The organism is Pseudomonas taiwanensis DSM 21245, from assembly GCF_000425785.1.
Taxonomy (GTDB): Bacteria; Pseudomonadota; Gammaproteobacteria; order Pseudomonadales; family Pseudomonadaceae; genus Aquipseudomonas; species Aquipseudomonas taiwanensis.
On sequence record NZ_KE384450.1, the window covers coordinates 169,553 to 220,439 of the forward strand.

Annotated in this window: 45 protein-coding genes (1 of these 45 only partly in view); 15 read left to right on the forward strand and 30 right to left on the reverse strand. The window is 63.1% G+C overall.

The features are described from left to right. From gltB to H620_RS0119755, 6 genes are all read left to right on the forward strand, one after another. Positions 1-1,478, forward strand: the 3' end of a protein-coding gene (gene gltB / locus H620_RS0119730; protein WP_023378230.1) for a glutamate synthase large subunit. The gene continues 2,968 nt to the left of window position 1, outside the view; 1,478 of the gene's 4,446 nt are visible here — the last part of the coding sequence; its start codon lies beyond the left edge, outside the window; the stop codon is at positions 1,476-1,478. Positions 1,479-1,584: 106 nt separating this feature from the next. Beyond that, the gene (locus H620_RS0119735) at positions 1,585-3,003 is read left to right on the forward strand and encodes an FAD-dependent oxidoreductase (protein WP_023378231.1); all 1,419 of its coding nucleotides are present in this window, start codon (positions 1,585-1,587) and stop codon (positions 3,001-3,003) included. 207 nt (positions 3,004-3,210) lie between these two features. After that, the gene (gene hemE, locus H620_RS0119740) at positions 3,211-4,275 is read left to right on the forward strand and encodes a uroporphyrinogen decarboxylase (protein WP_023378232.1); all 1,065 of its coding nucleotides are present in this window, start codon (positions 3,211-3,213) and stop codon (positions 4,273-4,275) included. Positions 4,276-4,520: 245 nt separating this feature from the next. After that, positions 4,521-5,033 carry a cytochrome b/b6 domain-containing protein gene (locus tag H620_RS0119745; protein WP_023378233.1) on the forward strand — a complete coding sequence of 171 codons (513 nt, stop codon included), beginning with the start codon at positions 4,521-4,523 and terminating at the stop codon, positions 5,031-5,033. Between the two features lie 121 nt (positions 5,034-5,154). Beyond that, complete coding sequence (gene gspG, locus H620_RS0119750; protein WP_027907913.1) at positions 5,155-5,601, forward strand: type II secretion system major pseudopilin GspG; 447 nt, start codon at positions 5,155-5,157, stop codon at positions 5,599-5,601. 81 nt (positions 5,602-5,682) lie between these two features. Further along, positions 5,683-6,030 carry a YgiW/YdeI family stress tolerance OB fold protein gene (locus H620_RS0119755; protein ID WP_027907914.1) on the forward strand — a complete coding sequence of 116 codons (348 nt, stop codon included), beginning with the start codon at positions 5,683-5,685 and terminating at the stop codon, positions 6,028-6,030. Between the two features lie 36 nt (positions 6,031-6,066). Here H620_RS0119755 and H620_RS0119760 read toward each other — a convergent pair whose 3' ends face one another. Continuing rightward, a complete protein-coding gene (locus tag H620_RS0119760; RefSeq protein WP_023378236.1) occupies positions 6,067-7,311 on the reverse strand; it encodes an MFS transporter in 1,245 nt (414 codons plus the stop codon). Between the two features lie 108 nt (positions 7,312-7,419). Here H620_RS0119760 and H620_RS0119765 point away from each other — a divergent pair, with 108 nt between their 5' ends. Continuing rightward, positions 7,420-8,313, forward strand: a complete 894-nt coding sequence (locus tag H620_RS0119765; RefSeq protein WP_027907915.1) for a LysR family transcriptional regulator — start codon at positions 7,420-7,422, stop codon at positions 8,311-8,313. Positions 8,314-8,381: 68 nt separating this feature from the next. On the opposite strand, the gene H620_RS0119770 is transcribed toward H620_RS0119765, so the two are convergent. Genes H620_RS0119770 through H620_RS0119855 form a run of 17 tightly spaced genes read right to left on the reverse strand, consistent with a single transcriptional unit; the run spans position 8,382 to position 23,315 of the window. Further along, a complete protein-coding gene (locus H620_RS0119770) occupies positions 8,382-9,608 on the reverse strand; it encodes a beta-ketoacyl-ACP synthase (protein WP_023378238.1) in 1,227 nt (408 codons plus the stop codon). Then, on the reverse strand, positions 9,608-10,336 hold the full coding sequence (gene fabG, locus H620_RS0119775) for a 3-oxoacyl-ACP reductase FabG (protein WP_023378239.1): 729 nt from the start codon (positions 10,334-10,336) through the stop codon (positions 9,608-9,610). The genes H620_RS0119770 and fabG overlap by 1 nt, the downstream gene beginning before the upstream one ends. Then, positions 10,329-10,799 carry a hotdog family protein gene (locus tag H620_RS0119780; RefSeq protein WP_023378240.1) on the reverse strand — a complete coding sequence of 157 codons (471 nt, stop codon included), beginning with the start codon at positions 10,797-10,799 and terminating at the stop codon, positions 10,329-10,331. Before H620_RS0119780 ends, fabG begins: the two co-directional genes overlap by 8 nt. Next, positions 10,796-11,989 carry a beta-ketoacyl-[acyl-carrier-protein] synthase family protein gene (locus H620_RS26015; protein ID WP_049818833.1) on the reverse strand — a complete coding sequence of 398 codons (1,194 nt, stop codon included), beginning with the start codon at positions 11,987-11,989 and terminating at the stop codon, positions 10,796-10,798. Before H620_RS26015 ends, H620_RS0119780 begins: the two co-directional genes overlap by 4 nt. Further along, complete coding sequence (locus H620_RS0119795) at positions 11,986-12,471, reverse strand: hypothetical protein (RefSeq protein ID WP_023378242.1); 486 nt, start codon at positions 12,469-12,471, stop codon at positions 11,986-11,988. Before H620_RS0119795 ends, H620_RS26015 begins: the two co-directional genes overlap by 4 nt. After that, a complete protein-coding gene (locus H620_RS0119800; RefSeq protein ID WP_023378243.1) occupies positions 12,468-14,777 on the reverse strand; it encodes an MMPL family transporter in 2,310 nt (769 codons plus the stop codon). Before H620_RS0119800 ends, H620_RS0119795 begins: the two co-directional genes overlap by 4 nt. Continuing rightward, positions 14,767-15,477, reverse strand: coding sequence for an outer membrane lipoprotein carrier protein LolA (locus H620_RS0119805; RefSeq protein ID WP_023378244.1), 711 nt, complete (start codon positions 15,475-15,477; stop codon positions 14,767-14,769). The genes H620_RS0119800 and H620_RS0119805 overlap by 11 nt, the downstream gene beginning before the upstream one ends. Beyond that, positions 15,474-15,899 (reverse strand): acyl-CoA thioesterase, encoded by a 426-nt coding sequence (locus H620_RS0119810; RefSeq protein ID WP_023378245.1) that lies wholly within the window; start codon positions 15,897-15,899, stop codon positions 15,474-15,476. Before H620_RS0119810 ends, H620_RS0119805 begins: the two co-directional genes overlap by 4 nt. Next, positions 15,892-17,436, reverse strand: coding sequence for an HAL/PAL/TAL family ammonia-lyase (locus tag H620_RS0119815; protein WP_027907918.1), 1,545 nt, complete (start codon positions 17,434-17,436; stop codon positions 15,892-15,894). The genes H620_RS0119810 and H620_RS0119815 overlap by 8 nt, the downstream gene beginning before the upstream one ends. Further along, a complete protein-coding gene (locus H620_RS0119820; protein ID WP_023378247.1) occupies positions 17,417-18,358 on the reverse strand; it encodes a lysophospholipid acyltransferase family protein in 942 nt (313 codons plus the stop codon). Before H620_RS0119820 ends, H620_RS0119815 begins: the two co-directional genes overlap by 20 nt. Then, the gene (locus H620_RS0119825) at positions 18,355-19,089 is read right to left on the reverse strand and encodes a glycosyltransferase family 2 protein (RefSeq protein WP_023378248.1); all 735 of its coding nucleotides are present in this window, start codon (positions 19,087-19,089) and stop codon (positions 18,355-18,357) included. The genes H620_RS0119820 and H620_RS0119825 overlap by 4 nt, the downstream gene beginning before the upstream one ends. Then, positions 19,082-20,761, reverse strand: coding sequence for an ApeI family dehydratase (locus H620_RS0119830; protein WP_027907919.1), 1,680 nt, complete (start codon positions 20,759-20,761; stop codon positions 19,082-19,084). Before H620_RS0119830 ends, H620_RS0119825 begins: the two co-directional genes overlap by 8 nt. Further along, positions 20,758-21,303 carry a COG4648 family protein gene (locus tag H620_RS0119835; protein ID WP_027907920.1) on the reverse strand — a complete coding sequence of 182 codons (546 nt, stop codon included), beginning with the start codon at positions 21,301-21,303 and terminating at the stop codon, positions 20,758-20,760. The genes H620_RS0119830 and H620_RS0119835 overlap by 4 nt, the downstream gene beginning before the upstream one ends. After that, complete coding sequence (locus H620_RS0119840) at positions 21,300-21,554, reverse strand: acyl carrier protein (protein WP_023378251.1); 255 nt, start codon at positions 21,552-21,554, stop codon at positions 21,300-21,302. Before H620_RS0119840 ends, H620_RS0119835 begins: the two co-directional genes overlap by 4 nt. 9 nt (positions 21,555-21,563) lie before the next feature. After that, entirely contained in the window at positions 21,564-21,836 is a 273-nt protein-coding gene (locus H620_RS0119845; protein WP_023378252.1) for a phosphopantetheine-binding protein, read from the reverse strand. Next, entirely contained in the window at positions 21,805-22,623 is an 819-nt protein-coding gene (locus H620_RS0119850; RefSeq protein ID WP_023378253.1) for a lysophospholipid acyltransferase family protein, read from the reverse strand. Before H620_RS0119850 ends, H620_RS0119845 begins: the two co-directional genes overlap by 32 nt. Next, positions 22,599-23,315, reverse strand: coding sequence for a beta-ketoacyl synthase chain length factor (locus H620_RS0119855; protein ID WP_023378254.1), 717 nt, complete (start codon positions 23,313-23,315; stop codon positions 22,599-22,601). The genes H620_RS0119850 and H620_RS0119855 overlap by 25 nt, the downstream gene beginning before the upstream one ends. A gap of 320 nt (positions 23,316-23,635) precedes the next feature. Here H620_RS0119855 and H620_RS0119860 point away from each other — a divergent pair, with 320 nt between their 5' ends. Beyond that, positions 23,636-24,409, forward strand: coding sequence for a ParA family protein (locus tag H620_RS0119860; RefSeq protein ID WP_023378255.1), 774 nt, complete (start codon positions 23,636-23,638; stop codon positions 24,407-24,409). Between the two features lie 201 nt (positions 24,410-24,610). Here the strand turns inward: H620_RS0119860 and trxC are convergent, their stop codons facing one another. From trxC to betI, 7 genes are all read right to left on the reverse strand, one after another. After that, positions 24,611-25,045, reverse strand: a complete 435-nt coding sequence (trxC, locus tag H620_RS0119865) for a thioredoxin TrxC (protein ID WP_023378256.1) — start codon at positions 25,043-25,045, stop codon at positions 24,611-24,613. 47 nt (positions 25,046-25,092) lie between these two features. Further along, a complete protein-coding gene (gene selO / locus H620_RS0119870) occupies positions 25,093-26,553 on the reverse strand; it encodes a protein adenylyltransferase SelO (protein ID WP_027907921.1) in 1,461 nt (486 codons plus the stop codon). A gap of 152 nt (positions 26,554-26,705) precedes the next feature. Beyond that, a complete protein-coding gene (gene mscK, locus H620_RS0119875) occupies positions 26,706-30,014 on the reverse strand; it encodes a mechanosensitive channel MscK (RefSeq protein WP_027907922.1) in 3,309 nt (1,102 codons plus the stop codon). Positions 30,015-30,050: 36 nt separating this feature from the next. Beyond that, positions 30,051-31,793, reverse strand: a complete 1,743-nt coding sequence (locus H620_RS0119880; protein WP_027907923.1) for a potassium/proton antiporter — start codon at positions 31,791-31,793, stop codon at positions 30,051-30,053. A gap of 203 nt (positions 31,794-31,996) precedes the next feature. Next, positions 31,997-33,694, reverse strand: coding sequence for a choline dehydrogenase (gene betA, locus H620_RS0119885; RefSeq protein ID WP_023378260.1), 1,698 nt, complete (start codon positions 33,692-33,694; stop codon positions 31,997-31,999). 77 nt (positions 33,695-33,771) lie between these two features. Beyond that, the gene (gene betB, locus H620_RS0119890; RefSeq protein WP_023378261.1) at positions 33,772-35,244 is read right to left on the reverse strand and encodes a betaine-aldehyde dehydrogenase; all 1,473 of its coding nucleotides are present in this window, start codon (positions 35,242-35,244) and stop codon (positions 33,772-33,774) included. Between the two features lie 38 nt (positions 35,245-35,282). Beyond that, entirely contained in the window at positions 35,283-35,939 is a 657-nt protein-coding gene (gene betI, locus H620_RS0119895) for a transcriptional regulator BetI (RefSeq protein WP_023378262.1), read from the reverse strand. A gap of 477 nt (positions 35,940-36,416) precedes the next feature. Here betI and H620_RS0119900 point away from each other — a divergent pair, with 477 nt between their 5' ends. The 3 genes from H620_RS0119900 (at position 36,417) to H620_RS27515 (ending at position 43,213) form a co-directional block, all read left to right on the forward strand. Then, positions 36,417-38,420 carry a BCCT family transporter gene (locus H620_RS0119900; RefSeq protein WP_027907924.1) on the forward strand — a complete coding sequence of 668 codons (2,004 nt, stop codon included), beginning with the start codon at positions 36,417-36,419 and terminating at the stop codon, positions 38,418-38,420. Positions 38,421-38,539: 119 nt separating this feature from the next. After that, positions 38,540-41,527 (forward strand): dermonecrotic toxin domain-containing protein, encoded by a 2,988-nt coding sequence (locus tag H620_RS27510; protein ID WP_244880975.1) that lies wholly within the window; start codon positions 38,540-38,542, stop codon positions 41,525-41,527. A gap of 75 nt (positions 41,528-41,602) precedes the next feature. Next, a complete protein-coding gene (locus H620_RS27515; RefSeq protein WP_244880976.1) occupies positions 41,603-43,213 on the forward strand; it encodes a hypothetical protein in 1,611 nt (536 codons plus the stop codon). Between the two features lie 4 nt (positions 43,214-43,217). Here H620_RS27515 and H620_RS0119910 read toward each other — a convergent pair whose 3' ends face one another. The 4 genes from H620_RS0119910 to gpmI all read right to left on the reverse strand — a co-directional run bounded on the left by H620_RS0119910 (position 43,218) and on the right by gpmI (position 48,360). Continuing rightward, a complete protein-coding gene (locus H620_RS0119910) occupies positions 43,218-43,985 on the reverse strand; it encodes a divergent polysaccharide deacetylase family protein (protein ID WP_023378265.1) in 768 nt (255 codons plus the stop codon). An 8-nt stretch (positions 43,986-43,993) separates the two neighbouring features. Continuing rightward, a complete protein-coding gene (locus H620_RS0119915; RefSeq protein ID WP_023378266.1) occupies positions 43,994-45,310 on the reverse strand; it encodes a S41 family peptidase in 1,317 nt (438 codons plus the stop codon). A gap of 81 nt (positions 45,311-45,391) precedes the next feature. Next, entirely contained in the window at positions 45,392-46,684 is a 1,293-nt protein-coding gene (locus H620_RS0119920; RefSeq protein WP_027907925.1) for a murein hydrolase activator EnvC family protein, read from the reverse strand. Positions 46,685-46,824: 140 nt separating this feature from the next. Continuing rightward, complete coding sequence (gene gpmI, locus H620_RS0119925) at positions 46,825-48,360, reverse strand: 2,3-bisphosphoglycerate-independent phosphoglycerate mutase (protein WP_023378269.1); 1,536 nt, start codon at positions 48,358-48,360, stop codon at positions 46,825-46,827. Positions 48,361-48,565: 205 nt separating this feature from the next. Between gpmI and H620_RS0119930 the strand changes: the two genes are divergently transcribed. From H620_RS0119930 to secB, 3 genes are read left to right on the forward strand one after another with little or no spacing between them, the layout of a single operon-like run. After that, the gene (locus H620_RS0119930; protein ID WP_023378270.1) at positions 48,566-48,979 is read left to right on the forward strand and encodes a rhodanese-like domain-containing protein; all 414 of its coding nucleotides are present in this window, start codon (positions 48,566-48,568) and stop codon (positions 48,977-48,979) included. A gap of 1 nt (position 48,980) precedes the next feature. Beyond that, positions 48,981-49,235 (forward strand): glutaredoxin 3, encoded by a 255-nt coding sequence (grxC, locus tag H620_RS0119935; RefSeq protein WP_023378271.1) that lies wholly within the window; start codon positions 48,981-48,983, stop codon positions 49,233-49,235. A 39-nt stretch (positions 49,236-49,274) separates the two neighbouring features. After that, entirely contained in the window at positions 49,275-49,754 is a 480-nt protein-coding gene (gene secB, locus H620_RS0119940) for a protein-export chaperone SecB (RefSeq protein ID WP_027907926.1), read from the forward strand. 121 nt (positions 49,755-49,875) lie between these two features. Here the strand turns inward: secB and trmL are convergent, their stop codons facing one another. Continuing rightward, on the reverse strand, positions 49,876-50,337 hold the full coding sequence (gene trmL / locus H620_RS0119945) for a tRNA (uridine(34)/cytosine(34)/5-carboxymethylaminomethyluridine(34)-2'-O)-methyltransferase TrmL (RefSeq protein ID WP_013974580.1): 462 nt from the start codon (positions 50,335-50,337) through the stop codon (positions 49,876-49,878). On the opposite strand from trmL, the gene H620_RS0119950 reads away from it, so the two are divergent. Beyond that, positions 50,336-50,773, forward strand: a complete 438-nt coding sequence (locus tag H620_RS0119950; RefSeq protein ID WP_027907927.1) for a hypothetical protein — start codon at positions 50,336-50,338, stop codon at positions 50,771-50,773. The genes trmL and H620_RS0119950 overlap by 2 nt on opposite strands. Positions 50,774-50,887: the final 114 nt, after the last annotated feature.

Genomic DNA, 50,887 nt, shown 5'->3' on the forward strand with positions numbered 1-50,887 from the left:
ACCCGCAGGCGCTGGTTTCGGTCAAGCTGGTGGCTGAGGCGGGCGTGGGTACCATCGCCGCTGGCGTGGCCAAGGCCTATGCCGACCTGATCACCATCTCCGGTTACGACGGTGGTACCGGTGCATCGCCGCTGACCTCCATCAAGTACGCTGGTGCCCCGTGGGAACTCGGCCTGGCCGAAACTCACCAGACCCTGCGCGGAAACGACCTGCGCGGCAAGGTCCGGGTACAGACCGACGGCGGTCTGAAAACCGGTCTGGACGTGATCAAGGCCGCGATCCTCGGCGCCGAGAGCTTCGGCTTCGGCACCGCGCCAATGATTGCCCTGGGCTGTAAGTACCTGCGCATCTGCCACCTGAACAACTGCGCGACTGGCGTCGCCACTCAGAACGAGAAGCTGCGCAAGGACCACTACATCGGCACCGTCGACATGGTGATCAACTTCTTCACCTTCGTCGCCGAAGAGACCCGCGAGTGGCTGGCCAAGCTCGGCGTGCGCAGCCTCGGCGAGCTGATCGGCCGCACCGACCTGCTCGATGTGCTGCCAGGCGACACCGAGCGCCAGCAGTACCTCGACCTGACACCGCTGCTGGGCAGCTCGCACATTCCGGCCGACAAGCCGCAGTTCTGCGAAGTGGACAAGAACCCGCCGTTCGACAAGGGTGAGCTGGCTGAGAAAATGGTCGAGATGGCCCTTCCGGCGATCCGCGACCAGGCGGGTGGCGAGTTCGCGCTCGACATCTGCAACTGCGACCGCTCCATCGGTGCCCGCATCTCTGGCGAAATCGCCAAGCTGTACGGCAACCAGGGCATGGCCGACAAGCCAATCACCTTCCGTTTCAAGGGGACTGCGGGCCAGAGCTTTGGCGTATGGAACGCCGGTGGCCTGAATCTGCACCTGGAAGGTGATGCCAACGACTACGTCGGCAAGGGCATGACTGGCGGCAAGGTGACCATCGTGCCACCGGCCGGAAGCCCGTTCGAAACCCAACACAGTGCTATCGTCGGCAACACCTGCCTGTACGGCGCCACTGGCGGCAAGCTGTTCGCCGCTGGCACTGCCGGCGAGCGCTTCGCTGTGCGTAACTCCGGCGCCCACGCTGTTGTCGAGGGTACTGGCGATCACTGCTGTGAGTACATGACCGGTGGCTTTGTCTGCGTTCTGGGCAAGACCGGTTACAACTTCGGTTCTGGCATGACTGGCGGCTTCGCCTACGTGCTCGACATGGACAATACCTTCGTCGACAAACTCAACCACGAGCTGGTGGAAATCCAGCGGATCAGTGGCGAGGCGATGGAGGCCTATCGGAGCCACCTGGCGCGCGTCCTGGCTGAGTATGTGGAAGAGACCGGCAGCGAGTGGGGGCGTGAGCTCTCCGAGAACCTGGACGACTACGTGCGGCGTTTCTGGCTGGTCAAGCCGAAGGCGGCCAACCTGAAGCAACTGCTGTCCAGCACCCGTGCCAACCCGCAGTAAGAACAGCTGCAAGTGACGGCCCCGTGCGCGGGGCCCGTCGTGCTCAAGTGATCGTCTTGCAGCTTGCGGCCTGAGGCTTGCAACTGCGGTAAAGAGGTTTTGAAAAATGGCTGAACGTCTGAACAACGACTTCCAGTTCATCGAAGTGGGCCGCAAGGACCCGAAGAAAAAGCTGCTGCGCCAGCGCAAGAAGGAGTTCGTGGAAATCTACGAGCCCTTCAAGCCGCAGCAATCCGTGGAGCAGGCGCACCGTTGCCTGGGCTGCGGTAACCCTTACTGCGAATGGAAGTGCCCGGTTCACAACTTCATCCCCAACTGGTTGAAGCTGGTGTCCGAAGGCAACATCCTGGCCGCGGCGGAGTTGTCGCACCAGACCAACACCTTGCCGGAAGTGTGCGGTCGTGTCTGCCCGCAGGACCGTCTGTGCGAGGGTGCCTGTACCCTGAACGACGGTTTCGGTGCAGTGACCATCGGCTCGGTGGAGAAGTACATCACCGACACCGCTTTCGCCATGGGTTGGCGCCCGGACATGTCCAAGGTCAAGCCGACTGGCAAGCGTGTGGCGATCATCGGCGCAGGCCCGGCAGGCCTGGGTTGTGCCGATGTGCTGGTACGCGCCGGTGTGACGCCGGTGGTGTTCGACAAGAACCCGGAAATCGGTGGCCTGCTGACCTTTGGCATCCCTGAGTTCAAGCTGGAAAAGACCGTGTTGAGCAATCGCCGCGAAGTCTTCACCGGTATGGGCATCGAGTTCCGCCTGAACACCGAGGTAGGCAAGGACATCACCATGGAACAACTGCTCGCCGAGTACGACGCGGTGTTCATGGGCATGGGTACCTACACCTACATGAAGGGCGGCTTCCCAGGCGAGGACCTGCCGGGCGTGCATGACGCGCTGGACTTCTTGATCGCCAACGTCAACCGCAACCTGGGCTTCGAAAAGTCGCCGGAAGACTTCGTCGACATGCAAGGCAAGAAGGTGGTGGTGCTCGGTGGTGGTGACACCGCGATGGACTGCAACCGCACCTCGATCCGCCAGGGCGCCAAGTCGGTGACCTGCGCCTACCGTCGTGACGAGGCCAACATGCCGGGTTCGCGCCGTGAGGTGAAGAATGCCAAGGAAGAGGGCGTGAAGTTCCTCTACAACCGCCAGCCCATCGCCATCGTTGGTGAAGACAAGGTCGAAGGCGTGAAGGTGGTCGAGACCCGTCTCGGCGAGCCAGATGCCCGTGGCCGCCGCAGCCCCGAACCGATTCCGGGCTCCGAAGAGATCCTGCCGGCCGACGCCGTGGTGATCGCCTTCGGTTTCCGCCCGAGCCCGGCGCCGTGGTTCGAACAGTTCGATATCCAGACCGACAGCCAGGGCCGCGTAGTGGCGCCTGAAAAAGGCAAGTTCAAGCACCAGACCAGCAACCCGAAAGTGTTCGCCGGTGGTGACATGGTGCGCGGGTCCGACCTGGTGGTGACCGCCATTTTCGAAGGCCGTACCGCTGCCGAAGGCATCCTGGACTACCTGGAGGTGTGATCCTGGCCTGTCGCTGGTGCAAGGACTTTGCAGTCTTCGTAGGCGGCGACTTGCCGGCGACAGGGTCGTTAGCGACAGCCTATCAATAGTTTTGTATACAAAATCTATTGATCCAGGACATACCGATAGACAAAAGGCACGGCAAACAGCCGTGCCTTTTCTTTGTGCGTCTGAGAAAATGCCCGCACTTTTTTTCCGGATGCCGACATGACTGCCCTGAAGAACGATCGTTTCCTGCGTGCTCTGCTCAAGCAACCCGTAGACGTCACCCCGGTGTGGATGATGCGCCAGGCCGGCCGCTACTTGCCGGAGTACCGCGCCAGCCGCGCCAAGGCCGGTGATTTCATGAGCCTGTGCATGAACCCGCAGTTCGCCTGCGAAGTCACCCTGCAGCCGCTGGACCGCTACCCTCTGGACGCGGCGATCCTCTTCTCGGACATCCTCACCATCCCCGATGCCATGGGCCAGGGCCTGTACTTCGAGACAGGCGAAGGCCCTCGCTTCAAGAAAGTCATCAGCACCCTGGCCGACATCGAGGCGCTGCCGATCCCCGATCCGCAGAAGGACCTGGGCTATGTGATGGACGCCGTCAGCACCATTCGCCGCGAGCTCAATGGCCGCGTGCCGCTGATCGGCTTCTCGGGAAGCCCATGGACTCTCGCCACCTACATGGTCGAAGGCGGCTCATCCAAGGACTTCCGCAAAACCAAGGCCATGGCCTACGACAACCCCGAAGCCCTGCACCTGCTGCTGGACAAGCTGGCCCAGTCGGTGACCAGTTACCTCAATGGCCAGATCCTTGCCGGTGCTCAAGCGGTGCAGATCTTCGATACCTGGGGCGGTAACCTGTCGGCGGCGGCCTACCAGGAGTTCTCCCTGGCCTACATGCGCAAGATCGTCAGCGGTCTTGTTCGCGAGCACGAAGGCCGCAAGGTGCCGGTGATCCTGTTCACCAAGAATGGCGGCTTGTGGCTGGAAAGCATTGCCGAGGCGGGTGCCGATGCACTGGGCCTGGACTGGACCTGCGAGATCGGCGATGCCCGTCGCCGGGTGGGTGACAAGGTGGCCCTGCAGGGCAACATGGACCCGACCGTGCTGTATGCCAAGCCAGAGGCCATCCGCAAGGAAGTGGCGCGCATCCTGGCCAGCTACGGCAAGGGGAGCGGCCATGTATTCAACCTCGGTCACGGCATTACCCCGGAAGTCGACCCTGAGCATGCTGGCGTGTTCATCAACGCCGTCCACGAGTTGTCGGCGCAGTACCACAACTAAGCGTTCTTCCAGTGGCTGTCAGGTCGCAATGGCCTGACAGCGCCTGGTTAGGTTTTGCAGCCAGCCGCCAGACTTTTCCTATAGGGCGGTCTGGAGCGGTTCTCTAGTCTTGAGGCTTCGCCCGAACCCCTCACGTGCGCCTGGAGCCTTCATGCAAAACACATCCATCAGGCAAGTATCCACCTTCGGTCCTCCCTGTGTTCACGTCAGAGAGCTGCTGGCCTGGCCGCCTCAAAGACCGTGTCATGCATGAACGAAAGTATTGCTGGCAACGGATTCTGCTCCACTGGCTTTCCGCTGTATTGATTCTGTGGGTACTGCTCAGTGACCTTTGCGTCGCACTGATGGATGTAGAGCGCTCGACCTACGAACGCATCAGTGGTTTCAATGCGGCGATCTGCGTGCTCTATATTCCCCTGTTCCTGCTGCGTTGCCTGTTGTACCGGCTCTGCACCCAGCGCGAAGTCGGCCCCGCCGGTCAACCACTGAAATTGATGGTTTGCACGGTGCACGAGGCGCTCTACTTGAGTACCGCTGCCGTTTTGTTGTCCGGCGTATTGATGATCAGGCGCGAGGTCGATGTGCTCGGCTGGTTCATCGTTCCTGCGTTGCTGGACGATCCGCTGTGGCTGGATATCTGGTTTGAACTGCATCGTGTCTCCCGCGCACTCCTGACGGTCTTGTTGCTGGTGCATGTCGGCGCGGTCGTCGTGCAGGGCTATCAGGGACGTAACGTGCTGCGACGAATGCTGCCCTGAGTGGCTGATGCCCTCCTGAGTCCTGGTCTGGCCGGTGACGCTGCATCTTGCGATGTCGGTGGGGAGGGGCGTGTTCGCTGCCTAATGGTCCTCCCCAAACTCCATCAACAGGTTTGTTTACATGCTCATACGTTTTACTCGTCCGCTCCGGCGAGGTTTGACGCTGGTCGAAATCATGATGGTGATGGCGACGCTTGGCATGCTGGGAGTGCTGGTGATGCTCAGCCTCCTGGTTCTCCCCGCTCAGCCGAGTGTGTTCACGGTGCGGGAAGACCTGAAGTCGATCGCCTCGGCGCTGGAGGTGTATCGACTGGACAATGGCACCTATCCCACCACGGCGCAGGGGCTTGAGGCGCTGGTCAAATTGCCTACCCGGCCACCCCTGCCAAGATTCTGGGATGCCCAAGGCTATTTGGCGTCATTGCCAGCCGACCCCTGGGGCTCTGCCTACCAGTACGAAATTCCGGGCACGCGCTCGAACCTGGACTATGACCTGTTCTCTTGGGGCGCCGACGGTGAAGCGGGTGGGGAAGGGGAAAACGCCGACGTTGGCAACTGGGCCGAGTGAGCCCACCGCCGAGCGATTAAGTTTCGCTTCAGCAGTGCTCGCTACTCTGAGGCCATCGAAACTCAAACAAGGACTTACCCTATGAAATTCCGTTACCTGGCCTTCCTGCTTGTGCCTGTGTTCAGCACCGCTGCCCTGGCTGCAGGCTACACCGGCCCCGGTGCCCAACCTGTGATCACCGTGGCAGCGGCCAAAGAAGCCGCAGACGACACCCCGGTCGTACTGCAAGGGTTCGTGACCAAGAAGATCAACAACGACGACAAGTACGAATTCAAGGACAACACCGGCACCATCACCGTTGAAATCGACAATGAGGACCTGCCAGCAACGCCGTTCAACGAGAAGACCAAGGTAAAACTGACCGGCGAAGTGGAAAAGTACCTGATGAGCCGTGAGGTGGACGTGGACATCGTCGAGATCATCAACTGACTCGGTGCCTGCTGGGGCCGTTGCCCGGCCCTGGCTTCACGCTGTCTTGGTCGGCAATGTGCTCAGGTGCAGCGCCACCAGGAGTGCCACCGCCAAGAGGCTGCCGATGAACAGCCCGATTCCGTTCCAGCCCGCATGGTGCCAGAACACACCACCTGCCGTCCCGGCCACGCTCGACCCCGCGTAATAGCAGAACAGGTACAGCGATGATGCCTGCCCTTTCGCCTTCAGTGCCCGACGGCCGATCCAGCTGCTGGCCACCGAGTGCGCACCGAAGAAGCCGAACGTGAACACCAGCATGCCGAGGATGACCATCGCCAACGGGCTGAACAAGGTCATCAACAAACCGCTGGCCATCACCAGGATACTGGCCCAGAACACCTTGCGCCGGCCCAGCTTGTCGGCCAGCGCGCCTACCTGCGCTGAACTGTAGATACCCGACAGGTACACCACCGACAGCAGGCCGACCAGCGCCTGGTTCATGTGGTAGGGCTCGGCCAGCAGGCGGTAGCCAATGTAGTTGAACAGGGTGACGAAAGCGCCCATCAGCAGGAAGGCTTCGAGAAACAGCCAGGGCAGGCCTGCGTCTTTGAAGTGCATGACGAAGCCATCCAGCAGGTTGCGCGGGTTCATGGCCTGCGGGCGGAAGTTGCGCGATTCGGGCAGCACTTTCCAGAACACCACCGCTGCCACCAGGGCCAGGCCGCCAATGGTCAGCATCGCCGTGTGCCAGCTGACGAAGTCGATCAGGACGCCGGTGATCAGCCGCCCACTCATGCCGCCAATGGCATTGCCGCCGATGTACAGGCCCATGGCCAGGCCGATGTGCTGGGGATGGATCTCTTCGCTCAAGTAAGTCATTGCCACCGCTGCCAGGCCGCTCAGCGACAGACCGACCAGTGCACGGGTTGCCAGTACCCCTTCCCAGGTCGGCATGACTGCGCTGGCCAAGGTCGACAGTGCCGCGCACAGCAGCGCGAACACCATCACCGGCTTGCGCCCTATGCGATCGGAAATCGGCCCGGTGATCAACAGTCCGAAGGCCAGCATGGCAGTCGAAACCGACAACACCAGGCTGCTCTGCGCGGCGTTGATGGCAAACTCCTTGGAGAGCAGCGGCATCATTGGCTGCACGCAGTACAACAGGGCGAAGGTGGCGAAGCCACCGCTGAACAGGGCCAGCACGGTCTTCATGAAGGCGGGGGTGCCTTTTTCGATCCAGGTGTCGTTGAAGGTCGTCGGGTCAGGTTCGGTAGGCTGGGAAGCTACAGCTGTTTTCACGGACAGGTACCTCAAGCGCGATGAAAAAAGCATATAGCTCGCTAATGATTACATCCAATATATTGTTCGACCTATTTGAGATGTTCTGCGACTTGATTGGAGCCCTTCATGGAACTGCGCCATCTGCGGTACTTCATTGCCGTGGCCGAAGAACTGCACTTTGGCCGTGCCGCTCAACAACTGGGAATCTCTCAGCCCCCTCTGAGCCAGCAGATCCAGGCATTGGAACTCGAGTTGGGGGCGCGTCTGTTCGAGCGCACCAACCGCCGCGTCGAACTGAGCGAAGCAGGACGCCTGTTTCTCGAGGAAGCGCGTCAAGTGCTGGCCCAGGTCGAGAAGGCGGCCGATGTGGCGCGTCGGGCTCAGTTGGGTGAGCTGGGTGAAATGAAGATCGGCTTCACCTCGTCGGCACCGTTCACTTCGAAGATCCCCAAGGCCATCCATGCGTTTCGCCAGCGCTTTCCCGCGGTGCATCTGAACCTGAAGGAAATGAGCAGCCGCGATGTTGCCGAAGGGGTGTTCGATGAGTCGATCGAGGTCGGCCTGATGCGTCCGATGCCCTTACCGGACGGGCTGGTAGCCACCGAGCTGTTTCGAGAGCCGCTGGTGGCGGTGATCAACGCATCGCACCCCTTGGCCGTTGGCACCGAGCGGGGAGTGCACATCGCGGCGCTGGCCCATGAACCGTTCGTGTTCTTCCCGCGTAGCTATGGCAGTGGCCTGTATGCGCAACTGCTGAACCTGGCGCGCGATGCCGGGTTCAGTCCGCACTTCGCCCAGGAGGCAGGTGAAGCGATGACCATCATTGGGCTGGTTTCAGCGGGCCTGGGGGTGTCGGTGTTGCCTGCTTCGTTCCAGCGCATGCAGATCGAGGGCGTTGTGTATCGCACCTTGCTGGACGAGGGGGCGACGAGCGCGGTGTGGCTGGTGCAGCGTGAGGGTGGTGGATCGGTCATGGCCAAGGCATTTGCCGAGCTGCTGACGGGGTTGTTGATGGGATGAAGGGCTGGGTAAGGGCGCAGCCCCGGCAACCCGGCGCCCACTGCAGGGGCCGGATCGCCGGCGCTTGGTCAGCCCCAGCGACGGAAGATCAGCGAAGTGTTGACCCCACCAAAGGCAAAGTTGTTGTTCATCACGTACTCGTGGCTCATGGTGCGAAAACCGCCGGTCAGGTAGTCCAGCTCGCCACAGCGCGGGTCGATGCGATCGAGGTTGAGGGTATGCACGTAGCGGTCGCTGTTCATCATCTCGATGCTGAACCACGACTCCAGTGCACCGCAGGCGCCCAAGGTGTGGCCTAGGAAACTCTTCTGCGAGCTGATGGGCATGCGTGGGCCGAACAGGCTGCTGGTGGCCAGGGTTTCGGCGATGTCACCCTGTTCGGTGGCGGTGCCGTGGCCGTTGACGTAGCCGATGGCGTCGGGTGCCAGGGCGGCGTCTTCCAGCGCCAGTTCCATGGCTCGGCGCATGGTGGCCTGCTCCGGTCGGGTGATGTGCTGGCCATCGGCATTGCTGCCAAAGCCCACCACCTCGGCATAGATCTTCGCCCCCCGCGCCAAGGCGTGCTCCAGCTCTTCGAGCACCAGCATCCCTGCGCCTTCGCCAATCACCAGGCCGTCGCGGTCGAGGTCGTAGGGCCTTGGGGTCAGGTGCGGCGTATCGTTCTTGAGGCTGGTGGCGTACAGCGCATCGAACACCATGGCTTCGGTGGGGCACAGCTCCTCGGCACCCCCGGCGAGCATCATCGGCAGACGACCGTACTTGATCGCCTCGTAGGCATAGCCGATGCCCTGGCTGCCGCTGGTGCAGGCGCTGGAAGTGGGGATCAGGCGTCCGGTGAGGCCGAAGAAGATGCTGATATTGGCGGCAGTGGTGTGGGGCATCATGCGCACGTAGGAGTTGGCGTTCAGGCCGTCGGCCACTGCGTTCATCAGCATGTTGCCGAAGGTCTTGATCTCGTCGGTGCTGCCGGTGGATGAGCCGCAGGCTACCCCCATGCGTCCATCGCGGATGCTCGGGTCGTCGAGCAGCCCGGCGTCGGCCAGGGCGCGCTCGGCGCCAGCGACCGCCAGGCGCGAGACACGGCCCATGCTGCGCAGCTGCTTGCGGGTCCAGTGGCTGGGGACCTTGAAGTCATCGACCGGGCCGGCCAGGCGGGTATTGAGCTCTGCATAACGGTCCCACTCGTCCATGCGGCGGATCCCGCTGCGCTGGCTGGCGAAATGCCCGGCGATGGTGGCCCAGTCATTGCCCAAGGAGGTGATGCCGGCCATGCCGGTGACCACGACACGGCGCATCAGCACAACCCTCCATTGACCGCCAGGACCTGGCGGGTGATGTACGCGGCTTCAGGCGACATCAGGAAGTTCACCGCCCCGGCAACTTCTTCGGCCGTGCCCATGCGCCCGGCCGGGATCATCTTGAGCAACTCGTCCACGGGCACATGCTCGTCGAGCATGGCTGTGTCGATCAGGCCAGGGGCCACGCAGTTGACAGTGATGCGTCGTTTGCCCAGCTCGATGGCCAGCGCCTTGGCGGCGCCGATCAGGCCGGCTTTGGAGGCACTGTAGTTGACCTGGCCACGGTTGCCGATCAACCCCGACACCGAGGTGATGCAGACGATGCGGCCCGGCGCGCGGCGGCGGATCATGGGCATCGTCAGGGGATGCAAGACGTTGTAGAAGCCGTCCAGATTGGTGCGCATGACCTGGTCCCAATCCTCGTCGGTCAGTGCCGGGAACGCGCCGTCGCGGGTCAGCCCTGCGTTGCACACCACGCCATAGTAGGCACCGTGGGTTTCGACATCCTCTTCCAGGATGGTCTTGCACGCTGTGCGGTCAGCCACGTCGAATTGCAGCACCCGTGCCTGCTGGCCCAGAGCCCGGACCTCGGCGGCAACCGCGTCGGCTTCGGCACGGCCACTGCGGCAATGCAGCACCAGGTCGAAGCCTGCACGGGCCAGGCGCAGGGCGATGGCTCGGCCGATGCCGCGGCTGGAGCCTGTGACCAGGATGGTATCAGTCATGGGGGGACTCCTCTGGGTCTGCCTCGGCCAGATAATGGGCGGTTTGCGGCGGGCGATAGACATTCAGGCGCGCGGTGGCATGGATGCCGGGGCCACGCAGGTGGCACTCGAACACACCCATGCCGCTGTCATCTTCCAGTGAACGCAGGGCGTGAAGGTGCAGTTCGGTGCCCGCCGGGAAGTGTTCTACATCGCAGCTGTACTTGCGGGTGCCGAGCAGGAAACCCAACTCCACCGGTTGGCCTTGTCGACGCGCCCGGCAACCGGCGAAGGCGGCCACTGTCTGGGCCATCAGTTCGATCCCGAACCATGCCGGCAGGCTGCCGTCGGCGCGATTGAACAGGCCGCCGTGGCGCACGGTGGCGCGAGCATGAATCTGCTCGTCGTCGCAGCTGTCGACCTGGTCGATCAGAATCATGTCGCCAGCGTGTGGCAACAGCTCGGCCAGTGGCCAGGGGATCATGCGGTGTCTCCGAGAATCAGACTGACATTGTTGCCGCCGAAGGCGAACGAATTGCTCATCAGCCGGCGTGGGTGCTGCGCTGGCAGCCGTTGTTGGCCGTCGACGAGGTTCAGCGCTGCCAGTTCAGGGTCGCGCTGGCCATCCCACACGTGGGGCGGCAGCAGCCCCTCAGGGTTGTGCTCGCTCAGCGTCAGCCAGCAGAACGCGGCTTCGAGCGCGCCAGCAGCACCCAGGGTGTGACCGGTCATGGGCTTGCTCGACGAACACGGCAGGTCGGCGCCGAACAGTGCGCTGACGGCCAGGCTTTCCATGGCGTCATTATGCACCGTGGCGGTGCCATGCAGGTTGAGGTAGTCGATCTGCGTTGGGGCCAGGCCTGCATTGTCCAAGGCTTTGGCCATGCACTGCAAGGCGCCGGCGCCAGTCGGGTCTGGCGCTGATATGTGGTGAGCGTCGGAACTGGCGCCGGCCCCGAGCAAGGCGATGGAGGGGCCTTCGTTGTTGACTTCACGGGTCATCAGGAACAGCGCAGCGGCCTCACCGATATTGATGCCGTTGCGGTTGATCGAGAACGGGTTGCAGCGCTGCTCGCTGATCGCTTCCAGCGCGCTGAAGCCATTGAGCGTAAGACCGCACAGGCTGTCGACACCGCCGCACAGCACCGCATCGCAGATACCCTGTCGCAGCAGTCGGCGAGCGCTTGCCAGGGCGCGGCCGCTGGAGGTGCAAGCGGTGGAGATCACGTAGGCCGGGCCGCTCAGTTGCAACCAGTCCGCCAGGAAGTTGGCCGGTGCACTCAGGGCCTGCTGGGCGTAGCGGTAGTCGTCCGGAAAGTGCTGTTGCCGAAGGTAATGGGCAATGCCTTCGGTGGCTTCGGCGATTCCCGAGGTGCTGGTGCCCAGTATGACCGCCACCCGGTGTGCACCATGGCGTGCGATGGCCTGGCGGATGGCAGGCTCGATCTGCAGGGCGGCGCTGTACAGCAGTTGATTGTTGCGGCTGTGCTGGTCCGGCAAGGGCAGTACGGGCAGTTGGCCGGGCACGGCACCGACGGGAGGTCGGCGGTCGGGTATCCAGCCGTCCTCGGGCTGCACGCCCGAGCAGTCGCCTGCGAACAGGCGGGCGGCGACTTCGGCCTGGCCGTGGCCCAGCGCGCAGACCACGCCCAGGGCGTTGAGGTAGGCAGTCATGGCAGGTTCTCGCTGGGCAAAGGGGCAATTACATAACGCAGGCCCTCACCGAGGTTCAAGTCGAATCCATCGGCGTCTCGATAAGCGATGTGCCAGCGGTCTTCCAGCCAGCGTTGCCCGCGCTGTTGGCGAGCGCCGGGGTAGAGCGCCTGCAATTGCTCGCCCGGAGTCAGGGCGAACAGCACGGCGGCGAACAGCTCGCGCGCCGCTGGATTGGGCGGTAAAAGGCCATCCGCCTGCCAGCGCTGGCCTTCGAGCAACTGACGGGCCTGGGGAATGCCGAGCAGGTCGAGCAGCGACCAGCGCAGGTGGCCGTCTTCACGTTGAATCACCAGTAGCCAGTCTTGTTGCTGCCCGGCCTGTTCGCGCCGGACGTGCAACTGCTGCGGCAGGTCGAGCGTAGGCAGGTGTGCCGGCAATGGTGGGCGTGCGCTGCAAGCGCCCAGCAGCGCACAAAAGGCAATCAGCAGCAGCTGTTTCATGCGTGCTCCAGGGGTTTGGCCCATGGGGCCAGTATGAAACTGAACACCAGGCCCAGGCTTACCGCCAGGCCGAAATTGCTCACCGCCGGTGTGCTGGAAAGCGCCAGCAGACCGAACGACAGCCAGGTGGTGAGTGCGGCCAGCAGCGTGCCCAGCAGACTCACAGCGGCCCCGCCGATCTGCTCGTGCATGAGGATCGCGTAGTCGACGCTGATGGCGGTGACCAGCAACAGGCCGAACAGGCTGAACAAGGTCAGCGGTTGTCCCAGCCAACCCAGGCAGGCCAGGCTGCACAGGGCTGCCAGCAACGGCAGGGCGACGATGCGCAGGGCACCCCGCAGGCCGAATGGCAGCACCAGCAACAGCAGGATCAGCACGCACGACAACAGCTTGAGCTCGGCGGCGCTGAGCTGGGTGGCGGCGAATAGCTGGTTCAGTTCGCCGAGACGGTCCACCAGTTGCACCCCCTCCAGATCGTCGGTCTGCACACGCAGCAGCGCAGTATCGTTCAGGCCCTGCAAGCTGACGATGGCGGCCACCCCCGAGTCGGTCCGCCCCAGCCACAATGGCCGCCAGGCTTCGCCCAGCGGTCCCGCCAGTACCTGTTCGACGGTCAGTGTGGGTAGTTGCAGCAGGTGGTTCAGCTCGTTCTCCAGCGCCGCCTGCGGCACACCTAGCGCCTGCAGCGGTTGCCAATGCTCGCGCAGGACGGCCAGTGCCTGTCGGGTCTGCTGTTGTTCTGCCGGGCTTGCGACGATCTGGTCCAGGCTCATGTAGCCCTTGAGCTTACCCAGTTCGACCAGCTCGTCGAGCTTGGCGGACAGCGTCCCCAGGCGGTCGAGCAACTGCTGCGGGTCGTGGCCACGTACCAGGTAGAACTGGCTGGTGGGTTGGTAGCCGGTGATCCGCGCCACTGCCTGGGCTTGCGCCAGCAACTGGGGTGGGCTGCTGACCCACTGGCGGATGTCATTGCGGCTGTCGAGGCGCCACAGGCCGGCAGCGCAGAACAGCATCACCAGGACCAGCAGCACGGCACTGGGCATTTTGCGCAGCAGGCGTTCACGCCAGCGCATGAGCGTTTCGGCGACCTGTAGCGGCCAGTGCGCCGGGCGTAGTGCCACACCGTTCAGCAGGGCCGGCAGCAGGCATACCGCGCAGAGGTAGGCTCCGAGCAGGCCCGCGGCGGAAAACGCGGCAATCTGGGTCAGCGCCGGGAAGGGCGTGAACGCCAGGGCAAGGTAGCCGATGCAACTGGTCGCCAGGCTCAGGCTCAGGCCTGGAAGTGTCAGGCGCAAGGCGGGCCAGCTACGCCAGGGCTTGAGGCTCCAGCTCTTGGACAGATAGTGCAAAGGGTAGTCCACGGCTACACCAATCAGGCTCGAGCCCAGGACCAGCGTCATGACATGGATCTGGTCGAACAGCGCTACGCACACCACCGTCCCGAAGAGCACTCCCACCAGCACGGGAACGAAGGCCAACAGCCCGCGCCAGCGGCGAAACGCCAGCAGCAGCAACAGCAGAATGGCAAGGGTTGCGCCGCCACCGACCCAGGTGATTTCGCGGCTGGCTTGCTGTTGCCCGGCGGCGGCATACAGCAAGCCACTGGCGGCGACCAGTTGGGCGCCGGATTGCTCCGCTTGTTGGCGACTCTTGTCCACCAGGTCGGCCACTTGCAGCGGCAGGTTCAAGTCGAACGCATTGCCCTCGGTGCGTGCGCGCAGCAGCACCCAGTGCAGGCCCTCGGCGCTGGCCACCAGCGCGCCGCTGGCGGTATCCAGTTCTACGTTCGGCGGTTTCGGTTGGCTGGCCTGGATGCGCCCGGTCAGGCCTAGCCAGTCGTCCTGGCTGGGTACCAGGCTGAAACCGGTGAAGGGGTCGAACAGGCTTTGCACGCGCTGCTCGATGAAAACGTCTGGCTGGAGGCGCAGTTGCTGGCGGTCCTGGGGCGCAAGCATGGCCAGCCGCCCTTGCAGCAGCTGTTCGCGCACGGCGGCGAGGTCGGTTTGCAGGTTCCACTGCACCCTGCTGAATAAACCGCTGGCTTGCCACTGCGCGGCCAGATGCTCGGCGAGGGCGAGTGCCTGCTGGCGTTCGGTGTGGCCAACCAGCACCAGTATTTCGCGGTTGAGCGGCTCTTGTATGCGCAGTTCGGCGCGTTTGACCAGCGGGTCTTGGGTAGCGCCGGGCACCAGTGTCATCAGGTCGGCCGACATCGGCGCCCCACGGTGCCACTGCCAGCCAGCGACCGCGAGCACAATGAGCAACAACCCCAGGAAGGCGCGTGGGAGCAGGCGTTCAATCGGCAAAATCGCGGCGCTCCCTGTCGCTCAGGGCAGTCTCGGCGCTGCTTTCAGGCATGCGCAGGACGGTGCTGTCGCCTTGGGTTTCGCTGAGCTCGATGCGCTCGACGAACGAGCCACCGCTGATTTCGATGGCGCTGAATACCTGCTTGAGCAGCAGCGAGCGAGGCGTCAGGTGCAATGTCCAGTGCGCGGCATCGCCCGACAGGCTCAGGTCGAAGTCGCGTTGCAGGCCACTGCTGTCGCCCTGCAGTACGGCAAAGAACAGGCGGTTTTGTTCGGCTCCAGCGCTGCGGCTGGGCAATGTTTGCCAGCCGCTCGGATCGCGGCGGGCGATGCCGTCGGCGCGAATGCGGTAATCCTGGCGCAGCGGGGTTTGCAGCAGCCATAGCAGGCCGTGGTCGCGGGCCAGGATGAAGTGGCCCTTGCTCAGCAGTGGCTGGGGCAGGGCGCGCAGGTGCTTTTCCTGGATGAACGGGCCTTTGACGACTGCGGGCGTGCTGAGCTGTTTTTGCAGATCGTCCAGGCTGAATGCCAGGGTCAGCGGGCTGATGAACAGCAGGATGAGGACGGTGAGCGTGCACAACAGCGGGTGGACAGGGGTGGCGTGAGCAGGTGGCGCCGCGTCGCGCCTCTGTCGCGACGCAAGGCCACTCCCACGGAATCCGCGCAGTGGCTTCAGGCGTGTCGTGACGAGTCGATTCATGAGAGTACCTTGGCTACCGCGTCGAGCATCACCTGCGGCGAGGCCAGTTGCATCTCGCCGCTTTCCACATGTACGGCGACCTGCACGGTGCTGGCGCGGGTCATGCGCTCGCCCGTCTCGGCATCGCTGATCAGGTAATGGATCTTCAGGCGGTTTTCCCATTCCACCAAGCTGGCACGCACCTTCAGGCGCTGGCCGAAGGTGGCGCCGCGGATGTAGCGCAGCTGCAGGTCGATCACCGGCCAGATGTAGCCGCTGGCGTGCATTTGCAGGTAATTGTGCTCGAGTCGGTCGAGCAGCGCGCAGCGGGCCACTTCGAGGTATTTGACGTAGTGACCGTGCCAGACGATGTGCATGCTGTCGACGTCGAAGAAGGGTACGACGATTTCGCTGTCGACATGGAAGACGCCGGGGTTACGCATGCAACCTCCAGTGGCGCTGGGCGATGCGTTGCAGGCACAGGCGCAAGTCGCTTTCCAGGGCACGGTCTTCGACGACCGGAGCGAACTCCGCCACCAGCGCTTGATGCATCTGTGCCAAGGCTGGCGGCAACGGCCGTGCGTTGTCCTGGCGGCCACGCAGCCACACGCCCTGGTTGGCTGCCAGCAAGGCTGCGGCGGCGACCTGTTCGGTCAGCTCCAGCACCCGCAAGGCGTCACGGGCGGCGATGGTGCCCATGCTCACCTTGTCCTGGTTGTGGCATTCGGTGGAGCGCGAGAACACGCTGGCTGGCATGGTCTGCTTGAGTGCTTCGGCAGTCCAGGCGCTGGCACCGATCTGCACGGCCTTGAAACCGTGGTTGAGCATGGCTCGGTCGGCTTCGGCGCCGGACAGGTTGCTGGGCAGGCCATGGTTGTAACGTACGTCCACCAACAATGCGAGCTGGCGGTCGAGCAGGTCGGCGACGTTGGCGACCAGGGTCTTGAGGCTGTCCATGGCGAAGGCGATATGACCGCCATAGAAGTGCCCACCATGCAGCACCCGCTCGGCGTCGCCGTCGATGATCGGGTTGTCGTTGGCGCTGTTGAGCTCCGTCTCGATGAAGCCGCGCAGCCAGGCCAGGCTGTCGGCCAGCACGCCCAGCACATGGGGTGCGCAGCGCAGCGAATAGCGGTCCTGCAGACGATGCAGGGACGGTAACGGTGCGTCGATGGCGAGGTCCTGGCGGAGCCAGGCGGCAACCTGCATCTGTCCAGGGTGCGGCTTGGCGGCGAACAGGCGCTCGTCGAAATGCTCGGGGTTGCCTTGCAGGCCAATGACGTTGAGGGCGGTGATGCGCGTAGCCAGTTTCAGCAGGTAGTCGGCGCGGGCAAACGCCAGGCAGGCCAGGCCGGTCATCACCGCGGTGCCGTTCATCAGCGCCAGGGCTTCCTTGGGCCGCAGCACCAGTGGCTGCCAGCCCAGTTCGCGGTGCACGTCAGCGCTGCCACGGCGTTGACCTTGGTACATCACCTCGCGCTCGCCGGCCAACGTGGCCGCGACGTAGGACAGTGGCGTCAAGTCTCCGCTGGCGCCCACCGAGCCTTCTTCGGGAATCAGTGGGAGGATGTCGTGAGCGAGGAAATCACGCAGACGTTCGAGCAACTCCAGGCGCACCCCCGATACGCCGTGGCTCAGCGATCGCAGGCGGGCAGCCAGCACGGCGCGGGTTGCAGGGGCGTCCAGCAGGCGGCCCAGGCCACACCCATGGAAGGTGTAAAGGTGTTGTGGCAGGGCCTCCACATGCTCAAGCGGCACGGCGACCACGCAGGAGTCGCCGTAGCCGGTGGTTACGCCGTAGATTACGCCTTCCTTGTCCAGCAAGGTGTCCAGGAACCGCGCACCACGCGCGATACGCTCGCGGTACCGGGCATCGTCCTGCAGCCGCGCCGAGGCGCGGCACTCGGCCAGGGCCAGGATGTCTTCGATCGCCAGCGGCGACTCGCCGAACGTGACAGGTTCATGCGGATGCATCGTCATCGGTCTTCCAGAAGGGGTAGAAGTTGAACCACTGCAATGGCGCCTGACTGCAGTATTGGCCCAGGCGTTCGGCATAGCGTGAGGCCCACTGGGCAATCACCTGGTCACGCTGGCCGCGGCGCCACTGCAGACGCTCGGCGAAGGGCTCCAGGGTGATGCGGTAGCGGCCTTGGCGCTTCAGGCAGAACAGTAGGTTGACCGGGCAATCGAGCAGGCCGGCCAGCAGCCAGGGGCCTTGCGGGAATGGCGCGGGCTGGCCGAGGAAGTCCACCTCGACCGTACGTGTGCCGTGCAGCGGCACGCGGTCGCCGGCAATGGCCAGCCACTCGCCCCGCTCCAGGCGCTCGGAGAGTTGCAGCATCACTGCCGGGTCCAGTTCGCTGACCTGGATCAGTCGCAGGTTGGTCGCGCCGGCCTCGCCCAGCAGGCGGTTGAAGCGCTCGGCATGGCGGGTGTGGACCAGCACGTTCATGGTCACCTGCTCGCCGATTTCAGCCAAGGCGCGGCACACTTCAAGATTACCCAGGTGCGCACCCACCAGCATCTGACCGCGCTCGCCGCGCAGTTGCTGACGCAGATGAGCGGGGTCGACGATGTCGATGTCTTCCAGCCGCAGCCGGCCATTCCATACGTCGAGCTTGTCCAGCAGGGCGTCGGCGAAGGCCATGAACTGGCGAAATACCTGGCGTTGGCTGGGCGCTGGGGTTTGCCCGCCATTCCAGCGATGCAGTCGCTGCTGGTACTGCCAGGCACTGCGCCGGGCGCGGCGGCCGAACACGAAGAAGTAGGCGACGATGATGCGTATCAGGGGGCCGAGCACACGCCGGCCACACAGCCGCACCAGGGCGGCGGTCAGTTTCATCAGCCAGAAACTGCCACGCTCCTGCTGATCGGCCCAGTGTTGCGAAGGATTGCTGCTCATCCACGCCACCTGCGCCAGAGAATCAGCGGTGCGCGCAGCAGCATGCCGAAGAACAGCTTGGCGTGCATTTTCGAGATCAGCGCATTGTCATGGAACAGGCGAAAGTGCGACAGGCCGTCCTGCGGGTAATGGACCCTGGTCGGCAGCCAGCGCATCGGCTGGTCGCGCCACGACAGGCGTACGAGAATCTCGGGGTCGAAGTCCATGCGCCGGCCGAGTTTGACGCTATCGATCATCGCCAGGGTTGGCGGCAGCGGGTACACGCGAAAGCCGCACATCGAGTCCGGTATCTGCAGCGACAGGCTGTTGATCCATACCCACACGTGGGTGAGGTAACGGGCATACAGACGGCCCTTGGGCACGCTGGCGTCGTACTGTGGATAACCGCATACCAGCGCCTGTGGATAAGCCTGCGACTGCTCGAGGAAGCGGCGAACATCGGTCAGGTCATGCTGGCCGTCGGCGTCCACTTGCAAGGCATGGCTGAACCCCAGCCGTGAAGCTTCACGCAGCCCGGCCATGACCGCGCCACCTTTGCCCTGGTTGGTCGCGAGCGTGACCAGGTGCACGTCAGGATGCAGGGCCAGTTGGCGCAGCACCTGGGCGCAAGGCGCATGACTGGCGTCGTCGACCAACACGCAGGGCAGGCCCGCGTCAAGCAAGTCGGCCACCACTGCTGGAACGGCCAGTTCGTGGTTGTACACCGGGATCACCGCGCAAGGCTTATGCACAGGCAGTCTCCATCAGGATGCGGCCACTGGAGCAGGCCTGCCCGGCGCAGCTGTAGGCGAAATACAGTTTGCCGCGCTCACCATCCCAGCGCAGGTTCAGCACCAGTTCATCGCCAGGGCGCACCACATGCTGGAACTTGAGCACTTCCATGCCGGCGAAGCGGTAGCCCGGCAGCAGGTGTTCGCTGGCCAGGGCGATGGCCCAGTCGATCTGCACCACGCCGGGCAGCACCGGGGCTTCTGGGAAGTGACCGGCAAAGCATGCCAGGTCCACGGGGACGACCAGGGTCAGGTGCAGTTCATCGCCTTCATGGCGCTGCTCCAACACCTCAGGCGTCATGTTGCGCGGCGCCAGCAACAAGGCCTGGACGTCGGCCCGTGGCAGTTTGCCCTGCGCATTGAGCGGCAGTTGCCGCAGCAACCGCCAGCGTCGTGGCAGGGCCAAGGGCTCGCAATGCCCCGCCAGGTGCGCCCGCAGGCGCTCGACCAACGCCTTGCGGCCCTTGCTGCGCAGCGCGTGCAGGCCAGAGGGGGTCAGCACTACCAGCGCGGCGAGGTAGGCGCGGCCGTGTTCGACCATGCCCAGCCGGGCTTCACCGACCCAGGCGTGGGCGCATAGCGCCTGTTCGAGCATGGGCAGGGAGATGCGTTTCTCTTCCAGCTTGACGATGCGGTCGAGACGGCCGAGCAGATGGAAGCGCCCGTCATCGGCGAACGCGACGGCGTCAGCACTCTGCTCGACATGGCCTGCGGGTAAGTATGGCGAAGCGATGCACAAGGCGCCTCGTGCGTCCTGGCTCAGGCGTACATCGGCAAATGGCTGCCACAATGCTTCACCCTGACGCCAGGCAATACCACCTGTCTCCGAGCTGCCGAGGATTTCCGTCGGCCATTGGCCCAGACGCTGCTGCAGGCGATGGGCGGCGTCGGCCGGCAATTCACCGCCGGAGGAAAACACCTGGCGGACCTGGCCCAGGGCTGCCCAGTCGAGATTGTCGCCCATGCGCTTGAGCAGGGCCGGGCTGGCCACCCAGGCGAAGGCAGGATGGGCCAGGCTGGCGCGCTGCAAGTCTTCAGGGAAGGGCAATTGGCGCCGTTCGAAGCCGCGCCCGGCACACAGCGGCCAGAGCACGCGGAACAACAGCCCGTAGATGTGCTGGGTGGCGACACTGCCGACGATCCATGCATCGCCCAGGGTGTGGCCCCACAGTCGCTCCAGGGCCTGGACTTCATTGGCCAGCTGACGAAGACACTTGTCGATGCGCTTGGGTTCGCCGCTGGAGCCAGAAGTGCACAGGCTGATGCGGCATCGGTCCAGGTCGAGGTCGGCAGGCGTTAGCGGCTCGCCGAGCAAGGAGGCGAAGTCCAGGTCACCGGGCTGGTCGCTGAGCCACAGGTCTACCTGACTGTGCCAGCGCTCGCGGGTCGCCGGTTGCAGGTCCGAAGGCAGCAACACCTCGACATCGGCGCGCCAGGCACCCAGCAAGGCGGCGGCGAGTTCGGCAGCATCTTCCAGGTGCACAGCCAGCTGTTTCACGCCACGCTGGCGCAGGCCGCCGGCCAGGCGCAGTGCCTGTTGGCTCAACTGGGCATGATCCAGGCTCGGGCACTGGCTCACCTGGCGCGGCGCATCCAGCGGGCGCAGCAGGTGTTCGAGGTTGATCCAGTTCATGAGCGTCCTCGCACACGTTGTCTTACCCACCATTCGACCGCGAACAGCAGCCCCATTGCGGCATAGGCGATCACGCCGTTGTACAGCGTCCACCAGCGCAGTGGCGCCCACAGGGTCAGGCTCGCGGCGATCAGGCCGTTGATCACGAAAAACAGGCACCATACCTGCGTTACCTGGCGGGTGTAGTGCACCGCTGCCGGGGGAAGTTGCGGCTCCTGCAGACGGGCCAGGCGCTCGACCAGCGGCATGCCGTGCACCAGGCTGGTGCCGAACAGGACGAGCATGAAGGCATTGACCAGCACTGGGTACCAGCGCAGCAGCTGCTGGCTGTCGGACAGACCCAGGGCGGCGCAGAACGCCAGCGCCGCCGCGGCCATCCACACAGCGCCCGGGCGACGTGGCGTACTCAGCGCACGGGCCAGCCACAGGGCGCCAAGCAGCACGCCGAACTGCCAGGGGGCGAAACGGGCCATGCCGAAATGCACCGCGAAGGGATACAGCACGCCGGCCAGCAACAGGCCGAGGCCGATCAGTCGCTTCATGCCGCGGTGTTGACCAGGCGGTACACCGCTTCGACCACGTCATTGACGGTACGCACTGCCTTGAAGTCTTCGGCGGCGATTTTCTTTCCGGTCTGGCGCTTGATGTGGTCGAGCAGGTCGATGGCATCGATGCTGTCGATTTCCAGGTCCTGGTACAGGTTGGCATCGAGGTTGATGCTGGCGGGGTCGAGCTCGAACAGCTCGACCAGGGCGTCGCGCAGGGTATTGAAGATATCTTCGCGGGTTTGCATGGTGCAGTCTCAGGCAGCCTTACGGGCAGTGACGAACGCGGCCAAGGTGGCGACGTTACGGAAATGGTTGCGGGTGTCCTTGGCATCGGCGTCGATCTTGAAGCCATAGCGCTTCTGCAGTGCCAGGCCCAATTCCAGTGCATCCACCGAGTCCAGGCCCAGGCCTTCGCCAAACAGCGGTTGCTGGTCGTCGATGTCCTGCACGCCGATATCTTCAAGGCCGAGGGCGTCGATGATCAGTTGCTTGAGGTCACGGTGCAGGTCGTGTTGTGGATCGCTCATCTGTGGCGAGCTCCTTGAGGTAGTACTGATGCAGGTAGTCGTTCAGCTTGCGTGATGCTTGAGGCGCCGGCCCCTGTGTGGCGAAGGCCTGAGGGTCGATATCGGCGCCGACCGTGAGGGTGAAGTGCACGCGACGGCTGGGGATGCGGTACCAGGGTTCGTTCTTGGTCAGGGTGGTCGGGCTGACCTTGATGGTCACCGGCGTGATGATATTCGCACCCCGCAAGGCAATCGCGGCGGCGCCGCGATGAAAGGCCGGTACCTGGCCGGGCGGGGTGCGCGTACCTTCCGGGAATATGATCAACGGCTGTCCTTGGCGCAACACGTCCACGGCTTCTTCGAGCATGTCCATGCTGCCGTCGTTGCCAATGTACTGGGCCTCGCCGACCGGGCCACGGGTGAATGGGTTGTCGAACAGGCTGTGCTTGACCACGCAATTGGCCTGGCGCACCAGGCCGATGAGAAAGACCACATCGATCAGCGACGGGTGGTTGGCGATGATCAGCTGACCAGGGCGGCCCAGGCGTTCGGCGCCAATGACCTGGTAGGTCAAGACGCCAGCGCCCTTCATGAAGCGAATGAAGTGCCAGAACAGCCAACCGATGGTTTGCCGGGCACGCTGGCGGTGGCGTTCGCGACCGCCCGGCATACAGGCCAACAGGGGGAACACCAGCAGCCGCAGGCACAGGCCGCCGAGCCCAAATACGGCAAAGCTCAAGGCGGTGGCCAGCAGGCGCCAGTAGTAGGCATCGCGGGGGCGGTTCACGGCTGTCGTTGCCAGGTCCATACACGACGCTTCACGGTGTGGGTGACGGTATTCTGGTCGGTCAGCGAAGCACGCAGCCAGCTCAGGGCATGGGGCAATGCGGTGCCTTGGCCCGCCGGCGTCTGGCCCAGGGTGAGCTGCCATTGTTGGCCGGATGTCAGCAACAGGCCCAGGGCGTAGGAAAAGGGTACGTCGTCGATCCAGTTGCGGTAGGCCTCGGGTGGTCGCTCTTCGGTGATGATCAGCAGCACGGCCGGGGCGCCCTCGGCCAGCAAGGCCGCAGCTTCGATCACGCCCTGCTCGAAGCCATCCTGCTCGGCTGCCAGCGCGGTCATCTCGCTGGTTTCACTGCGCATGATCGACCACAGGCCGATCACCGCATTGTGCACCGACAGGCTGAACTGGGTGGGCGACAGCGGCTGTTGCTCGGCCAGCTCGCTGAGCATCGCGAAGGTCCGTGGGGTTTCTCCATGGCGCGAGACGAACACCAGCGGCAGTGCATCGTGGCCCTCGGCCAGCGGCCAGCCGACGGCAAATGCCATGCGGGCCAGCAGGCTCAGGCGACGGCGCTGCATGGCCGGCAAAAACGAAACATCGGGAGGCGGCCCGTCGCTCTGCGACGGCTGCGTGCCGTGTGCCCAGGCGTGCCAGTCGGCAGGTGTCTGCAACCCTGGGGACCAGGCGCGCCATTGGCTGATATCGAAGCTGATCACGATAGTGTTGACTTTCCGCCCTGAGGAACTTCCTTGTCGAGGGAATCACTCGAAACAACGACCTGACAGGGTTGGCGCAATCGCCGAGTGGCGCGCATTATCCCGGTGCTGGCGGCGTGTAGCAAATGTTGGTTAGCTGATTGCCATCAGACAATGGGCAGAGGCGATTGCGTCAAGTCCGACCGCGGGCTTGCGTGATTTCCGATGGACGGTATGAAGAGGTTGTCGGTCGCCGTTCGCTCAAGTTGAGCGAATAGGTGCTGGTCATTGCGCAGACGCCGCCACATACTCGGGCATTCGTTGATACACGGAGGTCTCTCATGCGGCGCGTGGTGTTCAATCAGAAAGGTGGCGTGGGCAAGTCGAGCATCGCCTGCAACCTGGCGGCAGTCAGTGCCAGCGAAGGTTACCGGACCCTGTTGATCGACCTGGATGCCCAGGCGAATTCGACTCAGTACCTCACCGGCCTCACCGGCGAGGACATTCCCATGGGCATTGCCGACTTCTTCAAGCAGAGCCTGTCCAGCGGCCCGTTCAGCAAGAAGAACAAGGTCGATATCTACGAAACGCCGTTTGACAACCTTCATGTGGTGACGGCGACGGCCGAACTGGCCGACCTTCAGCCCAAGCTCGAGGCCAAGCACAAGATCAACAAGCTGCGTAAGTTGCTCGACGATCTGGACGAGGACTACGAGCGCATCTACATCGATACGCCCCCTGCACTCAATTTTTATGCGGTTTCTGCGCTGATTGCCGCTGATCGCGTGCTTATTCCCTTCGATTGCGACAGTTTCTCGCGCCAGGCGCTGTATGGCCTGCTGGCCGAGATCGAAGAGCTCAAGGACGACCACAACGAGGACCTGGTGGTCGAAGGCATCGTGGTCAATCAGTTCCAGTCCCGCGCCAGCCTGCCTCAGCAGATGCTCGACGAACTGCTGGCCGAGGGTCTTCCGGTGCTACCGGTATATCTGGGCAGTTCGGTGAAGATGCGCGAATCGCACCATGCCAGCCTGCCGCTGATCCACTTGGAGCCACGGCACAAGCTCACGCAGCAGTTTGTCGAGTTGCATGACCTTCTTGAGGAAAATGGGTGATCTGCGACGCCTGCCAGAGCGAGCGCCGCCTGCGCGGCGCATCGCGAGCGAGGCTCGCTCCTACAGGCGTACGGCGCGGTATCGAGTCAAATCAAAAAGGCGGCCGCGCGCGACTGTTACAGGCATCATTGGCCCGAAACAAACGTGGCGAGCTTTGCTCGCGATGCGCCGCGCGGGCGGCGCTCGATCTCACAGCCGACCCTAAACCCCCTGGCTGCGCAGCCATTCCAGCAGTGTCTGCAGTGGAAACGCCCCGGCCTGGCGGGCGACTTCGCGGCCGTTCTTGAACAGGATCAGGCTGGGGATCGAGCGGATGCCCAACTGGCCTGCCAGGTTGCGGTTGGCTTCGCTGTCGAGCTTGGCCAGGCGGCAGCGGCCCTGAAGCTGGCGAGCGGCCTGTTCGAAGGTGGGGGCGAAGGATTTGCAGGGGCCGCACCAGTCCGCCCAGACGTCCAGCAGCAGTGGCAAGTCGCCTTTGATCTGGCTGGCATAGCTGCTTTCGGTGAGCGCGAAGGGTTTGCTCAGCAGCACGTCCTGTTTGCAACGCCCGCATTTGGGCGCGTCGCCCAGGCGGGCGGCGGGCAGGCGGTTGAGGCCGTTGCAGTGGGGGCAGGGGATCAGCAGCGGGTCGGACATGAGGGCTCCTTGGGTGTTTGTTCTGGCCTTGTCGCCGGCCGTGTGAATCAGGACGAGCAGCTGATTTCCAGGTGCTTGCCCCACTCAGGTGGCCGTTCGGCATAGGCCTGCATGCCGGGTTGTTCGTCGAACGGCCGGCTCAGCACCAGGTGCAGTCGCCTCACTTCACTGTAATCCCCCGCCTCGGCCGCTTCGATAGCTTTCTGCGCCAAATAGTTACGCAGCACATACAGCGGGTTCACCGCATGCATGCGTTCACGCCGTCCGTCGGCATTACCGGCTTCCCGTTGGCAGCGCGCCAGGTAGTCCACGCCCCAGGCATCGAAGCCGGCCAGGTCGACGAAATCGTCGCGCACCGCCTTCAAGGCATCGGCCACCGGTTGCTCGCCCAGCCTGCGGAAGAACAGGTTGTAGTCCACGCCACCGCTTTGCATACGCTGCAGCAGTCGTTCGACCAGCGCCAGGTCGTCATCCTCGGCAGTGGTCAGGCCCAGGCGCCGCCGCATCAGGTCCAGGTAATGTGCCTGGTACAACGGCAGGAACAATTCCAGCGCTTGTTTGAGCGGTTCCACCTCGATCACCGTGGTCAAGGCCTGGGCCAGCGCGCTGAGGTTCCAATGGGCGATAGGTACCTGGTTGCTGTAGCTGTAGCGGCCACGGTCATCGGAGTGGTTGCAGATGAAGTTGGCGTCGAAGTCGTCGAGGAAGGCGTAAGGGCCAAAGTCGAAGGTGATGCCGAGGATCGACATGTTGTCGGTGTTCATCACCCCGTGACAGAAGCCATAGGCCTGCCAGCGGGCGATCAGTTCGGCATTGCGCTCGACGATGGTACGGAACATCGCAAGGTAAGGCTGTTCGGCCTCGCGGCACTCGGGGTAGTGCTGTTCCAGTACATGGTCGAGGAGTATGCGCTGCTGCTCGGGTTGGCGGGTGTAGTAAAAGTACTCGAAATGACCAAAGCGAACGTGGCTTGGCGCCAGACGCATCAGCATGGCGGCGCTTTCGCGGGTTTCGCGCCACACTGGAGTGGTCGAACCTACCACGCACAAGGCTCGGCTGCTGGGAATGCCGAGGGCGTGCAGGGCCTCGGAGGCGAGGAACTCGCGGATCGACGAGCGCAACACGGCGCGGCCGTCGCCCATGCGCGAGTACGGCGTCTGGCCGGCACCCTTGAGGTGCAGGTCCCAGTGCTCGCCGGCATCGTTCAGTACCTCGGCCAACAGCAGGCCGCGGCCATCGCCCAGGCGCGGATTGTAGGAGCCGAACTGGTGGCCTGAATACACCATCGCTCGCGGGTCGGCTTCTTCCCACAGCTTGTGACCGCTGAACAGCTCGGCGAACAGCGGGGATTGGGCCTCTGTTGGGTCGAGGTCGAGCAGTGCCATGGCCGACTCGCTCGCCACTACCAGGCGCGGCTCGGCGATGGGCTCGGGCAGTACCTGGGTGGAGAACGCATCGCCCAGGCGGGCGAAGCGGTTGTCGAAGCTGAGTTGGTCGAGGGTTTTCACGGGCGGCTCCTGAGTGGGGTGCCTGGGGCCGCTTCACGGCCCAATCGCTGGCGAGCCTGCTCCCCACAGGGCAGTTGCAGGAGCGGGATCGCCTGTGATCGAGGGCATCGCCCTCGCAGGGATTGTGCACAGCATAAAGGATTCGAACCCACTCAGGCCGGTTGAGCTCCATCCGGTTTCGGTTGCTCCATCGGAATCAGCTGCTGCTTGCCACCCTTGGGATCTATCAGGAACACCTCGACCTGGCGTACCGAGATCTTGATGTTGTGTGCCTTGAACTCACGGTTGATGTAGCGGTTGATCTCATCCAGGGTCGGGTTGCGGTCGCCCAGGTCGCGCACATGCATGCGCAGTTCGTGGTCGAGCGAGCTTTCGCCGAAGTTGAGGAAGTACACGATCGGCTCAGGGTCCTTGAGTACCCGCGGGTTCTCATGGGCGCCCTTGAGCAGAATCTCACGGACCAGGTCCAGGTCCGAACCGTAGTCGATACCCAGCTTCAGGGTTACCCGGGTGACCGTGTCCGTCAGCGACCAGTTGATCAGCTGGCCGGTGATGAAGGTCTTGTTGGGGACGATGATGTCCTTGCGGTCGAAGTCGGTGATGGTGGTGGCGCGGATGCGGATCTTGCTCACCGTGCCGGACAGATTGCCGATGGTGATGGTGTCGCCGATTCGTACCGGGCGCTCGAACAGGATCATGATGCCGGAGATGAAGTTGGCGAAGATTTCCTGCATGCCGAAGCCCAAGCCAACCGACAGCGCCGCCACCAGCCATTGCAGCTTGTCCCAGCTCACGCCAAGGGTCGACAGCGTAGTCACGATACCGACGCCGACAATGGTGTACGACAGCAGCGTGGTGGTGGCATAGGCACTGCCTTGCGCCAGGTTCAGGCGTGACAGTACCAGCACCTCCAGCAAACCGGGCAGGTTGCGGGCGAGGGCGAAGGTAATGCCCACGATCACCAGCGCGCCCAGCAGGTCGCCCAGGCTGATGGGCACCATGCTGGCGTTGGCGCCGGTGCCGCTGGTGTATTCGTACAAGGTGAAGTTGTTCAGGTATGCGAACACCGAGATGAGGTCTGCCCAAACCCAGTACAGGCCGGCGATGAAACCACCGAGCAAGGCCAGTCGGATCAGGCGCAGGGACTGCTGGTTGACCTGTTCGATATCCAGGGTCGGCTCTTCGGTGACGACCTCGCCATCGAGGCCCTCCTTGGCCGCCGCACGTTTGCTCAGGGCACGCTGGTACGCCAGGCGCCGCGCGGCAACCGACAGGCCGCGCACGAAGGCGGCTTCGATCACCAGCCAGAACAGCAGCAGGTACAGGGTGTAGATCAGGCGATCGGTAAGCTTCAGGGCGGTGTAGTAGTAGCCGAAGCACACCGCCACGAACAAGGCGATGGGCAGGGCGGTGAAGGCAACCCCGACGGCCTTGCGGAACAGCGACGTGTCGCGGTGAGCAGGGCTACTCAGCAGCAGGCGGCTGAGCAACCAGGCCATCAGTGCGTAGCACGCCAGCACCACGCCGATGCCTAGCACATCGTCGGCCAGTGCCGAGGGCTGGTGCTCGGCGACCGCCACCACACCGACCAAAGCCAGCACCACGGAGCCCAGGCGGCGCACCCAGCCCCGCAGGAACTCGACCTGCGGCTTGTACCAGCGGAAGTGAATTTCCGCCACGCCACCCGGGGCGAGGATGCGGTAGGCGGTGTAGAACACAAGCCACGCCTGTGCCAGCTGCCACAGCGCCGCGCCGAGGTTGGCGTTCTGACCACGTGCATCGATCTGCAAGGCATAGCTGCACAAGGCCAGGCCCAAGCTGACTGGCATGGCAAGGAGGATGTTGATAAGGATGGCCTGCGGCGTGTGCCACTGGCTGTCGCGGCGGAAGTGGCCGATGTCCTGATGCACCTTGCCCAGGCGCTGGTAGAGGTACTTGCGTCGCCACAGCAGCCCGCCAATCACCAGCAGCAATGGCAGGAACAACAGCGGTCGCTGGCCCAAGCCGTCGGCCAGCTCCTTGAGGCCCGACCCCCAGGGCAGGCTGGCAACCTGAGCGGTGAAGCGCTCGGGTACGTAGCGCAGCCAGTCCCAATCCAGCGGCTTGTTGCTGGGAATCCAGAACATCTGCTCTTCGAGGGTGGTGCGCAGCCCTTGTGCGGTGCTGAGCAACTGCTTCTGGTTCAGTTGCAGGGTGATCGACTCATTGAGCAACGCCGACAGTTCGCGGTTCAAGCGTTCGAGCAGGTCGCTGCGGGTGATCGCCACTTCCAGCAGGGCCTTGCGCAGTTGCGGGGTGACGTCGTCCGGCGGCTGGTTGGCCAGCAGCTTGTCGACATAGCTCACCGGGCTGCTCATCTGCTCGCGTTGCTGGTTGATCTCGAACTGGTACAGGCGAATGTCGGCGATCTGGTCGGCCAGGTCGCGGTCGAGCTTCAGGTGCGGCAGTGCCTGCTTCTGCTTGTAGAGGATCTTCGACAGCAGCAGGCTGCCCTTGAGCACGTTGATCTGTTCATCCAGGGCTTGGTCGGCCTGGGTCAGGCTGTCGAGTTGCTGTTTGGTGCGCAGGTTCTGCTGGGTCAGCTCGTTGAGGCGGTCGGTGCTCTTGAGCAGATAGTCGGAGAGCTTGAGGTTGGCGGCACTCTCGTTGGCCAACAAGGTGCTGCCGCCAGCCTTCTGCGCCTCGATCGACTGCTGGGTGACGGTCTGCTGGGACTGGGCCAGGCGCTTGTCGTTGATCAGCGTCTGCAGGTCCTGGATTTCCTGCTCAAGGCGCGCTGCGCGTTCGATCAACAGGTCGTGCCGGGCGTTGCCCAGGTCTTGCAGCAAGCCGTTGCCGGCCAGCTCCTGGCGACGCAGCAGGGTCAGGGCATTGAGCGATGCCAGCTCGGCGTTGAGCTGGTTGCGTTGGTCGGCGTTGAGTGGCTTGCCGTTGTCCTTGCCGTTCTTGAGGCTGCTGTTGATCTGCTGGGTGCGGGTCTGGTTGTTGCTGATTTCGGCCTGGGCCCGCTCCGGCCGGGTCTGCGAACTGATGATCAGGCTGTTGGCTTCGGACAAGGCCTTTTGCAACTCGCCTTGTTGGGTGCTGCGCTCGCTGAGCAGTTGTTCAAGCTGAGGCACTGTGAAGTTGGCATAGCGCTGGGCCACCGGCAGTGGCTTGCTGTCCTTGAGCTTGGCCAGTTCGCGTTGGCTGTCGGTGGTTTCTTTCGGCGCTGTGGCCAGTTGTTGCTTCAGCGCAGTGAGCTTCTTCTCGCTGTCTTCCTTGCTGGCCAGCAGGCTCAGGGTCTGTTCGAGAACCTGCTGCAGGGCCTTCTGTTCGGCCTCGGGCAATTTGCGCTCGGCGATCTTGTCGAGGCTGTTCTGGATGCTGGCGGTGGTCGGGACCTCGGCCGCGGTGGCCGCGAACGAGAGGGACAGGCACAGCCCGAGCAGGGCTGCGCGAAGGTGCGCGCGCAGGGACATAGGCAGACTACATTGTGGATCGGGCAGAATCGGAGTTTAGAGGAACAAGCCCGGGCCGGGTCGGGTTCCTTCGGGGAATCTGACGCCGACTTTCTGGACATTGTTCCCGTCCATGGTCGCGACGGTCCAGATGGTGCCATGCCATTCGACCTGGTCGCCTACTACTGGAGCGCCTCCGACCTTCTGTCGGATGAACTGCGCCAGTGGCATTTTTGCGTCGAGACCATCGAGTTTCAGGCCGTAAAGCGCCGCCACCGCACCCAGTTCGGCATCGCCTTCGAGGACGAAGTCGCCGAAGAAGCGCAGGTCGAGGCCGCGCTGCGGCGCCTGGCTGAACAATTTGCCCAGGGCTGGAAGGTTATGTTCATGGCCAATCACGCAGAGCATGTCGCCGACTTCCAGCACGGTGCTCCCGGAGGGGTGCAGCAACTGCTCGCCCCTGAACAATGCGGCGATGCGCGTGCCTTCGGGCATCTTCAGCTCACGCAGGGCGGCGCCGATGCACCATTTCTCGGCGCCCAGGCGATAGACGAACAACTCCCACTCGCTGGTGAGGTGCACCTCCAGTGCGGAGCGGGAAATCGGCGCAGGGTCTGGCGGTACGGTGACCTTGAGCAGCTTGGCCATCCACGGCAGGCTGGTGCCTTGGACCAGCAGCGACACCAGGACGATGAAGAAGGCCAGGTTGAAGAACAGCTGGGCGTCCGGCAAGCCCGCCATGAGCGGAAACACCGCCAGGATGATGGGTACCGCGCCGCGCAGGCCGACCCACGAGATGAAGGCCTTCTCGCGGCCATGGAAGGCCTTGAATGGCAGCAGGCTGGCCACTACCGAAAGCGGGCGGGCCACCAGGATCATCCACAGCGCAAGGCCAAGTGCAGGCAGGGCGATGGGGAGCAGGTCATGAGGGGTTACCAGCAGGCCCAGGACCAGGAACATGCCGATCTGCGCCAGCCAGGCCATGCCGTCGAGCATGTGCAGAATGCCGTGGCGGCTGCGAATGGGTTTGTTGCCCAGCACCAGGCCGCACAGGTAGACGGCGAGGAAGCCGCTGCCATGCAGGGCGTTGGTCAGCGAGAACACCACCAGGCCGCCTGCCACCACGAGGATCGGGTACAGGCCACCGGCCAGGTTGATGCGGTTGACCAGTTGCAGCATCAGCCAGCCACCGCCCAGGCCCAGCAGGCCACCGATACCGAACTCGCGGATCAGGTGGGTCAGCAGGCTCCAGTGCAGGCCAGTCTGGCCGCTGGCGATCATGTCGATCAGGGTGACGGTGAGAAACACCGCCATGGGGTCGTTGCTGCCCGACTCGATCTCCAGCGTCGCCGTCACCCGCTCGTTCAGGCCCTTGCCGCCCAGCAGCGAGAACACCGCCGCGGCGTCTGTGGAGCCAACGATGGCGCCGATCAGCAGGCCCTGGATCAGGTTCAGGTCGAACAGCCAGGCAGCGACCATGCCCGTCAGGCCGGTGGTGATCAGCACGCCGACGGTGGCCAGCGACAGGGCCGGCCACAGGGCTACGCGGAAGCTCGCCACCCGTGTACGCAGGCCGCCATCGAGCAGGATCACGGCCAATGCCAGGTTACCCACCAGGTAGGCGGTCGGGTAGTTGTTGAAGATGATGCCGCCACCGTCCACGCCCGCGACCATGCCGACGGCGAGGATGATGACCAGGATGGGGATGCCCAGGCGCGAAGATAGCGAGCTGACCAGAATACTTGCGCCCACCAGCAATGCGCCGATCAGGAACAGGCTGTTGATGGTGCTTGCATCCAAAGGCAGGTACTCCGGGACATCGCGAGAGAAGGGACTTGCGAGAATGAACTAGCAGGTCGCGTGCCAACTGATTCTAACCTGATGAATTAGCAGGCTGTAAAGCGTTTCCGCAGATGAAAAAAAGGCACCGCGCAGGGTGCCTTTTCTGGTGTTGCAGGGGTGGGCTCTTTCGCGGGTTCACCCGCGAAGAGGCCGGGGCAGGTTCATGCCTGCTTCACCTCGCGCATCGGCTTGCCCTTCACCGGTGCACCATTGGCCACGTAGTACTTGGCGGTGCTGCGCGGCAGTGGCTTGCGGCCACGGATCTTGTCCGAGATCTTCTCGGCGATCATGATCGTGGTGGCGTTGAGGTTGCCGGTGATGATGATCGGCATGATCGACGCATCGACCACACGCAGGCCTTGCATGCCATGCACTCGGCCTTCGCCATCGACCACCGCCATGTCGTCGGTGCCCATCTTGCACGAGCAGGACGGGTGGAAGGCGGTTTCGGCGTGCTCGCGGATGAACTTGTCCAGTTCTTCGTCCGTCTGCACGTGCGCGCCCGGGCTGATCTCGCGGCCACGGTACGGGTCGAGTGCCGGCTGGGCCATGATCTCGCGGGTCAGGCGGATACCGTCACGGAATTCCTGCCAGTCCTGCTCGGTGGCCATGTAGTTGAACAGGATGCTTGGGTGCTGGCGTGGGTCTTTGGACTTGAGCTTGATGCGGCCACGGCTAGGCGAACGCATGGAGCCCATGTGTGCCTGGAAGCCGTGCTCCTTGACCCCGTTGGAACCGTTGTAGTTAATCGCGACCGGCAGGAAGTGGTACTGAATGTTCGGCCACTTGAACTCAGGGCGAGTACGGATGAAACCGCCCGCCTCGAACTGGTTGCTGGCGCCGATACCGGTGCCGTTGAACATCCATTCGGCGCCGATGGCCGGCTGGTTCCACCACAGCAGCGACGGGTACAGCGAGACTGGCTGGGTGCAGGCGTACTGCAGGTACAACTCGAGGTGGTCCTGCAGGTTCTCGCCAACGCCAGGCAGGTCGTGCACGACCGGGATGTCGAGGCTTTCCAGCAGGGCGCGCGGGCCCACGCCGGAGCGCTGCAGCAGCTGTGGCGAGGCGATGGCGCCGGAGCTGACGATGACTTCCTTGCGGGCGCGGGCTTCGACGCGCTCTTCGCTGTCGCCGACCAGGTAAGTCACGCCGATGGCGCGCTTGCCGTCGAACAGCACGCGGTCGGTCAGGGCATGGGTGACGATGGTCAGGTTCGGACGCTTCTTGGCCTGGTCCAGGTAGCCTCGGGCGGTGCTCGAACGGCGGCCTTTCTTGGTCACGGTACGGTCCATCGGACCGAAGCCTTCCTGCTGGTAGCCGTTGAGGTCTTCGGTGCGTGGGTAGCCAGCTTGCACACCGGCTTCGACCATGGCGTGGAACAGCGGGTTGTTGCCGGCCTTGGGCGTGGTGACGCTGACCGGGCCTTCGCCGCCGTGGTAGTCGTTCGGGCCGATGTCGCGAGTTTCTGCCTTGCGGAAGTACGGCAGGCAGTCCAGGTAGGTCCAGTCTTCCAGGCCTGGCAGTTCTGCCCAGCCGTCGAAGTCCATGGCGTTACCGCGGATGTAGCACATGCCGTTGATCAGCGAGGAGCCACCCAGGCCCTTGCCACGACCACATTCCATGCGGCGGCCATCCATGTGCGGCTCTGGATCGGTCTCGTAGGCCCAGTTGTAGCGGCGGCCCTGCAGTGGGAAGGCCAAGGCGGCTGGCATCTGGGTGCGGAAGTCGAAGCGGTAGTCGGGGCCACCGGCTTCCAGCAGCAGTACGGTGACGCCGGCGTCTTCGGTCAGGCGGGCGGCCAGGGTGTTACCGGCCGAGCCGGCACCGACGATGATGTAATCGAATTCTTGGGACATGGAAGTACCCTCGTGTTGGCGGTGATCAGGGAGCGGAAACGCCCGTGCTCATTGGCACGGGCGTGGCTAGACAGGGTTCAGAAAACCGAGTTGTAGCCGCCCAGCTCGACCTGGACCGACTTGATGCGAGTGTATTGAGCCAGCGAGCTGACGCCGTTCTCACGGCCGACGCCCGACTGCTTGTAGCCACCGACCGGCATTTCCGCCGGCGATTCACCCCAGGCGTTGATCCAGCAGATACCGGCTTCGAGCTTGTGGATGATGCGGTGGGCGCGGCTGATGTCGTTGGTGCACACGCCAGCGGCCAGGCCGTATTCGGTGTCGTTGGCGCGGCGGATGACTTCTTCTTCGGTCTCGTAGGTGAGGATGCTCATCACCGGGCCGAAGATTTCTTCCTTGACGATGGTCATGTCGTCGGTGCAGTCGGTGAAGACGGTCGGGGCCACGAAGGCGCCCTTGGCGAAGTCGCCTTGGGTCAGACGCTCACCGCCGCACAGAACGCGGGCACCTTCTTCCTTGCCCTTGGCGATGTAGCCCAGGACGCTCTCCATGTGCGGGAAGCTGACCAGCGGACCGAAGTTGGTGTTTTCGTCTTCTGGGTTGCCAGCACGGATACGGGCCACGCGCTCGACGATCTTGGCTTCGAAGGCTGCCTTGAGTTCGGCTGGGATGAACACGCGGGTGCCGTTGGTGCACACCTGGCCCGAGCTGTAGAAGTTGGCCATCATGGCGATGTCGGCGGCCTTGTCCAGGTCGGCGTCGGCGCAGATGATCAGCGGCGACTTGCCGCCCAGTTCCATGGTCACTTCCTTCAGCGAGGAGCTGGAGGCGCTGGCCATGACCTTCTTGCCGGTGGTGGTGCCGCCGGTGAAGGAGACTTTCTCGATGCGTGGGTGCTCGGTCAGCCAGGTGCCGACTTCACGGCCGCTACCGGTCAGGACGTTGAATACGCCATCCGGCAGGCCGGCTTCGGTGTAGATCTCGGCCAGTTTCAGCGTGGTCAGCGAAGTGACTTCCGAAGGCTTGAAGATCATCGCGTTGCCGGCAGCCAGGGCTGGCGCGGATTTCCACAGGGCGATCTGGATCGGGTAGTTCCAGGCGCCGATACCGACGGTTACGCCCAGTGGCTCGCGGCGGGTATAGACGAAGGAGGATTCACGCAGCGGAATCTGCTCGCCTTCGATGGCCGGTACCAGGCCAGCGTAGTACTCCAGGACGTCGGCGCCGGTGACGATATCGACGTAGCGGGTTTCGGAGTACGACTTGCCGGTGTCCAGGGTTTCCAGCATGGCCAGTTCGTCGTTGCGCTCGCGCAGGATGTCGACGGCGCGGCGCAGGATGCGCGAGCGCTGCATGGCGGTCATGGCAGCCCAGACTTTCTGGCCGCGCTCGGCGCTTTCCACGGCTTTTTCGACGTCAGCCTGGGTAGCGCGCTGTACGTAGGCGAGGACTTCGCCAGTGGCCGGGTTGATGGCTTCGAAAGTGGCATCGCTGCCGGCGTCGACATAACCACCATCAATGTAGAGTTTTTGCGTTCCGAAACGGGCCATAGTGTCCTCGCAAGTGCAGTGTGTGGTTGGCTTTCGCGTCACGCTCCTGCCGGGTTGGCAAGTGCCGTGCGCGGTTGTTCAGCGGCCTGGTCGTCAGTGCCCAGGGTGTGCTGTTTAGCCAGTTGTAGATCCATGTATTCGTAAGCAATCCGTATCGCCTGATCGGTGTCGAATGCGTCACCCGACAGTGCTCCACGCAGCCACAAGCCGTCGATCAGGGCCGCCAGGCCGCGGGCTGCCTTGCGCGCATGGTAGAGCGGCAGGGCGCGGCGGAACTGGCAGCACAGGTTGGAGTACAAGCGGTGGTCATTGATCCGCTGCAACCTGTGCAAATCGGGCTGGTGCATGCTGGAAGCCCAAAAGGCCAACCAGGTTTTCATCGCCGGGCCGTTCACCTGGCTGGCATCGAAGTTGCCCTCGATGATCACTTTCAGGTGGGCTCGCGGGCTGTCGTCGGTCAGTGACTGGCGACGCGCCCTCACGCCTTCGTTGAGCATGCTCATGATGTAACCCATCGTCGCTGCGATCAGGCCGTTCTTGTCCCGAAAGTAGTGACTGATGATGCCGTTCGACACCCCGGCCAAACGGGCAATCAGCGCAATGCTGGCGTCCCCCAGGCCGACCTGATCGACCGCCTGTAACGTGGCTTCGATCAACTGCTGGCGGCGGATGGGTTGCATACCGACCTTGGGCATCTTGCTATCTCCTCAGGCCTGCGAGCAGACGACGGGCGGCTGACTCGGCGAAGGCCAGTCTATTTTGTTTTGATTGAACGTTCAATCAATAAAGAATAAGCTCTGCGACAATTTGTGCCATTGACAGTATTTCACACGGTCGAGAAGGCACGAATCGACACCCCAGGAAATCGTGTAACCCCCGGAATACAAGGCGTTGACGGGCTAGAGCGAAGCGAAAGACAGATTCTGCCAGACGGTCGACGACCTGCGGCAGGCCCTTGGAGCGGGCGGTGTGCTCTGTGACCAATGCGCGCACTTTCAGGGTGAGTGCACAGTCGGACACGGACCACCTGTCTGGTTTTTTGCAACGTTTCGATTCGGGATCACGGTTTCCAGGGTGCTTTTATAACACCTGACGCAGTGGGGCTATTGCACCAATTGCGCGGGAAAAGACTGATTAGCCTCCACAGCCGCACTGCCCGGAGCATTCGTGCAATGAGTTCTGCCTCCCTTACCAAACCCCCCGCCGAGAGGGTGCGGGTCAATCGCGTGGTGTTCTACACCTCCGCGCTGTTGGTCCTTGTTCTGACTGCCTTGCTGATCGCTGTACCCGAAACCGCCGGCCAAGTACTGGGCGTAGCCCAGAAATGGCTCACCCGTACCTTCGGTTGGTACTACATGCTGGTGATCTGCGGTTACCTGCTGTTCGTCGTTTACCTGGCTTTCTCCGATTTCGGAAAACTCAAGCTCGGTGGCAAGGACGATCAGCCCGACTTCAGCTACGGCGCCTGGGCCGGCATGCTGTTCTCTTCGGGTATCGGCATTTCGCTGCTGTACTTCGGCGCTTCCGAGCCGCTGGACCACTACTTCAACCCGCCGGAAGGTACGCCAGCCAGTCTCGAAGCCGCGCGCCAGGGCTTGCAGCTGACCTTCCTGCACTGGGGCCTGCATGGCTGGGCGATCTATGCGCTGGTCGGCCTGGCCGTGGGTTACTTCGCCTACCGTCACAACCAGCCGCTGGCATTGCGCTCGGCACTGTTCCCGCTGGTCGGTGAGCGTTGGGTCAAGGGCGCTGCCGGCAATGCCGTGGACATCTTCGGGATGTTCGTCACCCTGCTGGGTCTGGTGACCAACCTGGGTATCGGCGCGATGCAGGTATCGTCGGGCCTGGAGTACCTGTTCGGCATGCAACACAGCCAGACCAACCTGCTGATGGTGATCCTGGTGATGGCCGGCGTTGCTACCGTCGCTGCGGTATCGGGTGTCGAGAACGGTATCCGCCGCCTGTCGAACCTGAACATCATGCTGTTCAGCGGCCTGCTGATCTTCGTTCTGCTGGGTGGCCAGACCCTGCACCTGCTCAATGGCTTCGTGCAAAACATTGGCGACTACCTCAATGGCATCGTGCTGAAGACGTTCGACCTGTACGTCTATGAAGGCGAAGCGGGCAAGTCCGAGCGCTGGTTGGGCCTGTGGACCGTGTTCTACTGGGCCTGGTGGATTTCCTGGGGTCCATTCGTCGGCATGTTCATCGCCCGTATTTCCAAGGGCCGTACCGTGCGTCAGCTGGTCAGCGGTGTACTGTTGATTCCACTGGGCTTCACCCTGGCCTGGCTGTCGATCTTCGGCAACACTGCGCTGGACCTGGTGATCAACCAGGGTGCCGTGGAATTGGGCAAGACCGCGCTGGAACAGCCGTCGATGTCGATCTACCAGCTGCTGGAATACTTCCCTGCGGCCAAGATCGTGATCGGTGTGGCGGTGTTCGTTGGCTTCGTGCTGTTCCTCACCCCAGCCGACTCCGGCGCGGTGATGATGGCCAACCTGTCGTGCAAAGGCGGCAAGGTCGATGAAGACGCCCCGCACTGGATGGTGGTGTTCTGGTCGGTGGTCATCACCCTGGTAACCATCGGTCTGCTGTTCGCGGGTAACTTCGAGGCCATGCAGACCATGGTGGTTCTGGCAGGCCTGCCATTCTCGGTGGTGCTGGTGCTGTTCATGTTCGGCCTGTACAAGGCCATGAAGCAGGACGTTGCGGTTGAAAACGAGCGCGCCGAGCTGGCAGCCCGCGGCCGTCGCGGTTTCAGCGAGCGCTTGACTCAGCTGGATCTGCAGCCGACCCAAGCGGTGGTTCAGCGCTTCATGGACAAGCAGGTCAGCCCGGCGCTGAAAGAGGCGGCCACACAGCTGCAGAGCCTTGGCTTCGACGTGGAAACCCGTGTAGGCCAGTCGCGCAACATGATGGGTCTGCGGGTGATGATGGAAGAGGGCAACCCGTTCGTCTATGAAGTGAGCCTGGATGGCTACCTGGCCGCGCCGAGCGAGGCCCCCGTGGAGGGCGAACCGCAAGTGCGCCAACGCTTCTACCGTGCCGAGGTCTACCTGCACGATGGCAGTCAGGAGTACGACCTGATGGGCTTCGCGCCTGATCAGATCGTGCGTGATGTGCTCGATCAGTTCGAGAGCCATCGGCAATTGCTGGGACGCGTCTACAGCTGATGCGTATGAAAAAGCCCTGCTGCAATAGCAGGGCTTTTTGTCGGTGCTTGCAATAAGTAGCACCGCAGGCGCGACCCTGCGCGCAAGGCTTCCGGTCCACTCACCAGGAGGCCAAGGGCATGCCCAGTTTCGACACCCCGACATTCGACTTTCAACGCGCCGCTGCCCGGCAGTTCGGCGATCGCCCGACGCTGCGCCAGGTCGCGAGCGAACAACTGCTCAAACTGCTGCTTGCCGAGCTGCCGTGGCTGGCATCCGTACAGCCTGCATTGTCGTCCGCCGACCCATTGACGTTGGACAGTCCAGACCCATCGACCCCGTACTGGAACACCCAACCGTTGGTCGAGCGCGTTCTGCAGGCCATGCTCCAGACCCAGTCCATCGACCTGCAACCGCTTGATGGGCGCCATCATAACCTCGGGCTGATCGCACCTTATCGCTTCGCCGGTTCCAGCAGCGCGTACGACACCCGCCAGTTGCCGGACCTAGGCCCGGCGCTCGACGAGCTGATCGAGCGATTGCCGCAACATTTCTGCCAGGCTCAGCTCGACTATTGGAACGGTGTCGGCAGTGGTGCAAGCAGCCGAGACAGCTGGATGCAGTTGCTGTTGAAGACCGCGCTATTGCGTGGGTTGCCATTGCAAGGCCTGGATGCCCAGGAGCAGGCGTGCATACGAGGGCTGATTCGCGGTGGTGGCGATCAGCCTGACGTGAGCTTCGTGCAGGTCGAGTTATCCACAGGCTCGCGTAGCGTGAACGAAACCTTGGGTCATCTGCTGGTCACCGGCGAGTGGGATGAGCGGGAGGTCATCCTATGGTGCGCGCCTTCTGGGCAGGTGAGCAGTTTCGCCTCGATGAAGGCGTTTGCCGTGGCCCTGCGCAATGAACTGGCGCAGCGCTACAGCTTCGATGCCATGAGCTGGCAGCGATACAGGGTGGAGGGCAATGTCGCGGCGCAACAAGTGGTGCAGTTGCTGGAGCAGATGTTCGAACGGGTCCAAAGGGTGCGCTACGGGCGCTTGGCCGATGTGCCGGCGCTGGAACAGCTGTTCGCCCAGCTGAGCGACCCGGCGCAGTGGTTCATCAGCTACCTGGACGACACGCCTGCGGTCAAACCGCCACCGGGGCTGCTGACAAGCGCAGCCAATGACACGTTCCAATACCGCAATGCGTTGCTGCAGCTCGCTGTGGACCACTTGGATGCCGAAGGCGTGGCTGCCCTGGATGGCGTCATGAGCTTGCACGACTACACCCACCAACGACTGAGCGAGCAAATGCTCAAGGAGCATGGCGATGCCATGTCGCCGGATGAACTGCTCCTTGAATTCTACATCGCGTCGGGTATCCCCGGAGGATCGGCCACAGGAGCCGGTGGGGGCGAGCCTCTTGCCTGGGCGGGCGAAAAGACCTTGACCGAATATGCCATCGGCAAGCTTGGCTCGCTCAAGGACGCCTCGGTAATACGTATCCGTCATGCACAGGGGGCCACAGTACCCGCGTGGCTGAACGCCGAAGCGGCCAGGCGACTGGTCGAGCGCGTCGACATCGGCGGCACCTATCCTCGCTATGTAGCGCAAGTGCTGGATGATCCGCTGCAGCGGGACCGGCGTGTCCAACGGTTTGGCCGGGAATGGCGCAATGCCCTGCGGTTCAGCGCCCTGCAAGGCAAGCTGGACGGTAAGATCACCGATACTGGCCTGCAGTGTGTCGTCAACTTCTGCAATGGTCATGACGATCCGGACGCACCACGAATTACCCTGATGCCACTGACCTTCAGGCGCCAGCCCCAGTCCCGCCACGATGACACGGTGCGTGGCATGTACGTGTTGTTCTGCGCCGAGCCCACGCGGGTGCTGCTGTATCGTCCGTTGTACAGGCAGGACACACTGCGTGAGTATGCAAGCTTCGAGAAGTTGCTGGAACACGTGCAAACGTCCGTGCGATTGCAAGCGAGCGTACTCGACTGGTTGCAGCCGCAGGTTCGCCATATCTACGACAACGGCGGTTTCATCGAGCCGCATGTCGCCAGCATCGGCCTGGACCCTTCCAGCTTGCCCGAGCGACCGGCTCCGCCAGTCCTTCAGCCGGTGTTCTGGAATACCAGTCTGGACAACAAGCTTTACGACGCGAACCGTGATTTGCTGGTAGAGCTGGCCGACCAGCAGTCCACCTCCAATGCCGAGCGCCGCTGGGAAACGCTTTCACAAGGCGCTTGGCTGCTGTTCGATGTGGTCACGCTGGTGTTGCGCGGGCCTGTGGCCAGCGTGACGTGGATGGTGCAACTGCTAACGTCCCTCGATCACGATTTGCTTGCCCTTGAACAGGAAGGTGACTTCGACCGGTCTGCCGCCGTGGTCGATTTGTTGCTGAATCTGGGAATGGTCCTGTTGCATGCACGCCAACCCGGCGCTTTGCCTGAAGGTTTTGGGCAAATCCCTGACGCATTGGCTCTTGAAGGGCTGGCCGCGCAGAGCGGTGCGTTTCGCGAGATTTCCCTGGTGCCCTCAGAAGGGCCGGTAGCGATGGTCGGTGCACTGGGGGCGCTGCCCGACCGCCAGCTGGACTTCACCTGGCGGGGCAACCATGGTTTCAACTGGCTGCCACCTACTCAGCGCCAGGCGTTGCGCGCCATGCGCTCGGGCGTGGCGTTCGATTCCTCCAGCCTGCAGGCCAGCGGAGGTGCCGCGGGCCTGCACCTTGTCGACGGGCAGTTCTATGCCGTCATGAGCGCAGACGCCTACCCTGTGGAGGTGACGGCGCAGGGCGTGCGGGTAATCGACGGCAAGGGCGGTTACGGGCCCTGGTTAGTCCATGTGGATGGCGGCTGGCGAGTGGATAGCACGCTGCGCCTTGCCGGAGGCATGAAGAACAGTCGCTTGGGCAAGAACCTTGCCGCTCAATTCGAAGCGCTCAGGCACTCGGTCGAAGCGCTCGATAGTCAAGGCAAGGTCGCGATCAGTGCCTTCAGCCAGATCAGTCTGGACATCACCGAACTGCTGGAGAAGATCGACAAGCTCAAGGCGCTTCGCCAAGGTGCGCAGGCCACGCTCGAGGCTGGAGGCTCAGCCGACCAACGCAAGTCGACCGAGGCTGTCATCGAGCACTAAGACGCTCGGATCGCTCAATGGCAAGCGCAACTGCTCAGCAAGCGCCATGAATCGGTTCCTCACCTTGAGGTGGCCGTGCAAAAAGACAAGCAGATCAAGGTCAAGCTCGACGCCATGCTTGAACCGAAGTATTCCAACAGCCGCAGCCAGGCACTCGATAGTGCGATCCAGCAACACAGGGACAATGTCCTGAGCAGCCTCATCTATTACAGCGACTTCATCCTCAACGAACTGTGGAGCCTTGCTGACTACACCGAGTTGTTGGCGCTCAAAGCGGCAGTCGAAGGGCAGCCGCTGGTGCAGGTACAAGAACAGTACCTGGCCTATCTCGACAAGCTCAAGCGTGTCGCGGCAGTCCAGGATCGTATTCTGAGCGCCTATGAGGACCTCGACGTGTTGCTGGTCGAGGCTCCTGCCGATCTGGTCATAAGCATCGGCATGGAAGCCGTCACTCGAACCGCTGGTTCACTCATTCCCAAGCGAAAGTTCAGTACGGTGCAGTTTCGCTTTCACCATGTCCTGAATCTGGCCGACCTGGCGCTGAATCTGGGGTCTGTGAATGATCAGCACATCTTGCGTGGTTACCGGAAAGAATTGGCCGGGCATGAGTTGCGTAATGTGGCCGGTGCCCATGGTGAGCTTGATTTCGCCAATCTGCCGGTCGATGACCGCATAACCATTCTCCAGGATGCCTGGGATGGCTACTCCGAGGCGCTGCTCAACAGCGCGCGCATCGGCAGGGAAGGTGGTGCCTTGGTCAGGGGCGTGATGCTTGACCGCTACCGGACCGAACTGGAAAAACTCAAGGCAGATGCAGGACGACGGCTGGTGGACGCCGTCGAGGAGGCCGAGAAAGGCGTCGTGGCAAGCCAACGTAAAGCTTATCTGGCTACCACCAACTCTCAACGGGTGGTGCGTAACGGGAAGGGGCAGATACTCATCGGCACTGTGATCTCGGAGAACGGACAGGACGTCCTGGAGGTGCGGGAGCCATTCAGCGATACGCTGCTGGCCCGTTTCGATCGGGTGAATGACCGTTGGCAAGAGCGCGACTCAGAGCCAGTCTCTGCCGAGCCGGTGGTGCAAGAGACGGATTCGGCGATGCGCGTGCAGCGCTTGTTGGATGAAAATGCTCAGCTCTCGCGCAAGGCTGATGAATATGTCAAAAGCGACATCAAGGGAACGCGGCTGGCGCAACTGTTCGATGAACAAGTCGATAAGCTAGGCCGTGAGGTGGACTGGTTGACCAGGCAAGGTGCTAGCACCAGTTTGATCAAGGCATTGGAGGCTGCCTCCGACGAGCTGCGCGCGGAAAAGAACCTGAAGCTGATCAAACTCTACACCGAAACGCGTTATCCAACCGCCGAGGCGCTTCGCTTCCTGCATTCTCAGCAGCTGCTGAGAGTGCAGTACATGGGCCCGCGACAGGTCATGCGCAATGACAGTGCATTCGATGAGTACAAGATTATGCGCACCCAGGCGGGCGCTGCGTCTGGCAGGCCGTTGTGGGTGGCGCATTTTCACATGCGATCTGCGGACTCGCCGGCGCGGGATTTCACCCGAGGCCACCTCAAAACCTGGGCTCAGCGGCGCGTGAGTAGCCAGGAGGCCGCGCAGATGGGGCGTCGGGTCCATCGTGGCAGGCTGACCCTCGAGCAAGCCGAGGGCATCATCCCGTTCGATTGAAGCCTCAGCGGTTGCTGTAGCGGCCATGCTTGCCATGGGCAGGCATGGCCTGGTTGCTTCGTACGCTTATCATCTGGCGCAGTCCAATCAGGACAACACCTTCAGACTTCAGGCGAGGCAGCTCGCGCTCGAGCACTTGCAGGGTCTGTGGGTAAGGATGCCCGATCACCACGGCCGAGCCTTGGCGCTGCGCCAAGGCGACAGCCTGGTGCAGCTGTCCCTCGATCGCCTCCACGGTGCGTACGTCATCCAGGAACACATCCCGCGAGACATGCGCGACGTCCTGGGCCTGCGCCTCGGCTGCGGCCACGGTGGCGGCGCTGGTGCGGCTGTCGACGAAGAACAGATGGCGCCGTTGCAGCTCGCCCATCAGCCAGGTCATGGGCTCGCGTTGGGCGGTCATGCGGCTGCCCATGTGGTTGTTGAGACCGGCGGCATAGGGCACTTTGGCCAGGGCTGCATCCAGTCGACTGGCCAGTTCCGGCAACGGGGTGCCGGGGTGCCAGGCATAGGGGCCGGTGGCCGGATCCATGGGCATGTGCAGGATGACGGTCTTGCCTGCCTTATGGGCCTGGCGGGCGAAGTCGGTGGCATGGGGCGTATCGGGCATCACGGCCAGGGTGATCGGGCCGGGCAGGGCGAGGGTGCGGCTGTCGCGCTCGCTGCTCTGGCCTAGGTCGTCAATGATGATGCTGATGTAGGCCTTGCCGGCCGGTGCCGCTTGCGCGACCCCGGCCAACAGCCATAGCAGTGAGAACAACAGGTACCGCATGGGGGGCATCATTTACCCGAGGTGATGTTCAAACCTTTGAGCAGGCTCAGCGCCTGGCTCAGTTGGAAGTCATTGTCCTGCGGGCGCTCCTTGCGCTTGCCGCTACCGGTCGGACGGTCGGCGCCACCGTTACCGTTGCCCAGGTGGCCTTGCAGGTCGGCTTCCTTGAAGTTGTCATTGTCGACCTCTGCGGTGAGCTTGGCCGGGCGCACTTCGATGTCCGGCACGATACCCTGGGCTTGGATCGAGCGGCCATTGGGGGTGAAGTACAGTGCGGTGGTGAGCTTCAAGGCACGGTCGTTGGCCAGCGGCAATACGGTCTGCACCGAGCCCTTGCCGAAACTGTCGGTACCCATCAGCACGGCGCGTTTCTGGTCCTGAAGGGCACCGGCGACGATCTCCGAGGCCGAGGCGCTGCCGCCGTTGATCAGTACCACCAACGGCACGCCTTCGCTGGCGTCGGCCGGGTCGGCGGAGAAGCGCAGCTCGGAGTTGGCGATGCGGCCCTTGGTGTAGACGATCAGGCCCTTGGTCAGGAAGTGGTCGGCCACCTCCACGGCAGACTGCAGCACGCCGCCTGGGTTGTTGCGCAGGTCCAGCACCACGCCGCGCAGTTTCTTGCCGTTGTCCTTGCGCAGCTTGGCCAGGGCCTTGCCCACTTCGTCGCCGGTCTTGACCTGGAACTGGGTGATACGGATGTAGCCGTAATCGTTTTCCAGCAGCTGGCTCTTCACGCTCTTGACCTGGATCACCGCGCGGGTGAGGGTCACATCGAATGGGTTGCCGCCATCGCGAACCAGGGTCAGGGTGATCTTTTCGCCAACCTTACCGCGCATCTTGTCCACGGCTTCGGTCATGGTCTGGCCGCGAGTCGGTGCGCCGTTGATCTTCACGATCAAGTCGCCAGCCTGGACGCCTGCGCGCGAGGCCGGGGTGTCGTCGATGGGCGAGACCACCTTGATGAAACCGTCTTCCTGGCCGACTTCGATGCCCAGGCCGCCGAATTCGCCGCTGGTGCTTTCCTGCAGCTCCTGGAAGTCTTCCGGGCCCAGGTAGGCCGAGTGTGGGTCGAGGTTGCTGAGCATACCCTTGATGGCGTTCTCCAGCAGGGTCTTGTCGTCCACGGGTTCGACGTATGCGGCCTTGATACGGTCCATGACCTCGGCAAAGGTACGCAGCTCCTCCAGCGGCAACGGCGCCTTGGCCGTCACTTCGGTGGCCGGTACCGAGGCTGGCTTGGCCGGCTCGGCAGCGATGGCCAGGGGCGCGCCGACCACCAGGGCGATGGTCAGGGCCAGCTGGGTGAGACGTGGGGAGTGCAGCATGTCGAACGAACTCCTGATCCTGTAGGCGCTCCCTGCGGGAGCATCGGTGCGGTGCCGGGCACCGCGCCGTAAAAAAGTGAACTAGCCTCGGCACCACTGGGCTGGGTCGGTAGGACGACCCTGCTGACGGATGGCGAAGTACAAACCTGCGCTGTCCTGCCCACCGCTGTCACCCACGGTGGAAATGGCCTCGCCGGCCTTGACGATGTCGCCGGCGCTCTTGAGCAGGCTTTGATTGTGGCCGTACAAGCTCAGATAACCATTGCCATGGTCCAGAATGACCAGAAGTCCGGCGCCACGCAACCAGTCGGCGAACACCACGCGCCCGCCATGCACGGCGCGGACCTGGGTCCCGGGGCTGGCGCTGATCATCACGCCGTCCCACTTGGCCCGGGCATCGCTGCCTCGGGCATCGCCGAAGCGTGCAAGCAATCGACCATTGACCGGCCATGGAAGTTTTCCCCGTGCGGCGGAAAATGCACCGCCATAGCTTGCGCCATCGCTGGACACCATCGGGCCCAGGGTGGTGCGGGCCTTTTTCGCAGGCTCGGCATCGTCGCGCTCGCGGGCGGCGGCCAGGGCCTCCTGCTGACGGCGCTTTTCCGCTTCCTGCTGGGCCAGCAGGGCTTTCTTGCGCGCCTCCTCGGCCTCGCGGGCCTGGCGAGCCAAGGTTTCCTCGATGGTCTTGAGCACCTTGGCCAGGTCGGCCTGGTCCTGCTCGCGGGCCTGTAGTTTCTGGTCGCGGTCCTTCATGTCGCTGTTGAGCTTGGCCAGCACTTGCTGACGCTTGCTGCGCTCAGCCTCCAGGGCCTGGCGCTGGGTATCGAGGTCGGCGCGCTGGGTGAGCAATTGTTCCTGCTGGCGAGCGATGTCCTGTTCGACATTGGCCAGTTGGCGCAGGGTTTCGTTGAAGGCGCGCAGTTGCTCCATGCGTGCCTTGCTCAGGTAGTCGTAGTAGGTCAGGGTGCGCGCGAACTTCTCCGGGTTCTGCTGGTTGAGCAGCAGCTTGAGGTACTCCTCGCGACCGTTCTGGTAGGCCGAACGGGCCTGGATGGCAATCAGTCGCTGTTGTTCAGTGCGGGCGCTCTGGAGTTTTTTTTTCTCGGTATCAAGGCGCTCCAGCTCGCCCTCGGTCTTTTTTAGTTCTTGCTGCAGAGCCTCCACCTGCTTTTCGAGGTTGCCGATGTCGGTCTCGGTGCTCTTGAGGTCTTTTTGCACGCCTGATTTTTCTTCCTGGAGCTTGCCCAGCATCTTCTTGAGCTCGGCGATGTCCTGGCGGGTGGCGTCCAGTTGTTGCTGGGTCTGTGCGCGCTCGTCGGCGAAGGCCGGGCTGAGCAGGCAAGACAGGGCGAGGAGGATCAGGGCGCGAAGCATGAGGTTGGGCGTACCAAGGATGGAGACTGGCCTAGTATGCCCGCGCAAGCCTGCAAAAAAAACGCCTCACTGCCGGTGCAGAGAGGCGTTTGTCTGGAATTCATGTGCCAGGGGGCCGCAAAGCAGCCCCTGGGTGTCGATCAGGCATCGACCAGAATCGAGGTGCCGGTCATCTCCACCGGCTTTTCCAGCCCAAGCAGCTTCAGCATGGTCGGCGCCACGTCAGCCAGGACGCCGCCTTCGCGGACCTTGACGTTGCGCTTGCCGACATAGATGAACGGTACCGGCTCGGTGGTGTGGGCGGTGTGCGCCTGGCCTGTGCACTCGTCTTCCATTTGCTCGACGTTGCCGTGGTCGGCGGTGATCAGCGCCTCGCCGCCGACTTTATCCAGAGCCTCGACAATGCGCCCGACACAGCCGTCCAGTGCCTCGACCGCCTTGACCGCTGCTTCGAACACGCCGGTGTGACCGACCATGTCGCCGTTCGCGTAGTTGACCACGATCACGTCATAGCGCTGCTGCTCGATGGCTTCGACGATACGGTCGGTGACCTCGGGGGCGCTCATCTCCGGTTGCAGGTCGTAGGTGGCGACCTTCGGCGAAGGAATCAGGATGCGTTCTTCGCCTTCGAACGGCTCTTCGCGGCCGCCCGAGAAGAAGAAGGTCACATGGGCGTATTTCTCGGTCTCGGCGATGCGCAGCTGGGTCTTGCCCTGTTTCGCCAGATACTCGCCCAGTACGTTGTTCAGGCTGGCCGGGGCGAAGGCGGCGGGTGCCGGGATTTTGGCCGAGTACTGCGTCAGGCCGATGTAGGCGGCCAGTTTCGGCAGGCGGGCGCGAGGGAATTCGTTGAAGTCCGGCTCCACGAACACCCGGGACAGCTCGCGGGCGCGGTCGGCACGGAAGTTCATGAAGATCACGGCATCGCCATCTTCGACCTTGACCGCTTCGCCGATACGCGTGGCCTTGACGAACTCGTCGCTTTCGTCACGGGCGTAGGCGGCTTCCAGGCCAGCAACGGCGCTGTCTGCGGTGTACTCGGCAACGCTGTCGACGATCAGGTTGTAGGCGGCGCTGACGCGGTCCCAGCGGTTGTCACGGTCCATCGCGTAGTAGCGGCCGATCAGGCTGGCGATACGGCCCTTGCCGAGCTTGGCGAAAGTGGCGTCGAGCAGCTCGATGGAGGTCTGCGCGCTACGCGGCGGAGTGTCACGGCCGTCCAGGAAGGCATGCAGGTAGATTTTTTCAGCGCCACGTCGAGCGGCCAGTTCGGCCATGGCGATCAGGTGGTCCTGGTGGCTGTGCACGCCGCCGTCGGAGAGCAGGCCGAGGATGTGCACCGCCTTGCCGGCACCGGCAGCCTTGTCCACGGCGCCAGTGAGTACGGGGTTTTCGAAGAACTCGCCGTCGCGGATGGCTTTGGTGACGCGGGTGAAGTCCTGGTACACGACACGGCCAGCGCCGAGGTTCATGTGACCGACTTCGGAGTTGCCCATCTGCCCGTCCGGCAGGCCGACGTCCATCCCGGAACCGGAAATCAGACCATGCGGCTGACTGGCGCGCAGGCGGTCGTAGACCGGGGTGTTGGCGGCATAGATGGCATTGTATTCGGGGCTTTCGCTATGACCGAAGCCATCCAGGATGATCAGGACCAGGGGTTTGGGCGTGCTCGTCATCAATCAAACTCACGGTTGTTCAAAGATGATAAAGACACGCATTTTAGGGCAAATGCGCCATCAACGGCGAATAATCGTCCCGTTGCCCGACCGGCGCGGCGATGGTGCGGGATGAAAGTGCCTTCGCCGCCGGCCCGTCGGGCTTTGGTGGTCATAAGCGGCTGTGTATACTGGCCGGCATTTTCAATCGCGTGGAACACCCCAGATGGTTGCTAACCTGATTCAATTTGCGACAAACCACTACATCCTGGTGGCGATCTTCGTTGTCTTGCTGGTCGCCCTGTTGGTCAACGAAATCCGTCGTGGCGGGCAGAGCCTGAGCAACGGCCAGTTGACCGCACTGGTCAACGCCGAAAAAGGTCTGGTCATCGACATTCGTCCGGCCAAGGAATACTCCACCGGTCACATCGTCGGCGCGCTGAACATCCCCCAGGACAAACTGGTCAACCGCATGACCGAGCTGGAAAAGCACAAGGCCAAGACCCTGATCGTCGTCGATGCAATGGGCCAACAGTCCGGCACCATCTGCCGCGAGTTGCTCAAAGCTGGTTACACAGCCGCCAAGCTCAGCGGTGGCGTTTCCAGCTGGAAAGCCGATAACCTGCCCCTGGTGAAGTGATATGAAGCCCGTCATCGTCTATTCCAGCGACTACTGCCCCTACTGCATGCGCGCCAAGTACCTGCTCGAGAGCAAAGGCGTGGAGTTCGAGGAAATCAAGGTCGACGGCAAGCCGCAGGTACGCGCCGAGATGAGCCAGAAGGCCGGCCGTACTTCGGTGCCGCAGATCTGGATCGGCAGCACCCACGTCGGTGGATGCGATGACCTCTACGCCCTGGAGCGTGCCGGCAAGCTCGACGCGCTGCTGGCGGCCTGATTTGCATTGCATTCAAAAACATTAGGATAAGGATCTGCCATGACTGACCAACAGACCAACGGCGCAGCAGAAGACAACAGCCCTCAGTTCTCCATGCAGCGCATCTATGTGCGTGACCTGTCGTTCGAGGCCCCGAAAAGCCCGCAGATCTTCCGCCAGCAGTGGGAGCCGAGTGTTGCCCTGGACCTGAACACCAAGCAGAAGGCACTGGAAGGCGACTTCCACGAAGTGGTGCTGACCCTGTCGGTTACCGTGAAGAACGGCGAAGAAGTGGCCTTCATCGCTGAAGTCCAGCAGGCCGGCATCTTCCTGATCAAGAACCTGGATGCGGCGTCCATGAGCCACACCCTGGGCGCTTTCTGCCCGAACATCCTGTTCCCTTATGCCCGTGAGACCCTGGACAGCCTGGTCACCCGCGGTTCGTTCCCGGCGCTGATGCTGTCGCCGGTCAACTTCGACGCCCTGTACGCTCAAGAAATGCAGCGTATGCAGGAAGCCGGTGAAGTGACCGTGCAGTAATCGCTGCCCACGAAAAAGGCGACTTCGGTCGCCTTTTTTTATATTCGCGTGCCGTGCTGATCGCCGGCAAGCCGGCGCCTGCAGGGACTGCGATGGTTCTCCGAACGCCGTAGGTGGTCGATCAACTCCCGGCAAACCCGTTTTGTCGCCACGCCTCGTACACCGTCACCGCCACGGTATTGGACAGGTTCAGGCTGCGGCACCCAGGCCGCATCGGCAGGCGCAGGCGTTGTTCGGCTGGCAGGCTATCCAGCACCTCGGCCGGTAGCCCACGGCTCTCGGGCCCGAACAGGAACGCATCGCCCGGCTGGTAGGCCACTTCGTGAAAGGGGTGCGAGCCTTTGGTGGTGAAGGCGAACAAGCGGGGATTGCCGAGGCTCTCCAGGCATCCGGCCAGGCTCTCGTGGCGTTTGAGCGTGGCATACTCGTGGTAATCCAGCCCCGCCCGGCGCAGGCGCTTGTCATCGAGCTCGAAGCTGATGGGTTCGATCAGGTGCAGGTCGCAACCGCTGTTGGCACAGAGGCGAATGATGTTGCCGGTATTCGGCGGAATTTCTGGTTGAAAAAGGATGACGTGAAACATGCACGGCTCCAAGCGTGAAGATGGCGAGCATTCTACCCCTGAACCGGACCTGCGTTCGAAAGGCTTCCCACGGGTGATGCTCTCGTTGGCGATCATCGGTCTGATGGTCGGCCTGATGATCGGTAAGTTGACCACCCCTGACCAGCGTGTGCTGGAGCAGGTGGAGGTGGTGCAGGACGGGCTGGACCTGTGGTTCAACGAAGAACCCAAGCTGCATGGCGAGAACGTGGAGGGAACGGTCGCGTTGCTTTTCGAGGCTGAGGGCAAAGCCCAGCGAGGCCAGTTGAGCCTTCAGGGCAAGCCAGTGGGCTGGCGTTTACAGAAGCGTGATGAAGGGCTGCTGCTGACCCTGGTAGCCGCGCGTCCCCTGCACGGCGAGTGGGCCGGTGCAGAGGACGCCGGACGTTGGCGCGTGCAGGTGAGGCTGCACGAATAAAAGAGGGGATTCCCGGCCTGCCTGTACCGAGGTCCCCGAAGGGTGATGCTACGGCATGTAAAAGAGGGGATGTCTCGGCCTGCCTGTACCAAGGTCCCCGAAGGGTGGAGCTAC

Coding starts and splice junctions, on each gene's coding strand:
- H620_RS0119810 (WP_023378245.1), bottom strand. CDS start 15,899: ATGCGTAACCCCGGCGTCTTCCATGTCGACAGCGAAATCGTCGTACCC.
- H620_RS0119765 (WP_027907915.1), top strand. CDS start 7,420: ATGGAACTGCGCCATCTGCGGTACTTCATTGCCGTGGCCGAAGAACTG.
- H620_RS0119780 (WP_023378240.1), bottom strand. CDS start 10,799: ATGATCCCCTGGCCACTGGCCGAGCTGTTGCCACACGCTGGCGACATG.
- H620_RS0119755 (WP_027907914.1), top strand. CDS start 5,683: ATGAAATTCCGTTACCTGGCCTTCCTGCTTGTGCCTGTGTTCAGCACC.
- secB (WP_027907926.1), top strand. CDS start 49,275: ATGACTGACCAACAGACCAACGGCGCAGCAGAAGACAACAGCCCTCAG.
- H620_RS0119830 (WP_027907919.1), bottom strand. CDS start 20,761: ATGAACTGGATCAACCTCGAACACCTGCTGCGCCCGCTGGATGCGCCG.
- H620_RS0119820 (WP_023378247.1), bottom strand. CDS start 18,358: ATGAGCAGCAATCCTTCGCAACACTGGGCCGATCAGCAGGAGCGTGGC.
- H620_RS0119805 (WP_023378244.1), bottom strand. CDS start 15,477: ATGAATCGACTCGTCACGACACGCCTGAAGCCACTGCGCGGATTCCGT.
- H620_RS0119930 (WP_023378270.1), top strand. CDS start 48,566: ATGGTTGCTAACCTGATTCAATTTGCGACAAACCACTACATCCTGGTG.
- H620_RS0119915 (WP_023378266.1), bottom strand. CDS start 45,310: ATGCTGCACTCCCCACGTCTCACCCAGCTGGCCCTGACCATCGCCCTG.
- H620_RS0119770 (WP_023378238.1), bottom strand. CDS start 9,608: ATGCGCCGTGTCGTGGTCACCGGCATGGCCGGCATCACCTCCTTGGGC.
- H620_RS26015 (WP_049818833.1), bottom strand. CDS start 11,989: ATGACTGCCTACCTCAACGCCCTGGGCGTGGTCTGCGCGCTGGGCCAC.
- H620_RS0119850 (WP_023378253.1), bottom strand. CDS start 22,623: ATGGACCTGGCAACGACAGCCGTGAACCGCCCCCGCGATGCCTACTAC.
- trmL (WP_013974580.1), bottom strand. CDS start 50,337: ATGTTTCACGTCATCCTTTTTCAACCAGAAATTCCGCCGAATACCGGC.
- H620_RS0119795 (WP_023378242.1), bottom strand. CDS start 12,471: ATGAAACAGCTGCTGCTGATTGCCTTTTGTGCGCTGCTGGGCGCTTGC.
- mscK (WP_027907922.1), bottom strand. CDS start 30,014: ATGTCCCTGCGCGCGCACCTTCGCGCAGCCCTGCTCGGGCTGTGCCTG.
- gspG (WP_027907913.1), top strand. CDS start 5,155: ATGCTCATACGTTTTACTCGTCCGCTCCGGCGAGGTTTGACGCTGGTC.
- H620_RS0119815 (WP_027907918.1), bottom strand. CDS start 17,436: ATGACGATGCATCCGCATGAACCTGTCACGTTCGGCGAGTCGCCGCTG.
- fabG (WP_023378239.1), bottom strand. CDS start 10,336: ATGACTGATACCATCCTGGTCACAGGCTCCAGCCGCGGCATCGGCCGA.
- H620_RS0119860 (WP_023378255.1), top strand. CDS start 23,636: ATGCGGCGCGTGGTGTTCAATCAGAAAGGTGGCGTGGGCAAGTCGAGC.
- H620_RS0119910 (WP_023378265.1), bottom strand. CDS start 43,985: ATGCGGTACCTGTTGTTCTCACTGCTATGGCTGTTGGCCGGGGTCGCG.
- H620_RS0119835 (WP_027907920.1), bottom strand. CDS start 21,303: ATGAAGCGACTGATCGGCCTCGGCCTGTTGCTGGCCGGCGTGCTGTAT.
- H620_RS0119920 (WP_027907925.1), bottom strand. CDS start 46,684: ATGCTTCGCGCCCTGATCCTCCTCGCCCTGTCTTGCCTGCTCAGCCCG.
- betA (WP_023378260.1), bottom strand. CDS start 33,694: ATGTCCCAAGAATTCGATTACATCATCGTCGGTGCCGGCTCGGCCGGT.
- H620_RS0119840 (WP_023378251.1), bottom strand. CDS start 21,554: ATGCAAACCCGCGAAGATATCTTCAATACCCTGCGCGACGCCCTGGTC.
- H620_RS0119735 (WP_023378231.1), top strand. CDS start 1,585: ATGGCTGAACGTCTGAACAACGACTTCCAGTTCATCGAAGTGGGCCGC.
- hemE (WP_023378232.1), top strand. CDS start 3,211: ATGACTGCCCTGAAGAACGATCGTTTCCTGCGTGCTCTGCTCAAGCAA.
- gpmI (WP_023378269.1), bottom strand. CDS start 48,360: ATGACGAGCACGCCCAAACCCCTGGTCCTGATCATCCTGGATGGCTTC.
- H620_RS0119950 (WP_027907927.1), top strand. CDS start 50,336: ATGCACGGCTCCAAGCGTGAAGATGGCGAGCATTCTACCCCTGAACCG.
- H620_RS0119745 (WP_023378233.1), top strand. CDS start 4,521: ATGCATGAACGAAAGTATTGCTGGCAACGGATTCTGCTCCACTGGCTT.
- H620_RS0119845 (WP_023378252.1), bottom strand. CDS start 21,836: ATGAGCGATCCACAACACGACCTGCACCGTGACCTCAAGCAACTGATC.
- betB (WP_023378261.1), bottom strand. CDS start 35,244: ATGGCCCGTTTCGGAACGCAAAAACTCTACATTGATGGTGGTTATGTC.
- grxC (WP_023378271.1), top strand. CDS start 48,981: ATGAAGCCCGTCATCGTCTATTCCAGCGACTACTGCCCCTACTGCATG.
- trxC (WP_023378256.1), bottom strand. CDS start 25,045: ATGTCCGACCCGCTGCTGATCCCCTGCCCCCACTGCAACGGCCTCAAC.
- H620_RS0119900 (WP_027907924.1), top strand. CDS start 36,417: ATGAGTTCTGCCTCCCTTACCAAACCCCCCGCCGAGAGGGTGCGGGTC.
- betI (WP_023378262.1), bottom strand. CDS start 35,939: ATGCCCAAGGTCGGTATGCAACCCATCCGCCGCCAGCAGTTGATCGAA.
- H620_RS27510 (WP_244880975.1), top strand. CDS start 38,540: ATGCCCAGTTTCGACACCCCGACATTCGACTTTCAACGCGCCGCTGCC.